The organism is Blautia ammoniilytica (genome assembly GCF_025566965.1).
Lineage (GTDB): Bacteria > Bacillota > Clostridia > Lachnospirales > Lachnospiraceae > Blautia_A > Blautia_A ammoniilytica.
On sequence record NZ_JAOQJL010000009.1, the window covers coordinates 1 to 53,941 of the forward strand.

Below are 53,941 nucleotides of genomic sequence, written 5' to 3' on the forward strand. Positions count from 1 at the left end.
CGCCAAGAGCAATTGAGATTTTATAGTGAGGTGTCGGCATGAACAAAGTATATGTAGATGTAGTAGCAGAGTTTCGGAAAAACGGACAGCTGGTTCCCATATTTTTTACATGGGAGGATGGAAGAAAGTATAGCATTGACAGAATTTTGAAAATCGAGCGATGCGCCAGCAGAAAGGCAGGCGGTGTAGGAATGATGTACACCTGTATGATACAAGGGCAGGAAAGCCACTTGTTTTACGAAGTGGATAAATGGTTTATGGAGAGAAAAACAGCATAAGGAGAGCTTGGTATAGACGATATTATTTGGATTATTAACCGGCAGGGATAGTCACTTTCCCTTTTTATTCCTGCAGGTTTTACATAAGAAGATGGATTCCGGTCAGCAAAGGCAGCTCCCACAATGCCTTTTGGATATCCGCTTCTGCAAGTTGTAGTAAGTAATTGCTTCCCATCAAAATCATGGGGAAAGCGAACTGGTCTGAAAGACCGCCAGTTAGTGTGATGATGATAAGGAGATTTTGAAACTGATGACAGACAGAGATTATGCAATTAAATCAATGAAAGAGATTACCTTCCAGATGGCAAGCCATGCACAGGATTATTTGGAAGTAACGATTGAAAGACATTATACTGATATTAAAGAATTGATGACAAGCTATCAGAAATTGATTTTGGAAAATCAGATTGTGTTAGAAGAACTGGATATGGAGTGCCAGGAGAAAATCAATGAAGATATGGCATATGCGTTGAGTTATCTGAGCATTTATAACAATCAGCTGAATGTGCCAAAGATGCACCGGGAAATGAATAACCTGATGATCATTTATGGCTTGTCAGATATGATCTATCGTGGAATGACACTGGTTAAGTTCTATGCACCGAATGGTGTGATGCTCAGTGAGATCCTTCATTCCTGTTTTTGCAGTCATTATAATAAGACAGATGTGGAAGTACAACAGGAGTTAGGAATAGGCAGGACTTCATTTTATAAAATGAAGAAGCAGGCACTTGGGTATTTAGGATTTTATTTTTATGAGATCGTGGTACCGCAGGCAAAGGATAAAAGATTTAAACCGTCACTGGGCGTAGAGGAAGAGTAGGTGAATAATATGAGATACGAAGATTCGATGAAAGGTGTAGCTGATCAGATAATCAAAGAACAGCAACGAGCCAGTAAAATTAAAAACAATCCAGAAGAGTTCCATTGGCATGACGAATATGCAACGTTGAATTTCTTTCGGTTTATCTGCAAAAATATCGGTAACTTGGGAAATGGAGAAATTGAAAAAATGGTCACACGCTTAAAGAGCATAGATCAGAAAGCAGTGGAAAACCATGTGAATGGTGCTGTTTGGGCATTTGATTATGATAAGATGTTCTGTGTATTGATGGAAAATGAAATTTGCCGAAAGGTGTGTGAAAAGAATAAATATAATAGTTGGACGAAGCTGATTGGACAGTATTGTATTTCAATGGCTTAAAGATAAAGAAAGTTGCTGGAGAGAAAAAATATTCTCCAGCAACTTTGTCTTTGATGAATAAAGGTCAAATTTTCATTTAACTATTCTCACTATTATTTGATTCAGTGATTTTTTTCTTCTTTGGAGAAACCAGTTTGTGACCGGAATAAATGGACATGCCAATACAAAGCAATGAAGAATAGGCAAAGTATTTATGTGCAGTCATAGATTTTTTGATTCCAGAATAAATGCATCCCAACATACAGAAAAGTGCGCCTAAGGACCAGTATTTATGTGATTTCATGATTTGATACCTCCTTTGATTTAACTGATTCAATCATAACGCTTTTTTACGAAAATGCAAAGAAAATCTTGAAATATAGTTCTATAGAATTAGAACTTGGTTTTGCGATTCTGTATATTGAAGACATCCACAAGTATACTAAATCCAGAACGATTATTCGTTCCGGAGGAGGTGTTACGATGGATTTGAAAGCAGTAGGACAGCGAATCAAATCGGCACGAGAAGCAAAAAATCTCACACAAGAGGAACTGGCTGCATTAGTAAATTTAAGCCCGACGCATGTGAGTGTAATAGAGAGAGGCTTGAAAGTTACAAAATTGGATACCTTTGTTGCAATTGCAAATGCGTTAGATGTTTCTGCAGATACTCTTTTAATTGATGTTGTGGCACATTCAGTTACAGGTGTTACAAATGAACTGACAGAAAAAATTGAAAAACTTCCAATCAAAGAACAGAAAAAAATCATCAAAGTAATTCACACATTATTGGAAGAGTGATATGACAAACTGGGAAGAGCAAGTAGCTCTTCTTTTTTTGACCATTTATTCAGATTTAAGTTGTAAAGTGTCTTTTCATGATAATAGAAATATGCTAAATTGGTTCTATAGAACAAGTTGTAAATCCAGTTATATATCGGAGGAAAATGAATGAGAGAAAAAACTATTTATGAGAAGATTGCAGAAAAGTACAACACAACACCAGAAGAAGTACGCAGAGAAATGCAGATAGCCATAGATGCAGGATTTGATAATCCTGATCCGGCTGTGCAGGAAGAATGGAAGAAAATGACACTTAAAGGAGAAAGACCTACACCGGAAGAAGTAATCAATTACGCAGTAAAAAAACTAAAAGGAAAATAAAAATATGAAGAAAAAGATAATTGCATTGATTTCAGGAGCAGTGATCTTGATAATTGCTGCAGGAAGTATTTATGGGAAATCTGAATCTGGTCATGAGGAAGGCGAACCGGATGTAGTTGGAACATTTTCCGTAAATCGGGATGAAAATTTAACCGTGGTTGCTAACCGGAAAAATATTGAGGATAGAGAAGCGTTTGTAAGAGAGCTTTTGCAGATGTACAAGGATGATTCTTTTTATTCGACAAAATTCTCCACAGACAGGGGATATGCGACGAGTCTTGATATGAACATCTATTTATGGAAAGAGGATATTGAAGATGGGGAATCGGTAATGACAGCCGAATACAGACCTGTAGAATATGGAAAGGACTATGATGTTGTCAATAATCCTGATAAATTTCAACTATATATAGATGGAAAAGAAGTAGAAGAATAACACGGTGAACTTTTTATACTGAAATATGTACGATTCCAATAATGATATGAACTTATGGGAACATATTGCGGATACTTTGTGAACTTTATCCTGATACAATGATTATGCTGATGAAAGAAGGCATAGATAACTGAATACAAGAAAGAGACGAAAGCCTCAGTAGTTAAGAAAAAACTACTGGGGCTTTTTTTCGTGCCTGAATTTCTCAGCCAATAACTGCGGGCGTATCCCGGCAGGATAAAGGCGGAGCAGGCATGATTCTAAACAGAGGTCCGCCTTCTGGATTTGAAACGAGCAACAAGATTTCAAATTCAGGAGGAACGGATATGTATATTGAACACCCATATTTTTATGAAGGAAAGTATTACGCAAATATTGATGGAGAAATGATCGAGATTACAAAAGAAGTTGCGTATGCGATGAATAATTTTTATAGAAGCAGCAAGGCAAAAAAAGTTGAGATTAAGAACGAACTGGGTGAGGTTGTGGATAAGATGCTGAGAGAAGTACCTTACAGTGGTCAGTCCATTGATGGAGAAGGCTTCATGATTGAGGATTTTCCAGATCTGAACTGCGATGTGGAGCACTGTGTACTGACAAAAATGGAACAGCAGGATATTCACAAAGTGATCAATCAGCTGAACTCAGAGGAACGCATGATTATTTATGGCATTTTCTTTGAAAACAAGACACAGACACAGATGGCGGAGATTATGGGGATTTCCAGACAGATGCTGTCATACAAGCTGAAATCCACTCTTAATAAGATGCGTGAAATGTATATGAATAAATTTTTTTAAAAAATTTTTCAAAATCTTTTGCATTTGCCAAAGTCATTTGACTTTAGTAATTAGAGGAAGTTAAAGGACTTCCTAAAATGAACCATGATAACTGAATATCCAATAATAACTGACGTGACATTTCATGCAGAGAGCACGAGGAAGATGCCGCTATAGGATTATAAGACAAAACCAAGATTTTTAGTTCAGTCTGTAATGCTGCGAAAAAGCACTGACCGAAGCCAGCTGGCAGGCTGGTGATGCGATGATATGTATGAGATGCGATACACTTGCAGATCCTGAGAAGTCTGTAACTGGTAAACCTATGAACTGCTGGAGCCTGGAAACGAGAGTTTTTGGGTTGTGGTCCGGAGTATGCATTCGGGCAGGTTATTATTCCCTTCCTGCATATGCAGGAGTAACGATTCGGGGTATCGAGGATAAATAGAATCGAGCGAGCACTGTTTAATAATCAAATTGGCTATAGAGGTTATGCGGCAGAGCTTTCCCTATGGGAAAGAAACTCTGCCGTATTCCTGTGGAGCCAATATAGCGCTATGGATGCTTTACAAATAAAAATAATAGATTGGAGAGAGGACAAATGACAATCCGCAGAGGAGATATTTTATGGGCAGATCTCGGTATGTTTCCTACAACATCTGTTCAGGGTGGTGTAAGACCGGTGATCGTAGTGAGCAATAATAAAGCCAATACATACAGTTCAGTCATTACAGTAGTTCCGCTGACATCAAGAATATATAAGAAGCGATATTTACCAACACATGTATTTATCAGTAAATACGATATGACAGGGATTCGAAAAGGAAGCCTGGCATTGGCTGAACAGGTTATGAGCATTTCTACAAAATGCATTATTGAGAAATGCGGAAGAGTAAATAAGTGGAGCCTGGATCGGGTGCTGAAAGCGGTACGGATTCAAATGGGAATGAACGAAAGCGAGAAATGATATTCCTGCTTTCGACAATTCAACAGAAAACGACGTCATAAAATGTAGACAACACAAAAGAATGACAATACAGGACGAGAGGTTCTGGTGATTTTTTAGAGACGATTGAATATGATTTATAAAGGGAGGGATTGCGATGGCATTAAAAATTGTAAGAAGATATGATGCAAATGGTAATGTGATCGAAGATAAAGATTTAGAAAGATTCAAATTGGATTCCCCGGTAGTTCGTCAGATCTTATATCAGATGAATAAAGAGATGGGAGCAGTTGATAATATTAAAGTCGATGCAGCTGAAAGAAGAAATTTTATATAACTTACTTTAATAAATAAAATAAGTTGAAATTTCTCTGAAAAGATGGTATAGTGTACGTGAGAGGAGGAAAGAGCGAGGTGAGAAACATAAGAATTGGAAAGAATACCTCAAATAATAAAAAAACAGGATTGTATATCAGAGTTTCTACAAATTTTCAGTTTGAAGAAGGATATTCAGTAGGTGCTCAGACGGAGAAGCTTGAAAAGTATTGTAATTATCAGGAGATTGATAATTATGATTTGTATATTGACGGTGGCTATTCAGGAAGCAATTTGAATCGACCGGAGATGAAACGTCTTATTAAAGAAATTCAAGAGGGCAAAGTGGAATCAGTTGTAGTTGTTAAACTTGATCGTTTGTCCAGAAGCCAGAAAGATACGATTTATCTTCTTGAAGATGTGTTTGAAGCAAATGATGTTGGATTTATTTCTTTAAATGAGAACTTTGATACAACAACACCATATGGAAAAGCAATGGTAGGTATCTTATCTGTATTTGCTCAGTATGAACGTGAAAACATTCGTGAACGTACACAGATGGGAATTACAGAGAGAATCAAAACCGGAAAATGGAGAGGGACGAAACCACCATTTGGTTATGACTATAATAACGGTGATGACGTTCTTGTGCCAAATAAAGATGCAGAAACAGTCAGAAAGATTTTTGAATTATATAAGGAAGGCTATTCCACGTATGCACTGGCAAAGATGTTCGATTTAAAAGGAGACAAGCAAGTGTCCGATATGTTGTCCAGAGTGACATACATTGGAAAGCTCAAATATAATAAAGAAATCGTTGATGGTCTTCATGAGCCGATAGTTGATAAAAAACTGTTTGATGAAGTTCAGGAATTACGAAAAACAAGAACGAGAGCAACTTCTCATAAATCACAGTATTTACTTACTGGGTTAATATATTGTGGATTATGTGGGGCAAAGATGCGTTATCAAAAATGGAGCGGTGGAAGAGTGATGATTTACTGTTACTCATTAGACCATAGTAAACCGCACTTGGTTAAGAATCCAAATTGCCAGAACGGAAAATTGGATGCAGCTGAAGTTGAAGATGTTGTTGTTAGTGATATGCTGAAATTATCAAAGGAGTATGAGGTAATCGAGGAAAAATCAGAACAGCAAAATCAAAAAGGATTTGAAGCTATGAACCAGAGAAAATCAGTTCTTGAAGGTAAGCTGAAATCCCTGTATAATTTATATGCATCCGATACCAATAATAGTGTCCTGCTGGAGACAATTGGTGAGATCAATAAAGAACTGGAAAATCTGAATACACAGATAGAACAGTACACATTAAAGAACACCAGAGCTAAAGATATGACAGCAAGAGCTAAAGCATTCAAAAGTGTTGCTGACAGCTGGGAGTTCATGTCTTTCAATGAAAGACAGAAGACTGTACGTGAATATATCAAAAAGATTAAAATATCGAATGATTATGTTGAAATTGAGTATAATGATCTTTTGACACTACAGTAAATTACATTTCTATAGTTAATACATCGCAAGGGGATATATCTTCTTGCGTGTAAAATTTCATATATCTTATTCAAGATAATTACCCTATTGGATAAAGGAAATTTCAAAATTTCCACTATAATACATTATCCCTATGATCGCAGGTGAAATCAAACGATATCTGAGGGATGATGGCCTTTTGAAGGTGAGCCGTTCTTTGAAAGAAAATTATTATCGTGTATATAAAAAGAGAGAAGAATTGGAATATTCCATGGGCAGGGAGCCTATGATCACGGAACTGTCGAAGGCTTTGGAAATGCCTGTGGAAGATCTGGTGATGACTATGGAGGCTGCGGCAGAGGTGGAGTCCCTTCAAAAGTCTGTTTATCAGGGAGAAAACAGTGAAATTTCACTGTCAGATAAGCTGGCGCATAAGGAAAACCCGCAGGAAAAGCTGTTGAATCGGATTTTACTGGAAGAACTTCTGGCACATCTGGATAAGAGAGAACGGCAGCTGATTTGTATGCGGTATTTTCAGGATATGACGCAGATGGAGGTGGCGGCAGAACTGGGGATTTCCCAGGTGCAGGTCTCCAGACTGGAAAAGCGGATCCTGAACCGGCTTAAGGAATTAATTTGAAAAAGACGGGCTTATCTCTGAACAAGAGGTAAGTCCGTCTAATATAACATAAGCGTAAACCTGCTTATCTGGCTGCTGTTTTGGAACCTGAGAAGATGGAACCGCGGAATTTGGAAAGAGCACTATGAAGGATCAGTCCAAAGATACCGCAGGAAACGATCTCGCCAGCACCTACAGTCAGCATCATCAATGGGATAGGAAGATTAATGCCGTATCCATAGTGAAGTACGAAAGGCACGATCACTGTATTGGAGATGATAGGTGGAAGCGGGGCAAGGAACCGACTGGAATTACGCAGCTTGTAAGTAAAAACTGCGCCCAGCAGTGTGGCAATGCTTCCGAAGATGATGTCTACCGGGATACAGCCGCCCAGGATATTGGCAATGATACATCCTACAAATAATCCGGGGATTGCCGCCGGTGTAAAATAAGGAAGGATGGTCAGTGCTTCTGAGATACGTACCTGGACTTCTCCATAGCTGAAGGGTGCAAATACAAGGGTAAGTACTACATAGATGGCACCGATCAGTGCTGCCTGTACCAGAAACAGGGTACTTTTGTTTTTCATATTCTTTTGTCTCCTTTAGTTTTGTTTTACGAGTGGAAGGTCACGAACACTCGATTCATTTTCGCGCTGCAATGAGTCAAGCGGCCATGCTTGCATGGACATTTGACGAATGCCGCGGAGGCATATACCGAAGGTATATGGCCTACGCCGGGAATCGGCGGAAAAGCCGCTTAAGACCTTATTTTTATGGGCTTTTCAACGGGCATGAGTATAGCATATTTGGAAGAGGAATGCAAGGAAAAACTATTTGCTTTTTGTAAACCTAATTGCACCGCCTGCCAGAAGCAGAAGTGAAAAAACAATTGAAAAAATAGATGCTCCAATCCCAGGTGCACCTCCCTGTTTAATGGCTGTTTCTCGATCCAGTGCACCTTTTTGCAGATTATCGGTAACCTCCGGCGCACTTCTGAGTGTTTGACCGTCTTGTATACCAAGTGCTGTCACAGTGTCTCCTGTCTTGAAATCGGAAGCACTATAAAAATAACGTACATCATTTTCAGCATTATTCCGCTGTGTCTGAGCCAGAGGCTCTATGAAATCTTTTTGTGTAAAGCTGCTGTCTGGCACATAAGCATAACCGGCGGCTTTCAGCTCTGCTTCATCATAATGATCCCAGGTTGTATTCAATCTTATTGCATCAATAAAATCCTGTGAAAGTGTATAATCGCCAATCTTACCTTCACCGGAATAAGTCTTTTCCGAAGTTGTTGTGCCCCATTTCAGAACGCCATATCGTTTTTCCTCGTCAGTTAAATTTTTTAAGGTTTGTTTTGAATTGGAGGTGCTTTTGTCTCGCCGCATAGTCTGTTTTGAACGTGAAATACGAATGCTGTCAAACGCAAGTCCCAGTTCATCGTCATAGGAGGGCTCTGTCAATTCAAGCGTACCACATACGATTACCGTTTTTCCTTCGTTCTCGGCATGAAGAGCTTCGTCTCCTACATAAACAACTTCTTTCAGAGCGGATTTTGCCTTTGGAATATCCACAAAAATTGTTTTGATAGCTGTTACGAAAAAAAATAATCCGGCAATGATGAGAATGATCCCTGATATTTTTTTTAACATTTGATCAACCTTCCTTCCTTTGGTATCCAGACCAGTTATGAGTCTGTACGGTTATTCCACTTTCATTATGCCATATTTTTTTCCATCTGCCACTAGCACTTATGACAGCAATGCTGTTGTGAACGGAGTGCATAGCAACCTTTGGGAAAATAAGGGTGTATTTTGTAGGATCGTTCTTGTGTTTAAATGCGGGATTCTGTATAATAAATACATCTGTACGGCATCTGAAATACAGAAAAGGGGTATAAGCTGAAATTTACACAATGGATTTCACTTACCATAGAAATAGAAAAGGAAAGAGAGGATATTGCAACATGACAGAAAGAGTAACAAAGCGGGGGATCAGGGATTTCATTTTGATCTGTATCCTGGCGATGCTGGTAGGAACCTTTGTTCCAGTAGGGGTGTCAGCAGCCACAACCTATTCAAGAACTTTGAATTCTTGTATCGTAAAGGCAAAGAAGGGTAGGATCGTCCTGGCATATAATCCGTCACAGACAGGGGTTCCGGTATATGCACGTACATCACCAAAATCTCAGCAATATGGGGTACTGGGATTTGGAGATGCTGTAGTGGTAAATACAAAAAAACTGAAAATGAACAAGAAATATGCATGGCTTCCTGTATATATGGATAATCTTAAGGATGCTAAAGGCAAGAAGGCCACAGCATATGTGCGAATGGGACAGCTTAAGCTTCTTTCCTTGAATGCAAAGAAGTATTCAAGCAACCGTATTATTGATAAAGCTATCAAAACAGGTATGAAATATCTCGGTACACCTTTTATACTTGGAGGACTGTCCATGACAGATGGTATTGACTGCTCTGGCTTTGTGGGAAAATGCTTCCAGATGGCAGGAAGGAATCTTGCAAGCTGGTATCATACCATTACACTGGAGGGAGTATCCAGACAGATCTTCTGGCATAATACGAATACACCTCTTACTAAGGAAGAATTAAATAAAATGAAAGTAGGCGATCTTCTTTTTTATCTGGATAAGGATACAAGCGGTGCCATTGGCCATGTGGGAATCTACATTGGAAAGGGTATGATGCTGAATGCTTCCGGTCATTATGGATATGTATATCCTACAGGCGGTGTATGTATTAAGAGAGTACAGTATGGACAACGCTATATGGTTCTTTGCAAAAGGATCATTGGCTTCTGAGCCGGTTAAGAGGGGAAAGAGTAATGAATAAGAAAAGAAAGATCAGCACCCTGTATCAGGCGGCTTTTATTATTGGCCTGACGATTCTAATGCTTTTAGGAACAGCGAAGGTCAGGGCTGCTTCTTTTACGGAGATTACAGATTCCGCCTGTCTTCATGCCTATCCGCTGTCAAAGAAAGCTTTTCCCATTTACAGTGACCATGAAATGACAAGCGTGGCAGGAAAGGGTACTTATAAAGAATACAAGATTGTCAAGTTTTTTGGAAATACCATGCAGCTGGTTTATAAGGCAGAAGATGGAACCAGAAAAAAGGGATATGCATCTGCCAGCTGTTTTCTGCAGCAGCCATCCGGTAAAAGAGAAGGCATGTACGTAGGATCTTCCAGCGGTATAGATATTTATAAGGTTCCAAAGAACAGCAGCTCCCAGCGGTTTATTCATGCAGCTCAGGCTGACAGTGGCCTTAAGGTTGGGGAAAAGGGGCAATGGACCCAGGTAATGATCCAGAAAAAAAGACAGTATTATCTGGGATGGATCCCTACATCCAGATTTAAAAGCAGCATGTTCCATTTTGCAGTGCGGACAGGGCAGATTCTGGCAGACGGCAGATATACGTTATGTCCTGCTTTGGTAGGCACAGATACACTGAAGAAAACCACCTATGATGTGAAGTATATTGGAACTGGTCTTTATACCCTTAAGAATGTGAAAAAAGGATACCTTCAGGTGGATAACAGCAGACAAGTGTGCATCCAGAAAAAAGGCGATTTCTATTATCTGCTGACTGACAGCCGTAAGCTGGCATTGAATGCGAAGGGAGAAACTACAGAGGCTGCACTGGATCAGACTCAGGCATGGGATTTTCAGAAAAAATCCACTCGCACAGTTACGGTCGTATATTCCCAATATGATCCGGAATATGGAAAAACCGTTTATAAAGATGGGAATATAGGCCCAAGAACCATATCTACTTCCGGATGCGGTGTGATGGCTCTTGTGAATGCTATTTATGCATTAAATGGTTCTTATATTCCTCCTGAGAGGCTGGCACGTTTTTCTGCTGCCAGAGGACACTATTTTTACAATGCGGGCACAGCTGATACCCTGTATCCAGATGTGGCTGAGAAATGGGGAAAGAAATATCGCTTTAAGTATGATGGCCTGACAGGATCCTTTGCAGAATTACAGAAACATTTAAGAAAAGGCGGTACAGCTGTTGCACTTGTACCGGGTCATTATCTGGCAATTGCAAAGTACAGAAGCTCTGATGGGAAGTATCTGATTTTAGATTCCGCAGTAGGAGGCAGAAGGCCTACTTCTATCAATGGAGACTGGATGAGTATGGGGCAGCTTCAATCCGGAGCATTGTTCTGCCAGCATTTTCATTTATTCTCTACTGTTAAGGCGTCAAAGAACCGTTCCTGATCCTCTATAATTGTTGTATTTACATCATTTTCATAAAGCCGCATTTGCACCTGCATGGGAGTAGGATCATCGGTCAGCTTGATATGACCGAAGTGATTGAAGAAAAATAATACACCAAGACCTATGCCTACGGAATAAGAGATAGCAAGTGCAGGAAAGGAACTGCCATTCTGGCCTGTCACCTGTGCAGTGATCTGCTGGAAAAGGGCAGGTACATCCACATCATTGTTAAAGGTCATAATGGAGAAGGCGGCACCGAAAAAGGAAGCCAGGCAGACAAAGATCACTTTACACCAGCACCATGCAGTAGAGGTGTTGGGCTTCGTTTGGTAAGTAATGATAAAAGAAGGCTCTCCAATGTGAGTGATCTCCAGATCTGGTTCCTTCTTCTGGATTTCGCGGATCAGATCCATGGCTGACAGAACATATCGCCCAGGGCGTTTGGGATCCAGGCTGGCCACAGGCAGTACGCGAAGTCTGTTTAAAATTTTAGAATTGCTGCAAGACAGCTTAACGATATCTTGCAGATAAACATGGGGGTGATGCACCTCCATGTTTTCGTCTGTCTGGATATAAAGGGTGTCGCTCATATTTCTTCCTCCATTGTTTTGGTTGCTCGACTTGAATTACTCTTTCATTTTAGGTTTAAAGATCAGACTGGCAATATAGGAAAAAATCAGGGCTGCTGAAATGCCGGCAGCACAGGCTGTAAAGCCTCCCGTGAAAAGTCCAAGCACGCCGTTTTCATTAATAGCTTCTTTCATTCCTATCCATAATGTGTTTCCAAATCCAAGAAGGGGGACTCCCGCTCCGGCCCCGGCATAATCCAGCAGGGGCTGATAAAGCCCAAGTGCACCCAGAAGTGTACCGGTACATACAAGAAGCACCATTACTCTTCCTGGCATCAGTTTTGTTTTATCCAGTAGGATCTGGACCAGGGCACAGATTAGGCCACCCACCCAGAATGCATTCAGGTAATCCATAATAACCTCCATTTATGTTTTTTCTTCAGGTTTTTTGCATTACAAAGAAACATGCTCCAATACAACTCCATGGGCAATACCTGGAATGGAATCGCCTTCATTAAAAGTGGTTTTGGAAAGAAGAGCTCCAGTAGGAACAAAAAGAACTTTTTTCCATGCGCCGGAAAGAAGCTTTGGCAGGATATAGGCAGCAAGAACAGTTGCAGCACAGCCACAGCCGCTGCCACCGGAATGTGTATCCTGGGACGGATTATCAAAGATCAGAAGGCCGCAGTCCTGATGACGGCTTTGGATATCAATGTTTTCTTTTAAGAGAAGATCCAGCAAAATATGTTGTCCTACATCTCCCAGATCCCCGGTGATGATCTGGTCATAATCGGATGGCTTTCTATGAAAGTCCAGTAAATTCTGGCAGATGGTGTGACAGGCGGCAGGTGCCATACAGGCCCCCATATTCATGGAATCTTTAAAGCCATAATCCACCAGGGTTCCTGTGGTGATTCCGGTTATTTGTATACAGCTTTTTCCGGTACGAAGAGGAGAAGGCATGACAGTGCTTTTTTCAGCTGGTGGAGCAGAAGAAAGAATGCAGGCACCGCTTCCTGTAACTGTCCAGGTGGCAGATAAAGGTCTTTGATTGCCATAGCCTAAAGGAAAACGAAATTCCTTTTCTGCACTGGCAAAATGGCTGGAGGTGGCACAGAGAACATGATCTCCATAACCGGCTGCTACAGCCATGGAGCCAAGGGAAAGTGATTCACCCATGGTAGAACAAGCACCGAAAAGTCCGTAAAAGGGAATGCCCATATCGGCAATTCCGAAGGAAGAGGCAGTAGTCTGGGCAAGAAGATCGCCTGCAAAAACCATCCGCAGATCTTGCGGACTAAGACCAGCCTTTTGGATAGCAAGAAAGGCGGCCTGTTTCTGCATGGTACTTTCTGCGGCTTCCCAGGTATCCATTCCAAACATTGGGTTTTCCCATACCTGATCAAAGCAGGAACCAAGTGGACCTTCTCCTTCTTTTTTTCCTGCAACAGATGCACAGCTCTGGATAAATACAGGCCTGTGGAAGGATATGCTTGCTTTGCCTGTCTGTTGATTTTCTGTTATATTCATGATGCTACTCCTATCATTTTTAAAATGTAATAGATAATGCCAAGACACCAGGAACTTAAAATGCCATAAAGGATCACAGGTCCTGCAATGGTGAAGATTTTGCAGCCAATACCAAAAACCTGGCCTTCTGCTTTATATTCAATAGCAGGTGCTGCCACGGAATTTGCAAATCCGGTGATAGGAACCAGGCTTCCTGCGCCTCCAAATTTCCCAATCTTAGGGTAAATATTTAACCCGGTAAGCAATACACTGATGAAAACCAGGGTAACAGAACACCAGATCCGGGCCTCATCCAGATCACTGCCCATCCAGAGGAACAGATTTGTAATCCCCTGCCCGGCCATACAGATCAGCCCTCCGGTAAGAAAGGCTTTTGCCATGTTTATACCAAGATTATGGGATGGAGTGATTTCTTTTACGTACTTCTCATATTCTTTTTGCTCAGTCTGCTTGTTCATATTATCCATAACAACCTCCTGCTGCAGATGATTTATAATGTAAGGACCTACAGATCTTAAGATTAGGGGAACCATTCTTTATAATAGTAGAATAAAGATCCTAAGGTTTTTCCCAGGGCAATGGACAGGATCACTTTGGGCAGACCTTCTGAAAATCTGGCTCGTCTTGCAAAGATAGGGAAAATGTCTGCTACTTCTGCTAATGCCATGATCCAGCCGCCGAGGAAAAGTCCTGAGAAAAGACCATAGAGAATGAGAAAGAGTAATCCGCCAGGAATCTGCCATTTCCAAAGGAAAAAAAGATTTCCCAGAACAGTTCCAAGAAGAATGGAATCTTCATATAATAAGATATGTTTTCCGGTATGGGTGATCCCTGCATATCTGGGAATAATGGAAAGGCCGATGAGAAGGCCGACTTCTCCGCCTGCAATTATAATGCCTGCGGAAAAACCAATCATAATAAGCAATAACTGATTCCACATATAAGCTCCTTCCTTGAGCATGTTTTAAGGTCATTTACCTGCTTTCGCATAAGCATAAGTGGATCGGACCTTTTAACACTGTAATCATAGTATTTGGAAAAAAGAAAAAAATATGTGTTATCCTGTACTTTTTTTTCATCAGATGGTAAAATAGACAGCGTACTTGAATAGAAAGATAGAGGATTTTTTTGTGAAACAGAGATTAATAGAAGAATTAACAGAACTGCTGGGAAATGACAGGGTGCTTACAAACGAGCCTATGAGCCGTCATACAACATTCCGGATCGGAGGGCCGGCAGATCTTTTTCTCCTTCCTAATACAGTAGAAGAAATAAAGAAGATCCGTGAGATATGTATCCAGGAGCAAGAATCATATTTTATCCTGGGCAATGGAAGTAATCTGCTGGTAAGCGACAGTGGTTTTCGTGGCGTGATCATTCAGACATACAGAAATCTGGCGCAGATCCAGGTGGAGGAAGATTGCATCCGTGCACAGGCAGGAGCACTCCTTTCAGGGATCGCCCAGGCAGCCAAAGCAGCTTCTCTTACAGGCTTTGAATTTGCTGCAGGCATTCCTGGTACATTAGGCGGGGCTGTGGTGATGAATGCAGGGGCCTATGGAGGCGAAATGAAAGATGTGCTAAAAGAAGCTACTGTACTGGATAGTGAAGGGCAGATCCGTCGTATCCCTGCCGGGAAGCTGGCAATGGGATATAGAACCAGTGTGATCAAAGAAGCCGGATATATGGTGCTCGAAGCAGTGATTTCCCTGAAAAAAGGGGATCCGGATCAGATCCGGGAAACAATGAAGGATCTGACACAGCGAAGGATCAGCAAACAGCCGCTGGAATATCCAAGTGCAGGCAGCACTTTTAAGCGCCCGGAAGGATATTTTGCAGGCAAGCTGATCATGGACAGCGGCCTTCGGGGGTACACCCATGGAGGAGCGCAGGTTTCAGAAAAGCACTGTGGCTTTGTGATCAATACGGGGGGTGCTACAGCCAGGGATGTATGTGAGCTGATGGAACATGTGCAGAAAACAGTTTACGAGAAATACAATGTAAAGCTTGAACCGGAAGTAAAATTTCTGGGAGATTTTTAACAGGAGATAAAAAATGCGATTTGTGATTGTGACAGGAGTATCAGGCGCAGGGAAAACAGCAGCCTTAAAAATGCTGGAGGATGCAAGATATTTCTGCGTGGATAATCTGCCCATTCCGCTTCTTGAGAAGTTTGTATCACTGATGCCGGAGATCCACGGAGAGGATGTACAGAATGTAGCGCTTGGTATTGATGCAAGAAGCGGATCCATGGGAGAATTGGAACTGATCCTGGATAAGATGCAGGAAGCAGGTTATCAGTTTGAAATACTTTTTATGGATGCAGAGGATTCTGTTCTTGTGAAACGATATAAAGAAACAAGAAGGAGTCATCCATTGGCAATGTCCGGACGGATCGATGAAGGGATCCGTCTGGAAAGGAAGAAAATGGAGTTCCTGCGCAGAAAGGCTGATTATATTATCGATACCAGCCATCTGCTTACCAGGGAATTGCGTCAGGAAATAGACAAGATATTTGTGGACAATGAAGAATTTAAGAATATGATGATCTCTGTCCTATCCTTTGGATTCAAATACGGGATCCCGGCAGATGCTGATTTGGTATTTGATGTCCGCTTCCTTCCAAACCCTTATTATGTGGATGAACTTCGGCCTATGACAGGGCTTGATGACAGTGTATTTAATTATGTAATGGACAATGAGACTGCCAAAAGGTTTATGGGAAAGCTGGAGGATATGGTGAATTTTCTGATTCCCAATTATGTTCAGGAGGGAAAAACAAGCCTGGTAATCGCCATAGGATGTACAGGCGGCAAGCATCGTTCTGTTACCATTGCAAGGGAACTATACAGCAGGCTGATCAAGAATAATGAGTACGGTTTTCGCCTGGAACACAGGGATGTAGAGAAGGACCGGCTTCTTAAAAAATAAAAAGGAGTGGGAAGATGTCTTTTTCAGGGATGGTGAAAGAAGAACTTTCCAAGCGTACAGGAGCATCCAGGCACTGCCAGATCGCAGAGCTGGCTGCGATGTATCTGTTATGCGGCAAACTGAAGTGTACCCAGGGTCAGGAACTGGTTTTATGGGTGCAGACGGAAAATCAGTGGGTTGCAAGAAAGTGCTTTACAATTTTGCAAAAAACATTTAATATAGAAACAGATATTACCGTTCATGAGAGCGCACATCTTAAGAGATGTAGAGTTTATCATGTGACCACACGGGAGACAGAACAGGCTCTGGAAATTCTTGAGGCTGTGAAGCTTGTTGTGAAGGGAAGCAGCGATGGTACGCTTAAGCTTGGCAATACAATGATCCTTCAGAGGAACTGCTGTAAGCGCGCATTTATACGGGGAGCTTTTCTTACATCAGGTTCCATCAGCGATCCACAGAAAGGATACCATTTCGAGATTGTCTGTCCTGATGAAGAAAAAGCACAACAGTTGCAGGAGATCATCCGCAGTTTTCATATTGATGCGAAGATCGTTTTACGTAAGAAATCATACGTGGTCTATGTGAAAGAAGGTGCGCAGATCGTTGATATACTGGCCGTTATGGAGGCGAATGTGGCACTGATGGATCTGGAGAATATCCGTATCCTGAAAGAAATGCGTAATTCAGTCAACCGTAAGGTGAATTGTGAGACTGCGAATATTAACAAAACGGTAAATGCAGCAGTGAAGCAGGTGGAGGATATACGACTGATCGAAAGAAAGGCCGGGTTTGAAAGCCTGAGTGAAGGCCTGGGGGAGATCGCCAGACTGCGGCTGCAATATCCGGAGGCTACATTAAAAGAATTAGGAATGATGTTGAACCCTCAGGTGGGAAAGTCAGGTGTAAACCACAGATTGAGAAAGCTTTCAATGATTGCGGAGGAACTGAGGGGGGACGAGGAGGAATTATTATGATCAAAAAACCAATCATCATTAATCTGTCTACTGGTCTGGAGGCGCGTCCTGTTGCTCAGCTTGTACAGGTGGCAAGTCAGTTCAACAGTGAGATTCATGTAGAGATTGGCAAGAAAAAAGTAAATGCCAAAAGTATTATGGGTATGATGACACTGGGGTTGGACACAGGTGAGGAGATCACTCTTTATGTAAATGGAGAGGATGAAGAAGCTGCGATGGACAGCATTGAGAAATATCTGAGCAATCAGTAAGATACAGTGCTTTGCATGTTAAAGCCATATGAAAGAGAGGAATGTTTAAAATGTCAAAGGTACTGAAGTTTATTGTACATTTTGTGGTGATCTGCACCATATTAAGTATACTTGCACTGGCATTACCTCCGTTTTTCGGAGTAACTACAGAGATTCGCGATCATGCAGACCAGGAATCCAATCTTCCTATGGGTTCAGTTACATATGCGATCCCTGTGAAGTCATCTGAGATGACAGTGGGAGACAGAATCCTTGCACAGAAAGATGATAATGCATGGCGTTATGATATTGCCAGCGTTGATCTTGCCAGTGGCACAGGCACAGCAGTGAATCCGGATGCTCTGGAAGAGTCCCCTGTGAATCTTTCTATTGGCGAATATATGCCGAAAGTTGTAGTGACAATTCCGCTGATTGGTTATCTTATGGTAGCCACACAGAGTATTGAAGGACTGATCATTCTGGCACTTGCAGTATTTTTCCTGATTATCTTGTACGTGATCGCAGAGCTCTGGAAAAAGGATCCAAAGGAAGAAGATCTTCCGGAGGATACAGAACCGGGATATGTGAAATCCAAAAAGGAACTGAAGCTGGAAGAAAAGAAAAAAGAACGCCTCTTGAGAGAAGAAGAGCGTGAGATCAAAGCGGAAAGCAAAAAGAACAAGAAGAAACCGAAGCGTACAGTACGTACCGGTGGTTTTGTTGATGAGATCGAAGAGGACGATCCAGACGAGGAAGAGGATGAACGTCCGGAGAAAGCGGTTCAGACAGCTACCAGCGAAGCTCATGAAGTCCTGAAAAAGGAGATTGCAGCCGCTACTGCAGAAGATGATTATCAGCAGCCAGTACGCAAAAAAAAACAGCAGCTGGACGAGACAAGGAAAGTGGTAACACACAAAAAAAAAGTCCAAATCCCCGATACCTTGGAGGAGTCGGTGAAAGAAGAGATTCCTGAAAAACCGGTCAAGCTAAAAAGAATGGTAATTCCGAGAATGACAGCTGCACAGCTTGCTGACAAAGCAAAGGCTGAAGGAGATTCGCCGGAGATCGTAAGAGATGATATTACAAAGGTGACACTTCTTGATTATTCTGATATCTTTGCAGAAGAAGAGGATGAAGACGAAGAAGAATGATCCTTTACCTGGTATAAGAGGACAGTAAAACGCCTGGGAAGTACAAAAGTATTTCCACAGGCGTTTATTACATAATGGGAAATTACCCCATAATGTTCCAACTGCTTGTTTTTGAAAAAATACAATTTTTTTTGAAAAAGCCTTGCAATTAGAAATAAGATTGTGTATACTGTTACTTGCTGTGACATGATAGCTATGAAGCGAGAGGTTGCTACCACATGGTAGGTTTTCCGTGGAGCGAATGTCAAGTTAGGAAACTGACGACAAGTCACTGTACAAGTTCAGAAGACCATCTAGGGATGGGCGTGTGGAAAGATGTCTTAGGACACACACGGAGATGTGTACAGTCGCCGCTTGTCGTACTGATTGTGAGTACGAATAGGAGGAGACTTTTTTTATGGCAAATCAGGTAATGAGAATCACATTAAAAGCTTATGATCATCAGTTAGTAGATGCATCTGCAGCTAAAATCATCGACACTGTAAAGAAGAATGGAGCAACAGTAAGCGGACCGGTACCGCTTCCTACTAAGAAGGAAGTTGTTACAATCCTGCGTGCTGTTCACAAATATAAAGACTCCAGAGAACAGTTTGAGCAGAGAACACATAAGAGACTGATCGATATCGTAGCACCTACCCAGAAGACAGTAGACGCACTGTCCAGACTGGAGATGCCGGCAGGCGTTCACATCGACATCAAGATGAAAACAAAATAATTGAACGCATTGCTTTCCTAATGTAAATGCATGAGCATTTAGCTATTTATTATATGATTACCTATCCGGGTAATCCGCTATAGGAGGAAGAAAGAATGAAGAAAGCTATTTTAGCTACAAAAGTTGGAATGACGCAGATCTTCAACGATGAAGGAATGCTGATTCCTGTAACCGTATTACAGGCAGGTCCATGTGTCGTTACTCAGGTTAAGACAGAGGAGAACGACGGATATGCAGCAGTTCAGGTTGGCTTTGGCGAGATCAGAGAGAAACTGGTTAACAAGCCGGAGAAAGGCCACTTTACAAAAGCTGGCGTTGACGTAAAGAGATTCCTGAAAGAGTTCCATTTTGACAACGCAGCTGAATATGAAGTAGGACAGGAAATTAAAGCTGATATCTTTACAGCAGGTGAGCATATTGATGCAACAGCTGTTTCTAAAGGTAAAGGTTTCCAGGGCGCGATCAAGAGACACGGACAGTCCAGAGGACCTATGGCTCATGGTTCCAAGTATCATCGCCATGCAGGTTCAAATGGTGCTTGTTCTGATCCGAGCAAGGTTTTCAAAGGAAAACACATGGCTGGACATATGGGACATGAGCAGGTGACAGTTCAGAACCTTGAGATCGTACGTGTAGATGCTGAGAATAACTTACTGTTAGTTAAGGGTGCTGTTCCAGGACCTAAGAAATCTTTGGTAACAATCAAAGAGACAGTAAAGTCCTTATAATGAGAAAGGAGGAGCACACAGATGGCAAACGTAACTGTTTATAATATGGAAGGCAAAGAAGTTGGAACAATGGAGCTGAATGATGCAGTGTTTGGTGTTGAGATCAACGAGCATCTTGTTCATCTTGCAGTTGTTCGCCAGCTTGCAAATAAACGCCAGGGTACTCAGAAAGCTAAAACACGTTCTGAAGTAAGCGGCGGTGGAAGAAAACCATGGAGACAGAAAGGAACTGGTCATGCAAGACAGGGTTCCATCCGTGCAGCACAGTGGACAGGCGGCGGAATTATTTTTGCTCCTACTCCAAGAGATTATGAAGTAAAGATCAATAAGAAGGAAAGAAGAGCTGCATTAAAATCCGCTCTTACTTCCAAAGTTCAGGATAACAAGCTGATCGTTGTAGACGAGCTGAAGCTTGACCAGATCAAGACAAAAGAGATGCAGAAGGTTCTTACAAACCTGAAAGCAGAGAAAGCTCTTGTTGTTACTGCACAGGATGACAAAAATGTGATCCTTTCTGCAAGAAACATCACTGATGTACAGACTGCTACACCGGGAACAATCAATGTATACGATGTTATGAAACACGGCGCATTAGTTGTTACCAAAGACGCTGTAGCAACAATCGAGGAGGTGTACGCATAATGGCAGACATTAAGTATTACGATGTAATCCTGAAACCTGTGATTACTGAAAAGTCCATGAATGCTATGGGAGAAAAGAAGTACACATTCTTAGTACACCCGGAAGCAAATAAAACACAGATTAAAGAAGCTGTGGAGAAAATGTTTGAAGGAACAAAGGTTAAAGCTGTAAATACAATGAACCTTGACGGTAAGAAAAGACGTCGTGGTATGGTTGTTGGAAAAACAGCTAAGACTAAAAAGGCTATCGTTGCCCTTACAGAGGACAGCAAGGATATCGAGATTTTTGAAGGCCTTTAATTAACAGGTTGCGATGTTCATCGCGGATATACGCATTCAAAAGCGTGAGAACAAATTTGAAAGGAGAACTGAAATGGGAATCAAGAGTTATAACCCATATACACCGTCCAGAAGACATATGACCGGTTCTGACTTCTCTGAGATTACTGCTGCAAAGCCAGAGAAATCATTGGTTGTTTCCTTAAAGAAAAGCGCCGGCCGTAACAATCAGGGTAAAATTACTGTAAGACACCGCGGAGGCGGAAGCAGAAGAAAATATAGAATCATTGATTTCAAGAGAAGAAAAGATGGTGTTCCGGCAATTGTTAAGACTATCGAGTATGATCCGAACAGAACAGCAAATATCGCACTGATCTGCTATGCAGATGGTGAGAAAGCTTACATCCTTGCTCCGGAAGGACTGAAGGTTGGTCAGAAGATCATGAATGGTCCGGAAGCTGAGGTTCGTGTTGGTAACTGCCTTCCATTAGAGCTGATCCCGGTTGGTACTATGATTCATAACATTGAGCTTCATCCTGGAAAGGGCGGACAGATGGTTCGTTCTGCTGGTAACGGTGCTCAGTTAATGGCAAAAGAAGGAAAATATGCTACTCTTCGTCTTCCATCTGGCGAGATGAGAATGGTTCCGATCGTATGCCGTGCTACTGTAGGTGTTATCGGAAACGGAGACCACAATCTGATTAATATTGGTAAAGCAGGACGTAAACGTAACATGGGTATCAGACCTACCGTTCGTGGTTCTGTCATGAACCCTAACGACCATCCACATGGTGGTGGTGAAGGAAAGACCGGTATCGGACGTCCAGGTCCGTGTACTCCTTGGGGTAAACCGGCTCTCGGCCTGAAGACCAGAAAGAAAAACAAACAGTCCAACAAGCTCATCGTAAGAAGACGCGATGGCAAAGCTTTAACAAAATAATAAGGAGGATTAAGAATGTCTCGTTCACTGAAAAAAGGACCTTTTGCAGATGAGAGCTTACTGAAAAAGATCGATGCTTTAAATGCTGCAAATGATAAATCCGTTATTAAAACATGGTCTCGTCGTTCCACAATCTTCCCGTCCTTCGTTGGACATACAATTGCTGTCCATGACGGAAGAAAGCATGTTCCGGTATACGTTACAGAGGACATGGTAGGACACAAGCTTGGCGAGTTCGTGGCTACAAGAACTTACAGAGGACACGGTAAAGACGAAAAGAAATCCGGCGTTCGCTAGTTAGCACATACAATGTGTTATTCACCTGGACACTTAATGAACCGTAAGGCGATTTAAGTGACCAAGGTGTTCTGATATAAGATGTATATTGAATAAGACGAAAGGAGGCACTTAAAAATGGCAAAGGGACATAGAAGCCAGATTAAGAGAGCCAGAAATGAGAGTAATAGAGAGACAAGGCCGTCTGCAAAATTATCTTATGCAAGAATTTCTGTTCAGAAAGCCTGCTACGTATTAGATGCAATCCGTGGCAAAGATGTGCAGACAGCACTTGGAATCCTGACATATAATCCGAGATACGCTTCCAGCGTTGTAAAGAAGCTGCTTGAGTCAGCTGTTGCAAATGCTGAGAATAACAACGGAATGAACGCAGACAACCTCTATGTTGCAGCGTGCTTTGCAAACAAAGGACCTACAATGAAGAGAATTCAGCCGAGAGCACAGGGTAGGGCTTACAGAATCGAGAAGAGAACAAGCCATATCACCATCGTGCTGGATGAAAGATAAGGAGGAAAAACATGGGACAGAAAGTTAACCCACATGGCCTTAGAGTCGGTGTTATCAAAGATTGGGATTCAAGATGGTATGCTGAAGGCGAATTCGCAGACTATCTGGTAGAAGATTACAATATCAGATCTTTCCTGAAAAAGAAATTATACAGCGCAGGTGTTTCCAAGATTGAGATCGAGAGAGCATCTGACAGAGTAAAGATCATCATCTATACAGCAAAACCTGGTATCGTTATCGGTAAAGGCGGAGCTGAGATCGAGAAAGTTAAAGCAGAGCTTGCTAAATACACAACAAAGAAATTAATCGTTGACATCAAAGAGGTTAAGAGACCTGACAGAGATGCTCAGTTAGTAGCAGAGAACATTGCATTACAGCTTGAGAACCGTATCTCCTTCAGACGTGCAATGAAATCTACAATGCAGAGAACTATGAAGACCGGAGCAAAAGGTATCAAAACATCCGTATCCGGACGTCTTGGCGGTGCTGATATGGCTCGTACAGAGTTCTACAGCGAAGGTACTATTCCGCTTCAGACACTTCGTGCAGATATTGATTATGGTTTTGCGGAAGCTGACACCACCTACGGAAAAGTGGGCGTAAAGGCTTGGGTTTACAACGGTGAGGTACTTCCGACTAAAGGAACTAAGGAAGGGAGCGATAAATAATGTTAATGCCAAAAAGAGTAAAACGTCGTAAACAATTCCGTGGCTCCATGAGAGGCAAAGCACTTAGAGGCAACCAGATCAATTACGGTGATTTCGGCCTTGTTGCTACAGAGCCTTGCTGGATCAGATCAAATCAGATCGAGGCAGCCCGTGTTGCTATGACTCGTTATATCAAACGTGGTGGTAAAGTTTGGATCAAGATTTTCCCAGACAAACCGGTAACAGCAAAACCGGCAGAAACTCGTATGGGTTCCGGAAAAGGTGCTCTGGAGTACTGGGTTGCAGTTGTTAAGCCAGGTCGTGTAATGTTCGAGATCGCAGGTGTATCCGAGGATATCGCTCGTGAGGCGTTGCGTCTTGCAATGCACAAGTTACCATGCAAATGTAAAATAGTTTCTCGTGCAGAGTTAGAAGGCGGTGATAACAGTGAAAATTGATAAATTCGTAGAAGATTTAAGAACAAAATCAGCTTCTGAATTAAATGAAGAATTAGTAGCTGCTAAGAAAGAACTTTTCAATCTGAGATTTCAGAATGCAACAAATCAATTAGACAATACCGGACGAATCAAAGAGGTTCGCAGAAATATTGCCAGAATCCAGACAGTAATCACTGAGCAGGCTAACGCTTCCAAATAGTGAATATAGGAGGAAACAATCGTGGAAAGAAATCTGAGAAAAACCCGTGTGGGTAAGGTTGTCAGCAATAAGATGGACAAGACCATTGTAGTTGCTATTGAAGACCATGTAAAACATCCTCTTTACAAAAAAATCGTGAAGAGAACATATAAATTAAAGGCTCATGATGAAAATAATGAGTGCAATATTGGTGATACCGTTAAAGTAATGGAGACCAGACCGTTGTCCAAGGACAAAAGATGGAGACTGGTTGAGATTGTAGAGAAAGTGAAATAAGGAGGAAGACCAGTATGATTCAGCAGGAAACAAGACTGAAAGTTGCCGACAACACTGGTGCAAAAGAAATCCTTTGTATTCGTGTTATGGGTGGCTCTACAAGAAGATATGCAAACATTGGCGATACTATCGTTGCTACTGTCAAAGATGCAACACCAGGCGGCGTTGTTAAGAAAGGTGATGTAGTAAAGGCAGTTGTAGTTAGAACAAAGAAGGGCGCTCGTCGTAAAGATGGATCCTATATCCGTTTCGATGAAAATGCTGCCGTAATCATTAAAGACGACTTAACTCCGAGAGGAACACGTATCTTTGGACCAGTTGCCAGAGAACTTCGTGAGAAGAAATTCATGAAGATCGTTTCCTTAGCTCCGGAAGTATTATAGGAGGGTGCCTAATGTCAGCTATGAAAATTAAAAAAGGCGATACTGTTACAGTAATCGCTGGAAAAGATAAAGGTAAAGAAGGAAAAGTTCTTGCAGTAAATGCAAAGAACAGCACAGTTCTTGTTGAGAACGTAAATGTTGTTACAAAGCATACCAAACCGTCTGCTGCAAACCAGCAGGGTGGAATCGTTACAAAGGAAGCTCCTCTTCACATCTCCAATGTTATGTTACTTGTTGATGGAAAAGCTACCAGAGTAGGTTTCCAGATGAACGGAGACAAAAAAGTTCGTGTTGCTAAAGCAACCGGTAAAGTAATTGATGATTAATTGAGAGAGGAGGCAGACATAAGTGAGTAGATTAAAAGAGCTTTACAAAAATGAGATCATGGATGCCATGACCAAAAAATTCGGATACAAAAATGTTATGGAAGTGCCAAAACTCGAGAAAATCGTCATTAACATGGGTGTTGGTGAAGCAAAAGAAAACGCAAAACTTCTTGACGCTGCAATCGCTGATATGGAACTGATCACAGGTCAGAAAGCAATTGCAACAAAAGCTAAGAAATCCGTTGCTAACTTCAAGATCAGAGAAGGAATGCCTATCGGATGTAAGGTTACATTAAGAGGAGAAAAGATGTATGAGTTCGCTGATCGTCTTATCAATCTTGCTCTTCCGCGTGTACGTGACTTCCGTGGTGTTAATCCTAATGCTTTCGACGGCAGAGGAAACTATGCACTGGGTATTAAAGAGCAGCTGATCTTCCCTGAGGTAGAGTATGATAAGGTTGATAAAGTAAGAGGTATGGACGTTATCTTCGTTACCACAGCTAAGACAGATGAAGAAGCCCGCGAATTACTGACATTATTCAATATGCCGTTTGCAAAGTAATTGATAGGAGGAAAGATTCATGGCTAAAACAGCAATGAAAATCAAACAGCAGCGTGGATCCAAATTCTCTACTAGAGAGTACAACCGTTGCAAAATTTGTGGACGTCCACATGCATATTTAAGAAAATACGGAATCTGCAGAATCTGCTTCCGTGAGTTAGCTTACAAGGGTCAGATCCCGGGAGTTAAGAAAGCTAGCTGGTAGGCTGATAGCAACTTAATGAATGCAAGCCATTAGGCGCTGCATGAATTTAGTGCGAAGTCCATCCCGAATCTTAATGAATGCAGGCCATCAGGCACTGCATGAATTTAGCTGAGGGATGCTGATATTTTGGTAACACGTAAATTATTAAAATATATCTAAGACATGTAAAGTCTGAATGAGGAGGAAACTTACATGACAATGAGCGATCCAATCGCAGATATGCTTACAAGAATTCGTAATGCTAATACTGCAAAACATGACACAGTAGACGTTCCGGCATCTAAAATGAAAATTGCAATCGCAAATATTCTTTTAGATGAGGGATATATCACAAAGTATGATTTAGTTGAGGATGGAGCAAGCAAGACAATCCATATCACACTGAAATACGGTGAAGACAAAAACGAGAAGATCATTACTGGTTTAAAGAGAATCTCCAAACCAGGTCTTCGTGTGTATGCTGGTAAAGATGAGCTTCCAAAGGTTCTTGGTGGACTTGGTGTAGCAATCATCTCTACAAACAAGGGCGTTATCACAGATAAAGAAGCTCGTAAACAGCAGGTAGGCGGCGAGGTACTGGCATTCGTTTGGTAAGCAGGTAAGCTTACACTGATGCACACCAAAGACGCAGCACTGAAAACAGAGGGGATACAGTTTCCCCTCCGATAATCTAAGTAAGGAGGACACACAGTATGTCACGAATCGGTAGACTTCCAGTTGCTATCCCGGCAGGAGTTGAGGTATCTATTGCTGAGGGTAATGTAGTAACTGTAAAGGGACCAAAAGGAACACTTGAAAGAGCGCTTCCTACAGAAATGGAAATCAAAGTTGAAGATGGTCATGTAGTAGTAGCAAGACCAAATGATCTTAAGAAGATGAAATCCCTTCATGGATTGACCAGAAGCCTTATCCACAACATGGTAGTCGGAGTAAGCGAAGGCTATTCCAAAACACTTGAAGTAAACGGTGTTGGTTATAAAGCAGCAAAACAGGGTAAAAAGCTTGTATTAAGCCTTGGATATTCTCACCCAGTTGAAATGGAAGATCCGGATGGTATTGAGACAAAAGTTGAAGACAACAAGATCGTCGTATCCGGTATCAGCAAAGAGAAGGTTGGACAGTTTGCGGCTGAAATCAGAGATAAGAGAAGACCTGAGCCATATAAGGGCAAAGGTATTAAGTATTCTGATGAAGTTATCAGACGTAAAGTTGGTAAGACTGGTAAGAAATAATTAAGGAGAGTGAGAAAATGATTAATAAAGCATCTAGGGCGGAAATTCGTCAGAATAAGCATAGAAGATTACGTCATCATTTAAACGGCACTGCTACGACTCCTCGTCTTGCAGTATTTCGTTCAAACAAGCATATGTATGCACAGATTATCGATGACACTGTTGGCAAGACTTTAGTATCTGCTTCTACTCTTCAGAAAGATGTAAAAGCACAGCTTGAGAACACAGACGATGTAGCAGCTGCAGCAGCTCTTGGTACCGTGATCGGTAAAAAGGCTTTGGAAGCTGGCATCGAAAGCGTAGTTTTTGACAGAGGCGGTTACATTTACCATGGTAAAGTAAAAGCATTGGCAGAGGCAGCAAGAGAAGCTGGACTGAAATTCTAAAAGGAGGAGCGAAAACACATGAAACGTAATCTTATTGATGCTAGTCAGTTAGAATTAGAAGATAAAGTAGTGTCAATCAAGCGTGTTACAAAGGTTGTTAAAGGTGGTCGTAACTTCCGTTTCACAGCTTTAGTTGTTGTCGGTGACGGCAATGGACACGTTGGCGCAGGTTTAGGAAAAGCAGCCGAGATTCCTGAAGCAATCCGCAAAGGAAAAGAGGATGCAATGAAGAAATTAGTTACAGTTGCCAGAGATGAGAATGGTTCTATTACCCATGATTTTGTAGGAAACTACGGAAGCGCACAGATGCTTCTGAAGAGAGCTCCGGAAGGTACTGGAGTTATCGCTGGTGGTCCTGCACGTGCGGTAATCGAGTTAGCAGGTATTAAAAATATCCGTACAAAATGTATGGGATCCAGAAATAAACAGAATGTTGTTCTTGCTACCATCGAAGGCTTAAGACAGTTAAAGACTCCGGAAGAAGTTGCTAAACTTCGCGGTAAATCTGTTGATGAGATTCTGGCTTAAGGAGGAATACGAAAATGGCAAACACATTAAAAGTTACATTAGTAAAATCTCCTATTGGCGCAGTTCCGAAGCACAAACTGACTGTTAAGGCTATGGGTCTTACAAAGATGCATAAAACAGTTGAGATGCCGGATAATGCTGCAACCAGAGGAATGATTCAGCAGGTACAGCACCTGGTTAAAGTAGAAGAAGCATAATAGTTAAAAGAGTTGAATACTAAAAGGAGGTGCCAATATGGAATTATCAAACTTAAGACCAGCTGATGGTTCTAAGCATAGCGATAACTTCAGAAGAGGCCGTGGACATGGTTCAGGAAACGGCAAAACAGCCGGAAAAGGCCATAAAGGACAGTTAGCACGTTCCGGACATAAGAAACCGGGATTTGAAGGTGGACAGATGCCTTTATACAGACGTCTGCCAAAGAGAGGATTCACAAACAGAAATTCTAAAGAGATTATTGCAATCAATGTTGACATTCTGAACCGTTTTGAGGATGGTGCAGAAGTAACTGTTGAGAGTTTACTTGAAAGCAGAGCAATTTCCAAAGCAGGAGATGGAGTTAAGATCCTTGGAAATGGCGAGTTGACAAAGAAACTTAATGTCAAAGTAAATGCTGTCAGCGAGACTGCAAAAGCAAAAATCGAAGCTGCTGGTGGTACCGTCGAGGTGATCTAATGTTAGAAAATCTGAAAAATATTTTCAGAGTTAAAGAAATGCGGCGTAAACTTCTCTATGTACTGTGGATGATTCTTGTGATCCGTATTGGATCACAGCTCCCAGTACCTGGAGTTGACAGTGATTTCTTTAAGGACTGGTTTAAACAGAATACCGGCGATGCATTCAATTTCTTTGATGCATTTACCGGTGGTTCCTTTACTCAGATGTCGATCTTTGCATTGAACATTACACCGTACATTACTTCTTCCATTATCATGCAGCTGCTTACCATTGCCATTCCGGCATTGGAAGAGATGCAGAGAGATGGTGAAGAAGGAAGGAAAAAGATCACAGCGATCACCCGTTATGTAACGGTTGGTCTTGCTCTGTTTGAGTCAATTGCCATGGCAATCGGATTCGGACGTCAGGGTCTTATTCCGAACATGACCTTCTTCAAAGGATTTACAGTTGTTGTGTGTCTGACAGCTGGTTCAGCAATGCTTATGTGGATTGGCGAGCGTATTACTGAGAAGGGCGTTGGAAATGGTATTTCTATCGTGCTTACTGTTAATATCGTATCCCGTGTCCCAAGTGATCTGACAGTTCTGTATGAGAACTTTATCAAAGGTAAGACTATCGCAAAAGGAATGCTTGCCGGATTGATCATTGCAGCGATCATTATCGCAATGGTTGTTTTCGTTCTGATCCTGAACGGTGCAGAGAGAAGAATTCCTGTACAGTATTCCAGGAAGATGGTTGGAAGAAAGCTTATGGGCGGACAGACGACCAATATTCCTTTGAAGGTTAATACAGCAGGTGTAATCCCTGTTATTTTTGCTTCTTCTATTATGTCCTTCCCAGGTGTGATCGCCCAGATGGCAGGAAAGGCAAATAGTACAGGTATTGGCGGTGAGATCCTTCGTGGTCTTTCTTCCAACAACTGGTGTAATCCAAGCCAGCTTCAGTATACCTGGGGACTGGTAGTGTACATCTTACTTTGTGTATTCTTTGCATATTTCTATACTTCCATTACCTTTAATCCACTGGAAGTAGCAGACAATATCAAGAAACAGGGTGGTTTTATCCCAGGTATCAGACCTGGTAAGCCTACGTCTGATTATCTGACCAAAATCCTGAATTATATAATCTTTATTGGTGTAGTTGGCCTTATTATTGTGGCAGTTATTCCGTTCTTCTTTAACGGTGTATTTGGAGCAAATGTTTCTTTTGGTGGTACATCTATCATCATTATCGTAGGAGTTATCCTTGAAACTGTGAAACAGATCGAGTCCCAGATGCTTGTCCGCAATTACAAGGGCTTCCTGAACGAATAAAGCCATGATAAGGTTGCGGTGCTATTTTGCATCGCAGCCTTGCTTAAAATAAGGAAACCTATAATAATCCCATAGTAATTCCATGCAGGAGGTATTTTATGAGAATCGTTATGTTAGGAGCGCCGGGAGCCGGCAAGGGTACACAGGCCAAGAAGATTGCTGCAAAATATGGTATTCCCCATATTTCTACAGGCGATATTTTCCGTGCAAACATCAAAAACGGGACGGAACTTGGCAAAAAAGCAAAAACATATATGGATCAGGGGCTTTTAGTACCGGACGAGCTTACATGCGACCTTGTTGTAGACAGGATCCAGCAGTCAGATGCAGAAAATGGTTATGTTCTTGATGGATTTCCAAGAACAATTCCACAGGCAGAGTGTCTGACAAAAGCACTTGATAAACTGGGAAGCAAGATCGATTATGCAATTGATGTAGATGTTCCGGATGAAAACATTGTAAGACGTATGGGTGGAAGACGTGCCTGCCTGAAATGCGGTGCAACTTATCATGTTGTTTATGCATCACCAAAGACAGAAGGTGTATGCGATGCATGTGGAGAAGATCTGGTTCTTCGTGATGACGACAAGCCAGAGACTGTGCAGAAGCGTCTGAATGTGTACCATGAACAGACACAGCCACTGATTGATTATTATACAAACCAGGGTGTTTTAAAGACAGTAGATGGAACCAGGGACCTTGAAGAGGTATTTGGGGATATCGTGACTATTCTTGGTGAATAAAACGGGGAAAACAAATGTCAGTTACTATAAAAACAGAGCATGAAATCCAACTTATGAGGGAATCCGGACATCTTCTTGAAAAGGTGCATGATGGACTGATCCCTTATATTAAACCTGGAATTACAACAAAGGAACTGGATCATATCGGCGAAGAAATGATTCGTTCACTGGGATGTATTCCAAACTTTTTAAATTATGGAGGTTTTCCAGGATCTTTCTGTATCAGCCTGAATGACGAGGTTGTTCATGGGATTCCTTCGGAGGAGAAGGTTATAAGGGATGGTGATCTGGTGAAGATCGATGCCGGATTGATTTACAAAGGATACCATTCAGATGCAGCGCGTACCTATGCAGTGGGCGAAGTATCCCAGGAGGCAAGGCAGCTGATGGATGTGACCAGGCAGTCCTTCTTCGAGGGAATTAAGTATGCGAAAGCAGGAAATCATCTTAATGACATATCAAAGGCAATTGGGGCATATGCGGCAAAATACCATTATGGTATTGTCCGTGACCTGGTTGGCCATGGGATTGGCACACATCTTCACGAAGATCCGCAAATCCCTAATTTCCCGCAGAAACGCAGAGGCGTTAAGCTAATACCAGGGATGACACTTGCTATTGAGCCAATGATCAATCTGGGGCGTCCGGATGTAGTATGGCTGGATGATGAGTGGACTGTTGTAACAATGGATGGTTCTCTTTCAGCTCATTATGAGAATACGATCCTGATCACAGATGGTGAACCGGAGATTCTGACGCTTACTAAATAATTGAAATATTCGTACCTGTGAGGGTATTCTACAGGTACAAATACTCGTTTTCAGATGACAGACACAGGAGGTTAATCAATGTCAAAAGCAGATGTTATTGAAGTGGAAGGAACTGTTCTGGAAAAACTTCCAAATGCAATGTTTAAGGTTGAACTGGAGAATAAACATGTGGTTCTTGCACATATCAGCGGAAAGCTGCGCATGAACTTCATCCGTATTCTTCCGGGAGATAAAGTAACGATTGAACTTTCACCATATGATTTGTCCAAGGGCAGGATCATCTGGAGAGATAAATAAGATCCGTTTTAAGCTTGCAAACAAAGGCTGCTGTATTTATTCCTATCATAGGAGTGCTACAGCAGCTTTTTTACGCCCGGGTTTAGCGCAGCGGTACATAGCCAGGGCAGCTCCTGGAAGACCAAAGATCATGAATATAAATTCACCTGAAAAATACCGTGTAGCATCTGCACTGAAATGGGTGATATTAGTAGCATCCGCCAGCTGGGCAAAGAAAATATTCTGTCCACCGGAAACCAGCTGTCCTGCCACATAGGAGGAACCATAGCGATGGGAAGCATGAAGCTTCGCCCAATCCTTTGCAGTACACCGAATATTTTATCTTTCATCAGGATTTCCTCCGGAAATAGTTTTTTAGATACATGAATGGACATCATTTATTTCTGATTATTATTAAGAAAAAAACAAAAATATACTTGCTTTTTGGAAATAATGATGTTAGAATACACTTTGTACGCATGTATAGTCTTTGTATACGTGCGCCCATACTGCAGATTTTAATGCTATATTTTACGGAAGGAGGATTTCCAAGTGAAAGTAAGATCATCTGTAAAACCGATCTGCGAAAAATGCAAGGTCATTAAAAGAAAAGGATCTATCAGAATTATCTGTGAGAATCCAAAACACAAACAGCGTCAGGGTTGATGCCTGGATTGTGTGGTATGCGGCTGCAGTTGAGACACCCGGACAGGTTGTCAGGACTGATGAAATAATGAACTATTCATGTATTGCCTAATACCGAGAGGCGACGTTGGCCCGTTGGCCGCAACAAATCGGAAAGGCCGCAACACGCCAAAGCGGCTGGGTGTATTACCGAGGCACCCCAATTAGGAATGAAGGAGAAGGCAGCGTACAGATGCACCCCATTTCACCTTGTAGAAATACAAGTGGTGTACAGGACGAAAGGCTTTCAGTAAAAGAAAATGGAGGAAACAGTACATGGCTCGTATAGCTGGTGTAGACTTACCAAGAGAGAAAAGAATTGAGATCGGCCTTACCTATATTTATGGTATCGGCAGAGCAAGTGCAGACAAGATCCTTGCACAGGCAGGTGTTAATCCTGACACACGTGTCAGAGACCTGACAGACGAGGATGTTAAGAAAATCAGTGCTGTCATTGATGAAACAATGATGGTAGAAGGAGATCTTCGTAGAGAAATCGCCCTCAACATTAAGAGACTGCAGGAAATCGGATGCTACAGAGGTATCCGTCATCGTAAAGGACTTCCGGTTCGTGGACAGAAGACTAAGACAAATGCCAGAACACGTAAAGGTCCGAAGAGAACAGTAGCAAATAAGAAGAAATAATACCTTATAAATAATTAATCGAAAAAGGAAAGCGTAGGTTAGTTTTAAAATGGCAAAAACAACGAAAAGAACGGTAACAAAACGTCGTGTCAAGAAAAACGTTGAACATGGACAGGCACATATTCAGTCATCCTTCAATAACACAATCGTTACACTGACTGACAGCGAAGGAAATGCTCTTTCCTGGGCAAGTGCTGGTGGTCTTGGATTTAGAGGTTCAAGGAAATCTACCCCTTATGCAGCACAGATGGCTGCTGAGACAGCTACAAAAGCTGCTTTGATTCATGGATTAAAAACTGTAGACGTTATGGTAAAAGGACCTGGTTCAGGCCGTGAGGCAGCTATCCGTGCCCTTCAGGCATGCGGTCTTGAAGTAACAAGCATCCGTGACGTAACACCGGTTCCTCACAATGGATGTCGTCCACCAAAACGCAGAAGAGTTTAATTTAGGAGGTAAGCCACAATGGCAGTAGATAGAACACCGGTCCTGAAGAGATGCAGATCTCTTGGCCTTGACCCGATTTATTTAGGAATTGATAAGAAATCCACAAGACAGTTAAAACGTGCTAACCGTAAATTATCTGAGTACGGTATGCAGTTAAGAGAAAAACAGAAAGCAAAATTCATTTACGGCGTACTTGAGAAACCTTTCCGTAACTACTACAAGAAAGCCGACAGAATGAAAGGTCAGACAGGTGAGAACCTGATGATCATGCTTGAGACAAGACTTGACAATGTAATCTTCCGTATGGGCTTTGCCAGAACAAGAAGAGAAGCTCGTCAGATCGTAGATCACAAGCATGTACTGGTAAATGGCAAATGTGTAAACATTCCGTCTTACCTGATCAAAGCTGGTGATACAGTTGAAATCAAAGAAAGCTGCAAAGGCTCAGAGAGATACAAAGGTATTCTGGAGATCACAGGCGGAAGACTTGTTCCGAACTGGCTGGATGTTGACCAGGAGAACTTAAAAGGCGTTGTTAAAGAGCTTCCTACAAGAGAAGAGATCGACGTTCCTGTAGAAGAGATGCTTATCGTCGAGTTGTATTCCAGATAAGCCCTTTGAATCATAAATACCCTCAAATGTTGATTAAACCCAGAAGGAGGGAACATTAAAGTGTTTGATTTCAATAAACCTAAAATCGAAATCACCGAAAAATCCGAGAAATTTGGAAGATTCGTGGTAGAGCCTCTTGAAAGAGGATATGGTACTACACTTGGCAATTCACTTCGGAGAATCATGCTGTCCTCCCTGCCGGGAGCCGCAGTAAGCCAGGTTAAGATCGAAGGCGTGCTTCATGAGTTCAGCTCCATTCCTGGAGTTAAAGAAGACGTTACTGAGATCATCATGAATCTGAAAAGCCTTGCCATCAAGAATAACAGTACTGACAACGAGCCAAAGACCGCATACATTGAGTGTGAGGGCAAGGGGGTAGTAACTGCTGCTGATATTCAGGCTGATCAGGACATTGAGATCATGAATCCAGATCAGGTTATCGCTACACTGAACGGTGGAAAAGACTGCAGACTGGCAATGGAGCTTACCATTACCAAAGGCCGCGGTTATGTAAGTGCTGACAAAGGCAAGACAGATGACATGCCTATCGGTGTGATCGCTGTAGATGCTATCTACACTCCTGTAGACAGAGTCAACATGACTGTTCAGAATACCCGAGTTGGTCAGGTTACAGATTTCGATAAACTTACATTAGATGTATACACAAATGGAACACTGGATCCGGATGAGGCTGTCAGCCTTGCTGCTAAGGTGTTAAGTGAGCATTTAAGCCTTTTCATTGACCTTTCCGAGAATGCAAGAACCGCAGAAGTCATGATCGAGAAAGAAGATAATGAGAAAGAAAAAGTTCTTGAGATGAGCATTGATGAGCTTGAACTTTCCGTCCGCTCCTACAATTGCTTGAAGAGAGCCGGTATTAATACTGTTGAAGAGCTTTGCAACAAAACTTCCGATGATATGATGAAGGTTCGTAATCTGGGTCGTAAGTCACTGGAAGAGGTACTTGCAAAACTGAAAGAACTTGGTCTGCAGCTTCAGCCTACTGAGGAATAAGCAGCCAGGACACATGCAATGATAATTACAGTGGGATGCCAAAGCAGCGGTACAGTAAGACCGAACAAGCATGTACCGCTGTCCCACAGATGGAGGAAAATAACATGGCAAAATATAGAAAATTAAGCAGAACATCTGATCAGAGAAAAGCACTCCTCAGAAGCCAGGTAACAAGTCTTTTATACCATGGAAAGATCGTTACCACTGAAGCAAAAGCTAAAGAGGTTCGTAAGATCGCTGAGAGCATGATCGCTATGGCTGTTCGTGAGAGAGATAACTTCGAGACAGTTACTGTAACTGCTAAAGTTGCAAGAAAAGATGCTGAAGGCAAAAGAGTCAAAGAAGTTGTAGACGGCAAGAAGAAAACCGTATACGATGAAGTTCAGAAAGAGATCAAGAAAGATTCTCCTTCCAGACTGCATGCTCGTCGCCAGATGCTGAAAGTATTCTATCCTGTAAAAGAGGTTCCGGTAAAAGCTGCTGGAAGAAAGAAAAACACAAAGGATATTGATCTTGTTAAGAAAATGTTTGAAGAGATCGCTCCTAAGTATGCTAACCGTAACGGCGGTTACACAAGAATCGTAAAGATCGGCCAGCGTAAAGGTGATGGCGCTATGGAAGTTCTGCTGGAGCTTGTTTAATTTACCATATTGAATTGTGAACTGCTGCAAGACTGCAGGTATTTAGCCTGTTGTTCCTGCAGCAGTTTTTTTGTGTAACAGAATATTACTCTGTAATGAGTTATTGTTCATGTTGTTCAAAAAAACTGTAATGTTGTATTACACAAAAAGAAATTGCGGTCTGTACTTTTTAAATGGAAAAGGGTATACTATAACGGAATATAGAAAGAGAAAGGGTAAACAAGAGAAACCAATGAATATAAGAACACTTGCAGCCATCTGGGCGGCAAAATTTGCCGGATTTGCATGTAAAAAACTTGGCAGACAGGGTGTGACATGGGCTGGAAAAATAGCTCTTCGGATCTCACCCCATATCCTGAAAGAGCTTTCTTCCCAGGTGAGGAAAGAGATTTTTGTAACATGCGGAACCAACGGCAAAACAACCACTAACAATATGCTTTGTGCAGCACTGGAAGCAGAAGGACAAAAGGTTGTATGTAATCATACAGGTTCCAACATGCTCAACGGTGTTGTGGCAGCATTTGTACTGTCAGCAGGGTTAAATGGGCGTTTGGATGCAGACTATGCATGTATAGAGGTGGATGAAGCTTCTACCAGACATGTTTTCCCGCATCTTCAGCCTGATTATATGGTGATGACGAATCTTTTCAGGGATCAGCTGGACCGGTATGGAGAGATTGATATTACCATGAATATTCTGGAGGAGATGATCCGTAAGGTTCCTAAGATGAAGGTGATCGTAAACGGTGATGATGCGCTGTCAGCATATCTGGCCATGGACTGTGGAAATCCATATATTACCTATGGTATCAGCAAACAGGTTCTTAAAAATGATACCAATGAGATCCGCGAAGGAAGATTCTGCAAAAGATGTGGGGAACGTCTTCAGTACAGTTTTTATCATTACAGCCAGTTAGGTGATTACAAATGTCCCGGATGTGGTTTTACCAGACCTGCCCTGGACTATGATGCTACAGATGTAAAGGTGGCAGACCAGCTGTCTTTCCAAGTGGAAGGACGTAGGCTGGTGGCTAATTATCGTGGATTTTATAATGTATATAATATACTTGCTGCATATGCAGGAGTGCGGACTGCCGGTTACAGTGCCGATCATTTTCAGGATATGCTGAATAAGTTTAATCCGGAAAACGGCAGAATGGAGCAGTTCAGGATCAGGGGCTGCAGTGTTACATTGAACCTTGCCAAGAATCCGGCCGGCTTTAATCAGAATATTTCGGCAGTGATGCAGGATACAGCTCCTAAGGATATTATTATTACCATCAATGACAATGCACAGGATGGCAGGGATATTTCCTGGCTGTGGGATGTGGATTTTGACCGGCTGATGGATCCTTCGGTTAAGTCAATCACAGTCAGCGGTATCCGGTGTCAGGATATGCGCCTGCGTCTGAAGTATGTGGATATCCCCTCTATGCTGGAGGCTGATGTGGAAAAGGCAATTCGTGCAAGGGTGGAGGATGGAGTATCCAATCTTTATGTGCTTGTGAATTACACAGCCTTATTCGGCACAAGAAATATTCTGAAAAGGATGGAGGGAGAGAAGGAATGAAAATCACTATTGGACATTTATACCCGGATCTTCTGAATCTGTATGGTGACAGAGGGAATATTCAGTGCCTGATGAAACGATGTCAGTGGCGTGGGATTGAGGCAGAGACCATCCCTTTTGAACTTGGGGATCAGATTGATTTCTCCAGGCTGGATATTGTGCTCCTGGGCGGCGGATCTGACAGGGAACAGATGCTTGTATGTGAAAAATTAAAGGAGATTCAGGCGGATTTTAAAGCGTATGTGGAAAAGGGCGGTGTGGTGATCGCTATCTGCGGTGGATATCAGCTTCTTGGAAAATATTACAAAACAGACCAGGGAACCATTACAGGACTTGACCTGGTAGACCTTTATACAGAGCAGGAAGATGGCCGTCTGATCAGCAATATCGTGCTTAAAAGCGATTTATTTGATATGCCTGTAGTCGGATTTGAGAATCATGGCGGAAGGACTTTTATAGGTGAAAATAAGCCTCTTGGCAAGGTGCTGTACGGCTCTGGAAATGATGGGAAAACAGGCTATGAAGGAGTAGTATACAAGAACGTGATCGGTACTTATCTTCATGGACCGCTTCTTCCCAAGAATCCCCAGCTTGCAGACTGGCTGATTGCCCGTGCCCTTGAACAGAAGTATCATAAGCCAGTAGAACTGTCCCTTCTTGATGACAGTCAGGAGGCAGAGGCAAATGCATATGTGTACCACAGGTTTGTTAAAAGCGGCCAGGCAGAGGAGTAAAAGACATGGCAAAGTCATATAATCAAAAGGGAAAGATCTTATATCTTGAAAGGATCCTGCAAGGTACAGGGGAAAATCATACAGTGTCTATGCAGGAGATTTTGGACGAATTAACAGAACAGGGTATATCTGCAGAGAGAAAAAGCATTTATGATGATATGGAAGTGCTCCGTTTGTTTGGAATGGATATCCGGTACAAACGAGGAAAATCAGGTGGTTATTATTTGGCAGGAAAAGCAAACGGGCAGGCATCAGCAAACGAACAGGGAACCGTGGACGGGCAGTGTGCAGTAAAAGAGCAAAGAGAAGCTGAACCTGTTCGGGTTATTGAAAGAAAGCAATTTCAGAAAGAGGAAAAGCAGATCAAGCTTTTATGTGAGGAAGCGGCGCGTCCTCAAGTTCAGCGCTGGTTTGGTCCTCAGGTTCAGTATAAAGAAAAAGAGTTCGGTTATTTTACTGCAGTGGTACAGACTGCAGAGGATCCGGAATTTTACGGATGGCTGACCCGTATGGGGAAAAGCGTACATATCGCAAAGCCTAAAAAGGCAGGGCAGGCATACAGGGACTATTTGAAAAGTCTGGCAAGAGAGTATAAAGGCATATAAGAAAGAGGAATGTGTTATGATTAATAAAACTGCAGGAAAAGCATTGTTATTAAGTGTGGCAGCATTTTCGGTTATGATGACAGGATGCGGTTCTAATAAGGCCACAGAGGCTGCCAATGAAAGTGTGGAAACTGAAAAGGAAGGAAAAGGTGACAGCGAGGCGGCGGTTACTGAAGTACCTAAGAAAGAGGAAGCGGATGCAAAAGAGCCAGAGGAAGAAGAGCCGGCAACGATAGTAGGGGTTCTTTTTTCTACAGACCGGCAGGATGAAAGGCATACATTAGAAGAAGAAGAGCTTCTTCAACAGCTTGAAAATGCAGGGTATGAGCCAAAAGCTTATTATGCAGAGAATGATACGGATACCCAGATCAACCAGATCCGCCAGGCAAAAGAAGAAGCAGCCGCTTTGGTGATTTCCCCTGTAGACGAATATTCTCTTACAGAGGTGTTGGAAGAGATAAAGCAGGATTCAGATCCGATACCAGTATTTGCCTATGATAAGCTGATCCGTGATACTGATGCAGTCAATTATTATGTTACCTTTAATACAAGAAAAGCAGGGAATGAAGCTGGGGATACCATTATAAAAAATGCAGAGCTGGAAAAGGCAAGAGAAAATAAGGAATCAAAAACCATCGAATTTCTTATGGGCTCTCCAGATGATGGAGGAGCACTGTTTTTCTATAATGGTCTGATGGAAAGCCTGCAGGAGTATCTGGATGATGGTACACTGGTATGCAGTTCCCAGAAATCTTCGTTTGATGATTCTGCTATAATGAGATGGAGCGAGGACAGTGCCAGATCCAGATTTGAAGAGATTATAAAAGAGAATTACCAGGAAGAGGGAACCCCGGATATCATCTGTACAGCCTATGATGGATTTGCCAGTCAGGTAATACAGGTACTGAAGGAAGAAGGAATCTCCCAGGAAGCCTGGCCAATGATCACCGGTGTAGGTGCGGAAGCTGATTCTGTAAAGGAAATTGCCTTGGATCAGCAGGATTTTACTTTGTTCCTGGATGGAAGGGAGCTGGCAAAGGCCTGCGCAGATATGGTGGATACTTATCTTAAGGGAGATAAGCCGGAGGTGAATGACTATGAGCAGTATGATAATGGAAAGAAGATCATAGGTACTTATACTTGTGAGGCACAGGTGATTGACAAGGATAATTACCAGATCCTTGTAGATAATGGTTTTTATATGAAATCTCAGATCGTTCCAGATCCAACTGCAACGCCGGCACCAACCGAAAGCCCGGCGCCAACCGAAAGCCCGGCACCAACCGAAAGCCCGGCGCCAACCGAAAGCCCGGCACCAACCGAAAGTCCGGCACCAACCGAAAGCCCGGCACCAACCGAAAGCCCGGCGCCAACCGAAAGCCCGGCGCCAACCGAAAATCCCACGCCAACCAAAACACTGACCTCAACCAAAACACCTGCAGCAACAAAGGAAGAAAGTTCAGGAAAGGATTGAACTTCTTTGAAGAATAGCGTATCATGATATTAATTTACAATACGCCCAGAAAAAAGGAGAAAAAACATGAAGCTTTTAAAAGACCGTATTCTTAAGGATGGAGTTGTGAAGCCTGGAAGTATTCTTAAGGTAGACAGTTTCCTGAACCATCAAATGGATATTGATCTGATCAATGAGATCGGAAAGGAGTTTAAGGCGCGGTTTGCTGACTGCCCGATTACAAAGATCCTTACTATTGAGGCTTCAGGCATTGGGATCGCCTGTATTGCAGCACAGTATTTCCATGTACCGGTAGTATTTGCCAAGAAAGCACAGAGCGTTAATCTGGATGGGGAGATGTATACTACAAAGGTAGAATCCTTTACCCACAAGAAAGTTTATGATGTGATCCTTGCAAAACGGTTCCTCACAGAGCAGGATCATGTTCTTCTGATCGATGATTTCCTTGCAAATGGATGTGCCCTTTTGGGACTGATCGATATTGTAAAGAAATCCGGAGCTACCCTTGAGGGAGCCGGTATTGTGATTGAGAAAGGCTTCCAGTCTGGTGGACAGCAGATCCGTGATATGGGTGTTCGTCTGGAATCCCTTGCCATCATTGAGTCCATGAGCGATACATCTCTTACATTCAGGGAATAAAGCCACTGACCGTACAAGAGATACCAGACCATATAAGAGATATCAAATCATACAAAAGTATCAGAACGTACAAAAGTGTCAGATCATACAAAAGTATCAGATAGTATAAGAAGCCCTTAGAAAGGCGGCACATTACAGATGTGCGCCTGATCCAAGGGCTTCTTTTTCGTTTGAGCAGGCATAAATGCCTGGCATTAGTATCTTTGGAGTTATACTTTGATCTGTTTTTCAAGGATATCCAGAATCTCCTGCATACCAACAATCTGGTCACGGTATGCAGTGTCACATAGCCGGATAAGCTCCTGCCGGACAAACTCCTTGCGGGTTATGCATGGATGAAATGTTCTTGCATATACATTTGACACAAGGACATGATCTCCTACACAGACAGCCCCTTTTTCAAGGAGTCTCTTCATGGTCTGTGCAACAGATGCCACGCTGACTTTCTGATCCCTCATACTTTCTGCGATTTCGCTGTTTGTCAGTTCATGCTGACTTTCCCACAGAACCTTCATAACTTCCTGTTCCATGGGCGTTAATCCTTTGTCTGGCTTTCTCATACTTTTCTCCTCCCTGTCACAGCTGAAGTCTTGCTTTTCTATTATGATAGTGCATAAGACTTTGCAGTTGATGACAAATGCCCATCAATGATTCGTGATTAATTTTATCATAATTTATAATTGATGTAAACTATATTGGGCTTTATAAAATATGATTAATCTTGACTGAAATCATGTCAATGAGCCAAACCAGCAGGATCAGGCCCAAAAGGATCGCACCGGCCTTTTCCCAGGCATACTGATTCATGGAAAAGATCAATGGTGCACCAATGCCGCCAGCACCTACAAGACCAAGCACAGAGGCTTCACGGATATTTACATCAAACCGATACAGGAAGATGGAGATGAAGATTGGTTTTAGCTGTGGCAAAATACCATGGCATATAGCAGGTACCGGATGAACTCCCATAGCCAGCAGAGCGCGATAAGCTTTCAAATCTATGGCGTCCAGGGCTTCTGTAAAGCGTTTTGTAAGAAGGCCGATACTGCACATGGAAAGAGTAAGAACTCCTGTAAAGGGTCCAGGGCCAGATACACGGATAAAAATCAGTCCATAGATGAGAAAAGGAATGGATCGGATGGCAATAATCAACAGATTGAAAATAAAGGCAACAGATCCAGGTACAAAACGTCTGGTATTCACAAAGGACAGAGGAATCGAGAAAACCGTACCAATTACAGTGCCTGCAAAAGCGATGCAAAGAGTTTCCAGGATAAGGGTAAAAAGTCCGTCTTTCTTAGTGGAAAAGAAGAAGCTCCAGTCTGGTGACAGAAAACCGGAAAACATATTTTTCATGGTCTGAAGGCTTGTTCTGCCAAAATCCGGAGGAGACAGAGTGATGGTGCAAACAACAAACAGGGCTGTCAGAAAAAATAGCAGCAGCTTTATGTACTTTTTTTTCAATGTGCATTCTTTTCGGATCAGGGCGGCCAGATAGCGGCTAAGGTTTTCAATAGTGAAAACAGCCAGGAAGAGTACCAGTAAAATGGCTCCTACTTTTTCATACTCCAGCCAGGATATTTTTTCGTTCAGAAGAAGACCAATTCCTCCTGCACCTACATAACCAAGAATAGAACTGTGACGCACATTGGTTTCCAACATATATAGTGCGTTGGTGAAAAAAGAGGGGGCTATTTCCGGGAAAAGCCCGTGGATGTATGCTGGGAAACGAGACACTCCCATGGTTCGAAGTGCCTGATAAGCCAATGGAGAGGCAGCTTCCATATCCTGATAGGTAAGCCGGGTCATAATGGCAAAGGTATACAAGGTGATGGCAAAGGTGCCGGCAAAGGTCCCAAGACCGAAGAGAAAGGTGGCACAAAGAGCAAGGATCAGTGCTGGGAAAGACCGCAGGATTTGTATGAGAAAACGGAGAACATAACGGATCCATTTTGGAAAATCCATGGAACCTGCACATGCAGGTGCCAGGATACAAGCCAGTACTGAGCCGATCACAGTACCTGTAACAGACATCTGTATGGTGTAAAACAGTGGGGTAAGAATATGTGGAATATAAGCAAAATCCATAGGAAACATGCCGGATAGAAGATCAGTAAGATGACTCCGGCGCTTCCAGAACAGGACAGGATCACACTGTGTATAGACTACTGTAAAAAGAAACAGACATAAAAAAAGAAGGAAGCAGGCTAGTCCTTTCCATCTGTTTTTACTGCTTCTGGTCATAGTCCCACATCCTTTCGGTTTTTATTCAGAGAACAGACACTGGAATTTCCGTAAATGGTACGGATTACAGAATCATTTATTTCATCAGGGGAACCATCGAACACAATTCTGCCATTGTTAAGTCCGATGAGACGGTGGGAAAATTCCATGGAAAGCTCCAGATTGTGGCTGTTCATAAGAACTGTTACTCCATCTTTTTGTTGAATATCTTTTAAAAGAGACAGTATTTGACGGCCTGTAACAGGATCAAGAGAAGCGATAGGTTCATCTGCCAGAAGCAGAGAAGGCTGCCGCATTAAGGCCCGGGCAATGGCTGTCCGCTGCTTCTGTCCGCCGGACAGGTTCTTTACCGGCTCTTGTTCTTTTTCGGCCAGACCGACCCGGGTAAGCAGCTGAAGGGCCTTTTCTGTACGTGCAGTACCATAAAGCCCCAGAACAGCAGGGAAAAAGCTCATGTCAGGAAGTGTAGCGGTAAGCACATTCTCTAGACAGGAACTGTTTTCCACAAGGCAGAAATCCTGATAAATAGTAGACATGTTCTTCTTAAACTGCCGTTTTTGTTGTCTGCGAATGTTCTCCATAGGATGATCATCTATAAGGATCTGGCCTTTTGTGCAGTCTTCCGTTCCATTTAACAGGCGGAACAGGGTTGTTTTTCCTGCACCGGAAGGACCGATCACAGAGACGAATTCTCCCTGGGAAATGGAAAAGCTAATGTCTTCCAGTGCAGTAACATGATTTTTAAATGCTTTATGAATATGCTGGATCTGGAGCTTTATGGGAATCACCTTCCTTATTCTTCGGATTTCAGAAGTTTCTGTGCCTCACGTTCACCGTCATAATTGGAGTCGTCGCCCCATTCATAGCCAACCTGGCTGAAGACGCTGATGATATCCTTTCCTTCTTCCGTCTGAGCGATTTCGATGAAAGAATCTCCAAGAGCCTGTCGGAAATCCTGGTCAGCCATTGTCTCAGAAGTTTTACTGTAAGCGATCATATCATTGTAGATCTTGTCTGTTACTCCGATCACGCCTGTCTGGTTTATCATATCGTCAGTACCGCCAAAGGTTTCTTTCCATTCCGGTGCATATTTGGTGCGGATGTGCGCATAGGATACCATTATATCTGCCTGTCCGGATGCAAGTCTGGCAAGAGACGTGGTATAAGAATCAGATTCTACAGCATGATCCAGATCGCTGATTCCTTTGCCATAACGTTGAAGGAGCCACAGGCTGGGGTAAATATATCCGGAAGCAGAGGTTGGCCCCATAACAGCCCAGGTAGCATCGTTTAAATCATCCCAGGTAAGCTCTTCACCATTATTCACCTTTTCAAGAAGTGCCTGCCCTTTTTCACTTGGACCTGCAAGAAAGATGGAACGGTAATAGGTGGACATGTCATCCGTATTTTCTTCAACCGTGCCATCATTCCAGTCTTTCGGGTCATCAGAGTCCTTGTTGATTCCGTAGCGGAGTGCAGTGAGAAGCACATCGCAGTCATCAGAGAAAAGTACGTAATTGCCTCCGGAAATAAAGCCGATATCTGCACTTCCTGCGCTTAATGCCTGTCCTACTGCTGTGTAGCTGGTGCCCACAGTCATGTCTACATTTTCTACATCATAGCCTTTTTCCAGAAGGGTTTCTTTTAAAAGGTTTTCCAGCGGCTCGGTAGCAGTTGTAATAGTATCAGAGTCTGCGTATGGGGAGAATGCGATTTTTAATGAGTCAATGGTTTTGGCATCAGAAGCAAATGCCAAGCTGGTGTTTCCTAAGGTAAGTCCCAGGCAGAGAGCCAGAGAGAGTGCTGATGTGTTTCTTTTCTTCATTACAAAGTCCTCCATAAATTTGATTATCTGCCAAATAAAAAAGTACATACCGCAGCATGTACTGAAGAAATGACTTTCAGGCAGATGCTGACAATCCACCTATATAAGGCGGACAGGTTTCGGTCGATCCTTACGGGATCCTCTCAGCCTGGAAATACAGGCTCCCTCGCAATCTGGTTTTCGTCATCATATTTTAAGAATGCACCGGCAATCTTGTTAAGATGCCGGAGATTATATTGATCGCAGCGGCAGGGCGCTCCCCCTTCCGCTGCATTCCGTTAACCGAGAATGATTGTATCATATCTCTATAAAAAACACAATAGGGCGTGTGACTATGGACGGGCAGGGATAACTGGCTGCTTATCTCTCTGACGCCAGATACGTCCTATCGCATCGTAATCAATCACACCAGTATCCATATAATGGAACAGCAAATCCTTCATATCCTGACCCCAGGTATCACGAATCCCATCAATGTATCCCCAGTAAGACTGGGCAAGCTCCAGGAGACGGCATCCTGCAAGAAAATCAATGGCTTCAAAATCAGAAGCAGAAGACGGAGTATTTTTACCGCCGGCCTCCTGATAACCATCAAAAAAAGCTTTCTCAGCTTCTTCAAAGCAGGTATGGTCATAAAAGTTGTAAAGGAAGAACCGGAAACCATAGAACTCAAGGGCAGCAGGTGCTGCCTGTGCAGATTCCAGGTCAAAATATCCGGTAGGAACGCCCTGTGCATCTGTGAAGAAATTCTCAGCATGCATGTCTGTAAAAACTAATACAGGAGGCATTTTGTCTTTATCAAAATAAGGACGTAAGGCTTCCAGCTTTTCATGGAAAAATCTGGTTACAACTGTCTGTTCTGAAGGGGTAAAGACCTCTTTTTGCTGACAGCGGAGAAGCCGCATGTCCACAACCTGAAGAAAACGGTCTGAAAAATTAGTCATATCAGAAGGCTCGATCACAGAGTCTTCCATAATATTCCCAAAGGAGGGAAAGGTAATATTCTGAATGCGTGCAAAATCACGGCCAAGATATTTCATACTGTCAAGAAATACCTTTTTGGAGTAACCGCTTTGTACCATACACTCTTTCTGGGAGATACCACTCATTCTTTCAAGGAGGATAAACTTCCCGTAAGGAGAGTCATGTACTCCGTACACTTCCGGTGTAGGAACATTTGCTTGCTGACGGATCATACGGAAAAGATATGCTTCCCTTCCAAGGGAAAGTGTACCGCCAAACAAAGTGTCTTTATTTTCCTGTGAAAGCCCTTCTTCTGTTTCTCTGACTCTGGCGAATTTACAGATAGCTGGTTTGCCACCTGCCAGAGTTACATCAAATACATAGTGGTTGCTTCCCTCGTTGATCTGGCTGATAGCATCCACAGTATATCCGCATTCTGTAAGGGCCTTTCTGGCTTTTTCCACATCAATACTCTGTGCCATATTAAATATTTGTCCTTTTTATTTATTGTTTTGTCTCCAGTTGATGAAGATATCGATAAATCGTGGCTTTGGAACTGCCAAGTTTATCAGCCACTTCGTTGACGGAGCCTTTTGCCAGGAAAACACCTCTGCTGTCCATTTCACGGATAGTAGAAATCTTTTCGTTGGCAGTCAGTCTGTTAGGAGGAGCTCCGAAACGGATGGTAGCTTCCTCCAGAACCCTGTCTATGATCTCTGTCACAGACAGGGTAAGTGCTTCATAAGATTGTTTTGGTGAACTGCTATGCTTGGATTTACGGAGAACATTATGATCCTGTTCTCCGCTGATCAGCATATCCATCATCTTGCGCAGGCGTACAAACTCACCAACGCACTGGTTGACCGTAAGCAACCCCTCAAGAGTACCATTGGCATCACGGATGAATAGCGTTGCTGAACGGACCTTTTCCCCTGTTTTGGACAGAGTCCGGTAATTGATATTGTAGGGAATATTCCTGCACTCTGGATTTTGGATCAGAGCCTGTTGCATTTCTCCGATAGGAGCACCTTCGAAGCGCTCTTCGTCCATGGAATTCTCAATCAGAAGAATATTCTCAGTGTCACAAAGAATCACTTCCGTATTGGAACCCATATAAAGGGCAAGGAATTCAACAATAGGTCTGTAAAAATCAACATTCAGCATAGTAGGTTCTCCTTTAAGGAAGATTATTGGTAACTATTCAGTTAATTGTCATGGAGCTGAACAGTTACTATTAGTGGTATTTATAAAAGTTCAAATCCGGCTGTGAAGTGGCGCAGGGACTGGATAGAACCTTGATGAACGATCTTCATGCCTCGATACTGATCTCTGTTTTCATAGATGTCACCAAGTGCATTGGCAATCACATCCATATGATTGTTGGTATAAACACGGCGGTTGATGGCAATACGCATAGCCTCGATAGCCGGATAAACAGGCTCGCCTGTGATCTTGTCAATGGAACCGAAAGCACATGCACCAATCTCAACAGCACGTACACCTGCTTCTTCGTAAAGTGCACATACAAGACGCTGGCTTGGGAATTCGCTCTGAGGGATCTGTGGGAAGAAGCGGCGACCATCAACATATACACCGTGACCGCCGGTAGGCTCGATGATCGGAACTCCTCTTTCTTTTAACTTTTCGCCAAGATAAGCCACCTGTTTGATGCGGTAGTCAAGGTAATCAAAGTCGCATGCTTCCTGAAGGCCTACAGCAAGTGCTTCCATATCACGGCCGGACATACCGCCGTATGTAATGAAACCTTCGTGTACAATTGCAAGCTGGTTTGCCTGCTCATAAACACTCTTATTTCTTGTAACAAAAAGACCGCCGATATTTACAAGACCATCCTTTTTACTGGACATGGTGGCTGTCTCACAGTAACTGAACATTTCATTGGTGATCTCTTTGATGCTCTTGTTCTCATAGCCTGGCTCTCTTGTCTTGATAAAGTAAGCATTCTCAGCCAAACGTGCACTGTCGAGAACAACCGGGATATTGTATTTCTTGCAGAGAGCGCTGACCTCACGGATATTCTGCATGGATACAGGTTGTCCGCCGTTATTATTGCAGGTAATAGTAATGATACATACGCAGATATTCTCTGCACCCTTCTCATCGATCAGGCTCTGCATCTTGTTAAGGTCGATATTTCCTTTGAAAGGATGAGGAGCAGAAGCAGTGTCCATACCTTCAGCAATAGCATAATCTACAGGCAGGCATCCCATCATTTCAGCGTTGCCTCTGAATGTGTCAAAGTGCATATTGCCAATGGCATAAGCACCTGGACGACAGTAGATCTGAGTCATGATGTAGTCGGCTGCACGTCCCTGATGGGTAGGCTGTACGTAAGGCATGCCAAAGATATCCTGTACGGAAGCTTCCAGACGGTAAAAGCTGCGGCATCCTGCATAGGCTTCGTCACCCATCATCATAGCTGACCACTGCGCCTGGCTCATTGCACTTGTACCGCTGTCAGTGATACAGTCGATATAAACCTGTTCAGATTTCAGGCGGAATGCATTGTATCCGGCTTCCTGAAGCCATTGCTGGCGCTGGGCTTTTGTAGATCTGGTAATTGGCTCTACCATTTTAATACGAAATGGTTCTGCGGTCATGTACTTCATAAAATAGGACCCTCCTTGTAAAATTATAATGGAAAACATTGGTATTTGCAATAGAAATAAGAATCTTGCAAATATTTGATAAAAAAATATTATCATAATGAGAAAATAATGTCAACACAATAAAAGAATATATTTTTGAACAATTTTTATTGACAAGAGAATAGAAGTCGGTTATACTCTATGCATAATCTACAAAATATATTTTAAATTGTCTAAAAAGAGTATACAAATTGTTCAACTCTACCCGAGCGGCTGAGAATATATTATTACATATCATTTATCAATGGAGGGGATGCAAATGGCAAAATATGTGGCAAAGCGTTTTGTGTCAATGCTCATTACGCTGTTTCTGGTAGCAACAGTAACATTCTTTCTGATGCATGCAGTACCTGGACAGCCCTTTGAGATTACCAGGGAGACACCAGACAGTGTAAAGGAAGCTCTTTATGAACAGTATGGATTGAATAAACCGTTGTTTGAACAGTATCTGATCTATATGAAGAATCTTCTTCACGGAGATTTCGGTGTATCCATGAAATATAAGAGCCAGACTGTTGTGGGTAATGTTACATCCGGTATGCCGGTTTCTGCCATTATCGGATTTGGCGGTGTACTGATCGGATGTCTGATCGGTTCCGTGCTTGGTGCTGTGGCTGCATTAAAGAATAAAGGTTTTGTTGATTATTTTGTTATCATACTTGCAATCCTGGGAGTTTCCATTCCCAACTTTGTTTTTGGATCCCTGATCCAGAGATATTTTGCAGTAGAATGGAAGATGTTCCCTATACAGGGGTGGAAAGGATGGCAATACGCAGTCCTTCCCATTGGGGCAGCAGCTTTTACCAACATTGCTTATTATGCCAGAATGCTGAGAACCAGTATGCTGGATACTATGGGACAGGATTACATCTACACAGCTAAGAGCAAGGGCTTAAATCAGAATGAGATCGTAAGAAAGCATATGCTTCGTAACTCATTCTTGCCGCTTGTAACATCTCTTGGACCAATGTGTGCAGGTGTGCTTACAGGTAACTTTGTAATTGAGAAGATTTTCAACGTACCAGGTATTGGACAGTCAATGATCACTGCGATCCAGAACTCAGATTACACGATGATCATGGGTCTGACGATCATCTTTTCTTTTATATCTGTTGTCTGTTATTTCATAGTAGATATTGTGTATGGTCTTGTTGACCCACGTATCAGAATCGCAGGATAGGAGGGGAGTACATGGAAACAAAAGAAATGGAGCTGCAGAATCTGGAAGACAGCCTTTTTGAAAAAGATGACTCCGCTCATGTGAATGCGGATAAGATGTCCAGACCTTCCCTTACATACTGGAGTGATGCATGGAGAAGATTCAAAGGAAATAAAGTTGCCATGGTATCTGCTGTGGTTCTGATACTGATCATTGGAATGGCGATTGTTCAGCCTATGGTCAGCAAATATACCTATGACCAGCAGGATTGGTTTGCTATCAATCAGGGGCCGTCAGCAGAGCATTGGTTCGGCACAGATGAGCTGGGCAGAGATATTTTTGTACGTTGCTGGGAAGGCGCAAGAGTCAGCCTTATGATCGCCTTTATCGTTGCGGTTCTTAATGGAACCATTGGTATCCTTTACGGAGGTATTGCAGGATATTTTGGCGGTGTGGCAGATAATCTTATGATGCGTTTCTGTGAATTGATCGCATCGATTCCGCAGATGTTGTGGGTAGTTCTTCTGATCCTGATTATGAAGCCAGGTGTATTTCCTATTATTCTGGCTATTGCAGCTACCGGATGGATCGGCATGGCCAGACTTTTCAGAGGTCAGGTATTCTCATTAAAAGAATCAGAGTTTGTTATGGCCAGCAGGACTATGGGTGCAGGAAGCCTTCATATTATTTTGAAGCATCTTCTTCCTAATGCTATGAGTCCAATCATTATCAGTATGGCCAATGTTATTCCAAGTGCTATCTTTTCAGAGGCATTCCTCAGCTATATCGGACTGGGAGTTCCGCTTCCAACAGCCAGCTGGGGTGTACTTGCAAGCGACGGAGCCAATAAACTGCTTAGCTATCCATACCAGCTTTTATTCCCGTCACTTTTGATCTGTATTACAATGCTTTGCTTTAACCTGATGGGTGATGGCTTACGAGATGCCCTTGACCCGAGAATGAGACAGTAAGGAGGAAACAAACATGGGGAACCGAAATGAAAAAACCTTGTTGGATGTAACAGACCTTACTTTCTCTTTCAAAACTTATGCAGGAGAAGTACAGGCTGTAAGAGGCGTTAGCTTTTCACTGGAGAAAGGCAAAAGTCTTGGTATAGTGGGAGAGTCCGGTTGCGGTAAATCTGTAACTGCTAAATCCATTATCGGTCTGAATCCGTCAAAGCCAAAGGGACTTCTGAAAAAGGGAGAGATTTGGTTTGATGGTAAAGATCTGGCAAAATTAAAAGAAAAAGAAATGCAGAAAATCAGAGCTCAGGAGATCCGCATGATTTTTCAGGATCCTATGACAAGCTTGAATCCTACCATGACTGTTGGAAAACAGATCGTGGAAGGTATTCTGAAATACGGAAATAAAACAAAAGAAGAAGCAAAGAAGATCGCACTGGATACTCTGGCAATGGCCGGGATCCCAAGTCCGGAGCAGAGATTCAAGCAGTATCCCCATGAGTTTTCAGGTGGTATGAGACAGCGTGCTATGATCGCATTGGCAATGGCAGTGAATCCTAAGCTTCTGATTGCGGATGAGCCTACCACTGCATTGGATGTTACCATACAAGCGCAGATTCTGGATCTGATCAAGGATATCCAGAAACAGTACGATACTTCCGTGATCATGATCACTCATGACCTGGGAGTTGTTGCTAATATTGCAGACGATATTGCGGTTATGTATGCAGGAAAGATCATGGAATACGGACATGCAGAAGATATTTTCGAGCATCCTGCACATCCGTATACCTGGGGTGTCCTTCAGTCTATTCCTCCGGAAGATACCAGCAACAGGGAACCGCTGCATCCGATCCTTGGTACACCGCCGGATCTGTTTAATCCTCCGGCTGGATGTCCTTTTGCAGCCAGATGTCCGTATGCTATGAAGGTATGTTCAACCATGTATCCTCCGGCATATTCACAGCAGGGTGAAAATCATTATGCTTCCTGCTGGCTGTACCATAAGAAAGCAGTTAGGACAGTCAATCCCATTACAGAACGGGAGGTAGCGAAGCATGAGTGATGTAATCTTAAAAGCAGAAGATCTGAAAAAATATTTCAAAATAAAAGGACGTAAAGTGGTAAAGGCCGTAGATGGCGTCAGCATTGAAGTTGAGAGGGGAAAAACATTAGGACTTGTAGGGGAGTCCGGATGTGGTAAATCCACTCTTGGACGGACATTGATCCGTATTTATGAGCCTACAGAAGGAAAAATCACTTTGAATGGAAAGGATATCAGTGGAAAAAGCACTAAAAGGTTCCGGCAGGATCTGGCAAGAAGCATTCAGATGATCTTCCAGGACCCATATGCCTGCTTAAGTCCACGTATGACAGTTTCTCAGCTGATTTCTGAGGGCTGGGGTCTGAATCATGCCATTCATATGAGTGCAGAGGAGAAAAGAGACCGAGTGATCGAGCTTCTGGAAACGGTAGGACTAAATGAAGAACATGCAAACCGTTTTCCTCATGAATTCTCAGGAGGGCAGAGACAGCGTATCGGAATTGCCAGGGCCTTGTCTATGTCACCGGAACTGATCATTTGTGATGAGCCTATCAGTGCTTTGGATGTTTCCATTCAGGCCCAGGTTATGAATCTTCTTCTGAAACTGCAGCAGGATAAAGGATTATCCTATATTTTTATTGCCCATGACCTGTCTATGGTACGTTATATTTCTGATACCGTAGCAGTTATGTATCTAGGAAGCATTATGGAATATGCAACCAATAAGGAACTGTATGAGAATCCGCAGCATCCTTATACAAAGGCACTGTTTTCCGCGATCCCGGTGGCCAATCCCAAGATTGAAAAAGGGAGAAGCAGGATCAAGCTGGAAGGGGAGATTCCAAGCCCTATCAATTCACCTAAGGGATGTAAATTCTGTACAAGATGTGCATATGCAAAGCCGGTATGCTTTGAGCAGCCGCCGGTACTTAAAGAGTGTGGTCCAGGTCATAAAGTGGCCTGTCACTTAATAAACGGGTAAGTTTTATTAAAAGGAGGTAAAGAAATGAACAAACGTGTATCAAAAGGTATGAGTCTTATGTTGGCTGCAATGCTTGGTGTAGGAACGATCGGAGCATCTACAGCAGTGTATGCAGAAGATGCTGAACTGGCAGATGAGCAGGTGTTTTATTTTTCCCTTAACAATGAGCCTGCAACACTTGATCCGTGGGTAAATAACTCTGGTGCAGCTGGTAATTTAGTGGCAGCTGTTCATGAGCCAATGCTGAGAAAGACAAATGATGAGCAGGGATGGGAACCAGCCCTGATGACGGATTATCAGCACAATGATGACTATACCGTACATACCCTTACACTTCGTGATGGTGTAAAATGGGCTGACGGTACAGATGTAACAATGGACGATGTTGTTGCCAGCTTCCTGCGTGAGCTTGATCCAGAACTGAAATCTGCTATTGCTTACAAATACTTCATCATCAAAGATGCTGAGAAGTATTACAATGGGGAAGCAACAGAAGATGATCTTGGAGTAAAAGCGGTAGATGACAGCACACTGGAGATCACAACAGGTGAACCATGTGATTACTTTATCGACCTTTTAACATCTGCAAGCTTTGCGCCTGTTCAGAAGGCAGCAGCAGAAGAGTATAAAGATACCTATGGAACAGATGTGGACAAGATCGTTGCAGACGGACCGTTTGTTGTAACAGACTGGACACATGAGAATTCCATGACACTGGAAAAGAACGAGAATTACTGGGATGCAGACAATGTAAAGCTTGATAAGATCGAGATCACAATTACATCTGATGCCAATACTCTTCAGGGTATGTATCAGAATGATGAGCTGAGTGTTCTGAAAGTCAGCGATGAGCTTCTTGATCAGTATGCAGACGAGAATATCGTTGACAACAAGCTTCTGAGAAATACATTCATTGAGTTCAATCCGAACACAAATGAATATCTTGCAAATAAGAATATCCGTGAAGCATTATCCATCGCCTTCAACCGTAAAGTATTTGCACAGCAGGTAATGCACAATGCAGATCTGGCAGCTTATGGTCTTGTTCCTTATGGAGTAAAGGGACTTGATGGCGGAGATTTCCGTGAGCA

Annotated in this window: 75 protein-coding genes and 1 pseudogene (1 of these 76 cut by a window edge); 60 read left to right on the top strand and 16 right to left on the bottom strand. The window is 42.5% G+C overall.

Annotated features, from left to right (window positions below; translation table 11 throughout):
* Positions 1-38: 38 nt before the first annotated feature.
* The 3 genes from OCV61_RS05800 (at position 39) to OCV61_RS05810 (ending at position 1,482) form a co-directional block, all read left to right on the top strand.
* The gene (locus tag OCV61_RS05800) at positions 39-278 is read left to right on the top strand and encodes a hypothetical protein (protein ID WP_024720751.1); all 240 of its coding nucleotides are present in this window, start codon (positions 39-41) and stop codon (positions 276-278) included.
* Between the two features lie 250 nt (positions 279-528).
* Positions 529-1,101 (top strand): ArpU family phage packaging/lysis transcriptional regulator, encoded by a 573-nt coding sequence (locus tag OCV61_RS05805; RefSeq protein ID WP_008688147.1) that lies wholly within the window; start codon positions 529-531, stop codon positions 1,099-1,101.
* A gap of 9 nt (positions 1,102-1,110) precedes the next feature.
* Entirely contained in the window at positions 1,111-1,482 is a 372-nt protein-coding gene (locus OCV61_RS05810; RefSeq protein ID WP_008688148.1) for a hypothetical protein, read from the top strand.
* Positions 1,483-1,558: 76 nt separating this feature from the next.
* On the opposite strand, the gene OCV61_RS05815 is transcribed toward OCV61_RS05810, so the two are convergent.
* On the bottom strand, positions 1,559-1,765 hold the full coding sequence (locus OCV61_RS05815; RefSeq protein ID WP_024720750.1) for a DUF6219 family protein: 207 nt from the start codon (positions 1,763-1,765) through the stop codon (positions 1,559-1,561).
* A 179-nt stretch (positions 1,766-1,944) separates the two neighbouring features.
* Here OCV61_RS05815 and OCV61_RS05820 point away from each other — a divergent pair, with 179 nt between their 5' ends.
* The 9 genes from OCV61_RS05820 (at position 1,945) to OCV61_RS05860 (ending at position 7,232) form a co-directional block, all read left to right on the top strand.
* Positions 1,945-2,262, top strand: coding sequence for a helix-turn-helix domain-containing protein (locus OCV61_RS05820; protein ID WP_008688152.1), 318 nt, complete (start codon positions 1,945-1,947; stop codon positions 2,260-2,262).
* Positions 2,263-2,412: 150 nt separating this feature from the next.
* Entirely contained in the window at positions 2,413-2,625 is a 213-nt protein-coding gene (locus tag OCV61_RS05825) for a sporulation initiation factor Spo0A C-terminal domain-containing protein (protein ID WP_024720749.1), read from the top strand.
* A 4-nt stretch (positions 2,626-2,629) separates the two neighbouring features.
* On the top strand, positions 2,630-3,061 hold the full coding sequence (locus OCV61_RS05830; RefSeq protein WP_055057331.1) for a hypothetical protein: 432 nt from the start codon (positions 2,630-2,632) through the stop codon (positions 3,059-3,061).
* Positions 3,062-3,387: 326 nt separating this feature from the next.
* Positions 3,388-3,861 carry a sigma factor-like helix-turn-helix DNA-binding protein gene (locus OCV61_RS05835; RefSeq protein ID WP_172677496.1) on the top strand — a complete coding sequence of 158 codons (474 nt, stop codon included), beginning with the start codon at positions 3,388-3,390 and terminating at the stop codon, positions 3,859-3,861.
* Positions 3,862-4,105: 244 nt separating this feature from the next.
* The gene (locus OCV61_RS05840) at positions 4,106-4,288 is read left to right on the top strand and encodes a hypothetical protein (RefSeq protein WP_055057332.1); all 183 of its coding nucleotides are present in this window, start codon (positions 4,106-4,108) and stop codon (positions 4,286-4,288) included.
* A gap of 153 nt (positions 4,289-4,441) precedes the next feature.
* Positions 4,442-4,807 (top strand): type II toxin-antitoxin system PemK/MazF family toxin, encoded by a 366-nt coding sequence (locus tag OCV61_RS05845; protein ID WP_055057333.1) that lies wholly within the window; start codon positions 4,442-4,444, stop codon positions 4,805-4,807.
* A 136-nt stretch (positions 4,808-4,943) separates the two neighbouring features.
* Complete coding sequence (locus tag OCV61_RS05850; protein ID WP_008688169.1) at positions 4,944-5,123, top strand: hypothetical protein; 180 nt, start codon at positions 4,944-4,946, stop codon at positions 5,121-5,123.
* 77 nt (positions 5,124-5,200) lie between these two features.
* Entirely contained in the window at positions 5,201-6,613 is a 1,413-nt protein-coding gene (locus tag OCV61_RS05855; protein ID WP_055057334.1) for a recombinase family protein, read from the top strand.
* 133 nt (positions 6,614-6,746) lie between these two features.
* Positions 6,747-7,232: a sigma-70 family RNA polymerase sigma factor gene (locus tag OCV61_RS05860; protein WP_158421012.1), complete on the top strand. Its 486-nt coding sequence runs from the start codon at positions 6,747-6,749 to the stop codon at positions 7,230-7,232.
* A gap of 64 nt (positions 7,233-7,296) precedes the next feature.
* Here the strand turns inward: OCV61_RS05860 and OCV61_RS05865 are convergent, their stop codons facing one another.
* Both OCV61_RS05865 and OCV61_RS05870 read right to left on the bottom strand, forming a co-directional pair.
* On the bottom strand, positions 7,297-7,800 hold the full coding sequence (locus tag OCV61_RS05865; protein ID WP_158421013.1) for a QueT transporter family protein: 504 nt from the start codon (positions 7,798-7,800) through the stop codon (positions 7,297-7,299).
* A 243-nt stretch (positions 7,801-8,043) separates the two neighbouring features.
* Positions 8,044-8,865, bottom strand: coding sequence for a hypothetical protein (locus OCV61_RS05870; protein WP_262582709.1), 822 nt, complete (start codon positions 8,863-8,865; stop codon positions 8,044-8,046).
* Between the two features lie 314 nt (positions 8,866-9,179).
* On the opposite strand from OCV61_RS05870, the gene OCV61_RS05875 reads away from it, so the two are divergent.
* A complete protein-coding gene (locus OCV61_RS05875; protein ID WP_262582710.1) occupies positions 9,180-10,034 on the top strand; it encodes a C40 family peptidase in 855 nt (284 codons plus the stop codon).
* A 23-nt stretch (positions 10,035-10,057) separates the two neighbouring features.
* On the top strand, positions 10,058-11,461 hold the full coding sequence (locus OCV61_RS05880; protein WP_158421015.1) for a hypothetical protein: 1,404 nt from the start codon (positions 10,058-10,060) through the stop codon (positions 11,459-11,461).
* Here the strand turns inward: OCV61_RS05880 and OCV61_RS05885 are convergent.
* From OCV61_RS05885 to OCV61_RS05905, 5 genes are all read right to left on the bottom strand, one after another.
* A complete protein-coding gene (locus OCV61_RS05885) occupies positions 11,419-12,051 on the bottom strand; it encodes a stage V sporulation protein AA (protein WP_158421016.1) in 633 nt (210 codons plus the stop codon). The two genes, OCV61_RS05880 and OCV61_RS05885, sit on opposite strands and share 43 nt — an antisense overlap.
* A gap of 36 nt (positions 12,052-12,087) precedes the next feature.
* Positions 12,088-12,444 carry a SpoVA/SpoVAEb family sporulation membrane protein gene (locus OCV61_RS05890; protein WP_158421120.1) on the bottom strand — a complete coding sequence of 119 codons (357 nt, stop codon included), beginning with the start codon at positions 12,442-12,444 and terminating at the stop codon, positions 12,088-12,090.
* A gap of 39 nt (positions 12,445-12,483) precedes the next feature.
* The gene (locus OCV61_RS05895) at positions 12,484-13,560 is read right to left on the bottom strand and encodes a stage V sporulation protein AD (protein WP_158421017.1); all 1,077 of its coding nucleotides are present in this window, start codon (positions 13,558-13,560) and stop codon (positions 12,484-12,486) included.
* Positions 13,557-14,018, bottom strand: a complete 462-nt coding sequence (locus OCV61_RS05900; RefSeq protein WP_158421121.1) for a SpoVA/SpoVAEb family sporulation membrane protein — start codon at positions 14,016-14,018, stop codon at positions 13,557-13,559. Before OCV61_RS05900 ends, OCV61_RS05895 begins: the two co-directional genes overlap by 4 nt.
* Positions 14,019-14,080: 62 nt before the next feature.
* Positions 14,081-14,500 carry a stage V sporulation protein AB gene (locus OCV61_RS05905; RefSeq protein WP_158421018.1) on the bottom strand — a complete coding sequence of 140 codons (420 nt, stop codon included), beginning with the start codon at positions 14,498-14,500 and terminating at the stop codon, positions 14,081-14,083.
* A 190-nt stretch (positions 14,501-14,690) separates the two neighbouring features.
* On the opposite strand from OCV61_RS05905, the gene murB reads away from it, so the two are divergent.
* The 30 genes from murB to infA all read left to right on the top strand — a co-directional run bounded on the left by murB (position 14,691) and on the right by infA (position 31,956).
* Positions 14,691-15,602, top strand: coding sequence for a UDP-N-acetylmuramate dehydrogenase (gene murB, locus OCV61_RS05910; RefSeq protein ID WP_158421019.1), 912 nt, complete (start codon positions 14,691-14,693; stop codon positions 15,600-15,602).
* A 13-nt stretch (positions 15,603-15,615) separates the two neighbouring features.
* Positions 15,616-16,491, top strand: coding sequence for an RNase adapter RapZ (gene rapZ, locus OCV61_RS05915; RefSeq protein ID WP_158421020.1), 876 nt, complete (start codon positions 15,616-15,618; stop codon positions 16,489-16,491).
* A gap of 14 nt (positions 16,492-16,505) precedes the next feature.
* Positions 16,506-17,465, top strand: a complete 960-nt coding sequence (gene whiA / locus OCV61_RS05920) for a DNA-binding protein WhiA (protein ID WP_158421021.1) — start codon at positions 16,506-16,508, stop codon at positions 17,463-17,465.
* Positions 17,462-17,716 carry an HPr family phosphocarrier protein gene (locus OCV61_RS05925; RefSeq protein ID WP_158421022.1) on the top strand — a complete coding sequence of 85 codons (255 nt, stop codon included), beginning with the start codon at positions 17,462-17,464 and terminating at the stop codon, positions 17,714-17,716. The genes whiA and OCV61_RS05925 overlap by 4 nt, the downstream gene beginning before the upstream one ends.
* 50 nt (positions 17,717-17,766) lie before the next feature.
* Positions 17,767-18,846: a hypothetical protein gene (locus tag OCV61_RS05930; RefSeq protein WP_158421023.1), complete on the top strand. Its 1,080-nt coding sequence runs from the start codon at positions 17,767-17,769 to the stop codon at positions 18,844-18,846.
* A gap of 397 nt (positions 18,847-19,243) precedes the next feature.
* Positions 19,244-19,561, top strand: coding sequence for a 30S ribosomal protein S10 (gene rpsJ, locus OCV61_RS05935; protein ID WP_158421024.1), 318 nt, complete (start codon positions 19,244-19,246; stop codon positions 19,559-19,561).
* A 95-nt stretch (positions 19,562-19,656) separates the two neighbouring features.
* Positions 19,657-20,289, top strand: a complete 633-nt coding sequence (gene rplC, locus OCV61_RS05940) for a 50S ribosomal protein L3 (RefSeq protein WP_158421025.1) — start codon at positions 19,657-19,659, stop codon at positions 20,287-20,289.
* A 21-nt stretch (positions 20,290-20,310) separates the two neighbouring features.
* Positions 20,311-20,931: a 50S ribosomal protein L4 gene (gene rplD, locus OCV61_RS05945; protein WP_158421026.1), complete on the top strand. Its 621-nt coding sequence runs from the start codon at positions 20,311-20,313 to the stop codon at positions 20,929-20,931.
* Positions 20,931-21,230 carry a 50S ribosomal protein L23 gene (rplW, locus tag OCV61_RS05950; protein ID WP_158421027.1) on the top strand — a complete coding sequence of 100 codons (300 nt, stop codon included), beginning with the start codon at positions 20,931-20,933 and terminating at the stop codon, positions 21,228-21,230. The genes rplD and rplW overlap by 1 nt, the downstream gene beginning before the upstream one ends.
* Positions 21,231-21,303: 73 nt before the next feature.
* The gene (rplB, locus tag OCV61_RS05955) at positions 21,304-22,149 is read left to right on the top strand and encodes a 50S ribosomal protein L2 (RefSeq protein ID WP_158421028.1); all 846 of its coding nucleotides are present in this window, start codon (positions 21,304-21,306) and stop codon (positions 22,147-22,149) included.
* 15 nt (positions 22,150-22,164) lie between these two features.
* On the top strand, positions 22,165-22,446 hold the full coding sequence (gene rpsS / locus OCV61_RS05960) for a 30S ribosomal protein S19 (protein ID WP_158421029.1): 282 nt from the start codon (positions 22,165-22,167) through the stop codon (positions 22,444-22,446).
* A 117-nt stretch (positions 22,447-22,563) separates the two neighbouring features.
* Positions 22,564-22,953 (top strand): 50S ribosomal protein L22, encoded by a 390-nt coding sequence (gene rplV, locus OCV61_RS05965; protein ID WP_158421030.1) that lies wholly within the window; start codon positions 22,564-22,566, stop codon positions 22,951-22,953.
* Between the two features lie 11 nt (positions 22,954-22,964).
* Positions 22,965-23,621 (top strand): 30S ribosomal protein S3, encoded by a 657-nt coding sequence (gene rpsC / locus OCV61_RS05970; protein ID WP_158421031.1) that lies wholly within the window; start codon positions 22,965-22,967, stop codon positions 23,619-23,621.
* On the top strand, positions 23,621-24,058 hold the full coding sequence (gene rplP, locus OCV61_RS05975) for a 50S ribosomal protein L16 (RefSeq protein ID WP_158421032.1): 438 nt from the start codon (positions 23,621-23,623) through the stop codon (positions 24,056-24,058). The genes rpsC and rplP overlap by 1 nt, the downstream gene beginning before the upstream one ends.
* Positions 24,048-24,257 carry a 50S ribosomal protein L29 gene (gene rpmC, locus OCV61_RS05980; RefSeq protein ID WP_158421033.1) on the top strand — a complete coding sequence of 70 codons (210 nt, stop codon included), beginning with the start codon at positions 24,048-24,050 and terminating at the stop codon, positions 24,255-24,257. The genes rplP and rpmC overlap by 11 nt, the downstream gene beginning before the upstream one ends.
* Before the next feature lie 21 nt (positions 24,258-24,278).
* Positions 24,279-24,533, top strand: a complete 255-nt coding sequence (rpsQ, locus tag OCV61_RS05985) for a 30S ribosomal protein S17 (RefSeq protein WP_008707264.1) — start codon at positions 24,279-24,281, stop codon at positions 24,531-24,533.
* Between the two features lie 14 nt (positions 24,534-24,547).
* A complete protein-coding gene (gene rplN / locus OCV61_RS05990) occupies positions 24,548-24,916 on the top strand; it encodes a 50S ribosomal protein L14 (protein ID WP_019162495.1) in 369 nt (122 codons plus the stop codon).
* Positions 24,917-24,927: 11 nt separating this feature from the next.
* Entirely contained in the window at positions 24,928-25,242 is a 315-nt protein-coding gene (rplX, locus tag OCV61_RS05995; RefSeq protein WP_158421034.1) for a 50S ribosomal protein L24, read from the top strand.
* A 22-nt stretch (positions 25,243-25,264) separates the two neighbouring features.
* The gene (rplE, locus tag OCV61_RS06000; RefSeq protein ID WP_158421035.1) at positions 25,265-25,804 is read left to right on the top strand and encodes a 50S ribosomal protein L5; all 540 of its coding nucleotides are present in this window, start codon (positions 25,265-25,267) and stop codon (positions 25,802-25,804) included.
* 19 nt (positions 25,805-25,823) lie between these two features.
* Positions 25,824-26,009: a type Z 30S ribosomal protein S14 gene (locus OCV61_RS06005; RefSeq protein WP_158421036.1), complete on the top strand. Its 186-nt coding sequence runs from the start codon at positions 25,824-25,826 to the stop codon at positions 26,007-26,009.
* 192 nt (positions 26,010-26,201) lie between these two features.
* Positions 26,202-26,603: a 30S ribosomal protein S8 gene (gene rpsH, locus OCV61_RS06010; RefSeq protein WP_158421037.1), complete on the top strand. Its 402-nt coding sequence runs from the start codon at positions 26,202-26,204 to the stop codon at positions 26,601-26,603.
* Between the two features lie 98 nt (positions 26,604-26,701).
* Positions 26,702-27,241 (top strand): 50S ribosomal protein L6, encoded by a 540-nt coding sequence (gene rplF, locus OCV61_RS06015; protein WP_158421038.1) that lies wholly within the window; start codon positions 26,702-26,704, stop codon positions 27,239-27,241.
* Positions 27,242-27,258: 17 nt separating this feature from the next.
* Positions 27,259-27,627, top strand: a complete 369-nt coding sequence (gene rplR, locus OCV61_RS06020; RefSeq protein ID WP_158421039.1) for a 50S ribosomal protein L18 — start codon at positions 27,259-27,261, stop codon at positions 27,625-27,627.
* 18 nt (positions 27,628-27,645) lie between these two features.
* Positions 27,646-28,155, top strand: coding sequence for a 30S ribosomal protein S5 (gene rpsE, locus OCV61_RS06025; RefSeq protein WP_158421040.1), 510 nt, complete (start codon positions 27,646-27,648; stop codon positions 28,153-28,155).
* Between the two features lie 14 nt (positions 28,156-28,169).
* Positions 28,170-28,352 carry a 50S ribosomal protein L30 gene (gene rpmD / locus OCV61_RS06030; RefSeq protein ID WP_117852555.1) on the top strand — a complete coding sequence of 61 codons (183 nt, stop codon included), beginning with the start codon at positions 28,170-28,172 and terminating at the stop codon, positions 28,350-28,352.
* A gap of 37 nt (positions 28,353-28,389) precedes the next feature.
* Complete coding sequence (gene rplO / locus OCV61_RS06035; protein WP_158421041.1) at positions 28,390-28,830, top strand: 50S ribosomal protein L15; 441 nt, start codon at positions 28,390-28,392, stop codon at positions 28,828-28,830.
* Positions 28,830-30,146 (top strand): preprotein translocase subunit SecY, encoded by a 1,317-nt coding sequence (gene secY, locus OCV61_RS06040; protein ID WP_158421042.1) that lies wholly within the window; start codon positions 28,830-28,832, stop codon positions 30,144-30,146. The genes rplO and secY overlap by 1 nt, the downstream gene beginning before the upstream one ends.
* A gap of 98 nt (positions 30,147-30,244) precedes the next feature.
* Positions 30,245-30,889, top strand: a complete 645-nt coding sequence (locus OCV61_RS06045) for an adenylate kinase (protein WP_158421043.1) — start codon at positions 30,245-30,247, stop codon at positions 30,887-30,889.
* A 14-nt stretch (positions 30,890-30,903) separates the two neighbouring features.
* On the top strand, positions 30,904-31,659 hold the full coding sequence (map, locus tag OCV61_RS06050; RefSeq protein ID WP_158421044.1) for a type I methionyl aminopeptidase: 756 nt from the start codon (positions 30,904-30,906) through the stop codon (positions 31,657-31,659).
* A 78-nt stretch (positions 31,660-31,737) separates the two neighbouring features.
* Entirely contained in the window at positions 31,738-31,956 is a 219-nt protein-coding gene (gene infA / locus OCV61_RS06055; protein WP_005428560.1) for a translation initiation factor IF-1, read from the top strand.
* 48 nt (positions 31,957-32,004) lie between these two features.
* Here the strand turns inward: infA and OCV61_RS06060 are convergent.
* Positions 32,005-32,220, bottom strand: a pseudogene (locus OCV61_RS06060) (hypothetical protein); the annotation flags it as partial.
* A 267-nt stretch (positions 32,221-32,487) separates the two neighbouring features.
* Here OCV61_RS06060 and rpmJ point away from each other — a divergent pair.
* The 11 genes from rpmJ to OCV61_RS06115 all read left to right on the top strand — a co-directional run bounded on the left by rpmJ (position 32,488) and on the right by OCV61_RS06115 (position 40,998).
* On the top strand, positions 32,488-32,601 hold the full coding sequence (rpmJ, locus tag OCV61_RS06065) for a 50S ribosomal protein L36 (protein WP_003022746.1): 114 nt from the start codon (positions 32,488-32,490) through the stop codon (positions 32,599-32,601).
* A gap of 294 nt (positions 32,602-32,895) precedes the next feature.
* Positions 32,896-33,264, top strand: coding sequence for a 30S ribosomal protein S13 (gene rpsM / locus OCV61_RS06070; protein WP_158421045.1), 369 nt, complete (start codon positions 32,896-32,898; stop codon positions 33,262-33,264).
* Positions 33,265-33,313: 49 nt separating this feature from the next.
* Positions 33,314-33,709 (top strand): 30S ribosomal protein S11, encoded by a 396-nt coding sequence (rpsK, locus tag OCV61_RS06075; protein ID WP_158421046.1) that lies wholly within the window; start codon positions 33,314-33,316, stop codon positions 33,707-33,709.
* An 18-nt stretch (positions 33,710-33,727) separates the two neighbouring features.
* Positions 33,728-34,321: a 30S ribosomal protein S4 gene (gene rpsD / locus OCV61_RS06080; protein ID WP_158421047.1), complete on the top strand. Its 594-nt coding sequence runs from the start codon at positions 33,728-33,730 to the stop codon at positions 34,319-34,321.
* Positions 34,322-34,381: 60 nt separating this feature from the next.
* On the top strand, positions 34,382-35,335 hold the full coding sequence (locus tag OCV61_RS06085; protein ID WP_158421048.1) for a DNA-directed RNA polymerase subunit alpha: 954 nt from the start codon (positions 34,382-34,384) through the stop codon (positions 35,333-35,335).
* Between the two features lie 104 nt (positions 35,336-35,439).
* A complete protein-coding gene (locus tag OCV61_RS06090) occupies positions 35,440-35,976 on the top strand; it encodes a bL17 family ribosomal protein (protein ID WP_158421049.1) in 537 nt (178 codons plus the stop codon).
* Positions 35,977-36,208: 232 nt separating this feature from the next.
* Positions 36,209-37,546, top strand: coding sequence for a Mur ligase family protein (locus tag OCV61_RS06095; RefSeq protein ID WP_158421050.1), 1,338 nt, complete (start codon positions 36,209-36,211; stop codon positions 37,544-37,546).
* Positions 37,543-38,280, top strand: coding sequence for a type 1 glutamine amidotransferase (locus OCV61_RS06100; RefSeq protein ID WP_158421051.1), 738 nt, complete (start codon positions 37,543-37,545; stop codon positions 38,278-38,280). The genes OCV61_RS06095 and OCV61_RS06100 overlap by 4 nt, the downstream gene beginning before the upstream one ends.
* Before the next feature lie 5 nt (positions 38,281-38,285).
* Positions 38,286-38,885 (top strand): WCX domain-containing protein, encoded by a 600-nt coding sequence (locus tag OCV61_RS06105; RefSeq protein WP_158421052.1) that lies wholly within the window; start codon positions 38,286-38,288, stop codon positions 38,883-38,885.
* A gap of 16 nt (positions 38,886-38,901) precedes the next feature.
* Positions 38,902-40,359 carry a substrate-binding domain-containing protein gene (locus OCV61_RS06110; protein WP_262582711.1) on the top strand — a complete coding sequence of 486 codons (1,458 nt, stop codon included), beginning with the start codon at positions 38,902-38,904 and terminating at the stop codon, positions 40,357-40,359.
* A gap of 66 nt (positions 40,360-40,425) precedes the next feature.
* On the top strand, positions 40,426-40,998 hold the full coding sequence (locus OCV61_RS06115) for a xanthine phosphoribosyltransferase (RefSeq protein ID WP_158421053.1): 573 nt from the start codon (positions 40,426-40,428) through the stop codon (positions 40,996-40,998).
* A gap of 209 nt (positions 40,999-41,207) precedes the next feature.
* On the opposite strand, the gene OCV61_RS06120 is transcribed toward OCV61_RS06115, so the two are convergent.
* From OCV61_RS06120 to OCV61_RS06150, 7 genes are all read right to left on the bottom strand, one after another.
* Positions 41,208-41,558, bottom strand: coding sequence for a BlaI/MecI/CopY family transcriptional regulator (locus tag OCV61_RS06120; protein WP_158421054.1), 351 nt, complete (start codon positions 41,556-41,558; stop codon positions 41,208-41,210).
* Positions 41,559-41,700: 142 nt separating this feature from the next.
* On the bottom strand, positions 41,701-43,242 hold the full coding sequence (gene phnE / locus OCV61_RS06125; protein WP_158421056.1) for a phosphonate ABC transporter, permease protein PhnE: 1,542 nt from the start codon (positions 43,240-43,242) through the stop codon (positions 41,701-41,703).
* Positions 43,239-44,030, bottom strand: coding sequence for a phosphonate ABC transporter ATP-binding protein (gene phnC, locus OCV61_RS06130; RefSeq protein ID WP_262582712.1), 792 nt, complete (start codon positions 44,028-44,030; stop codon positions 43,239-43,241). The genes phnE and phnC overlap by 4 nt, the downstream gene beginning before the upstream one ends.
* A gap of 5 nt (positions 44,031-44,035) precedes the next feature.
* A complete protein-coding gene (locus tag OCV61_RS06135; protein ID WP_158421058.1) occupies positions 44,036-45,067 on the bottom strand; it encodes a phosphate/phosphite/phosphonate ABC transporter substrate-binding protein in 1,032 nt (343 codons plus the stop codon).
* Between the two features lie 332 nt (positions 45,068-45,399).
* Positions 45,400-46,512 (bottom strand): phosphotransferase, encoded by a 1,113-nt coding sequence (locus OCV61_RS06140; protein ID WP_158421060.1) that lies wholly within the window; start codon positions 46,510-46,512, stop codon positions 45,400-45,402.
* A 22-nt stretch (positions 46,513-46,534) separates the two neighbouring features.
* Entirely contained in the window at positions 46,535-47,194 is a 660-nt protein-coding gene (locus OCV61_RS06145) for a helix-turn-helix transcriptional regulator (RefSeq protein WP_158421062.1), read from the bottom strand.
* A gap of 80 nt (positions 47,195-47,274) precedes the next feature.
* On the bottom strand, positions 47,275-48,660 hold the full coding sequence (locus OCV61_RS06150) for a tryptophanase (RefSeq protein ID WP_158421063.1): 1,386 nt from the start codon (positions 48,658-48,660) through the stop codon (positions 47,275-47,277).
* A 298-nt stretch (positions 48,661-48,958) separates the two neighbouring features.
* On the opposite strand from OCV61_RS06150, the gene OCV61_RS06155 reads away from it, so the two are divergent.
* The 5 genes in view from OCV61_RS06155 to OCV61_RS06175 are tightly spaced (at most 24 nt apart) and all read left to right on the top strand, a layout consistent with a single transcriptional unit that may run on beyond the window.
* The gene (locus OCV61_RS06155; RefSeq protein ID WP_158421064.1) at positions 48,959-49,879 is read left to right on the top strand and encodes an ABC transporter permease; all 921 of its coding nucleotides are present in this window, start codon (positions 48,959-48,961) and stop codon (positions 49,877-49,879) included.
* An 11-nt stretch (positions 49,880-49,890) separates the two neighbouring features.
* Positions 49,891-50,829 (top strand): ABC transporter permease, encoded by a 939-nt coding sequence (locus tag OCV61_RS06160; protein WP_288219174.1) that lies wholly within the window; start codon positions 49,891-49,893, stop codon positions 50,827-50,829.
* A gap of 13 nt (positions 50,830-50,842) precedes the next feature.
* Positions 50,843-51,889: an ABC transporter ATP-binding protein gene (locus OCV61_RS06165; RefSeq protein WP_158421065.1), complete on the top strand. Its 1,047-nt coding sequence runs from the start codon at positions 50,843-50,845 to the stop codon at positions 51,887-51,889.
* Positions 51,882-52,850 carry an ABC transporter ATP-binding protein gene (locus tag OCV61_RS06170; RefSeq protein ID WP_158421066.1) on the top strand — a complete coding sequence of 323 codons (969 nt, stop codon included), beginning with the start codon at positions 51,882-51,884 and terminating at the stop codon, positions 52,848-52,850. Before OCV61_RS06165 ends, OCV61_RS06170 begins: the two co-directional genes overlap by 8 nt.
* A gap of 24 nt (positions 52,851-52,874) precedes the next feature.
* Positions 52,875-53,941, top strand: the 5' portion of a protein-coding gene (locus OCV61_RS06175; protein WP_158421067.1) for a peptide ABC transporter substrate-binding protein. 565 nt of this gene lie beyond the right edge of the window; the window shows 1,067 of its 1,632 coding nt (coding positions 1-1,067); it begins with the start codon at positions 52,875-52,877; the stop codon falls past the right edge of the window.

Bases quoted from the DNA above. Each gene is read 5' to 3' on its own strand.
- OCV61_RS05800 (WP_024720751.1), top strand. From the start codon at position 39: ATGAACAAAGTATATGTAGATGTAGTAGCAGAGTTTCGGAAAAACGGA.
- OCV61_RS05805 (WP_008688147.1), top strand. From the start codon at position 529: ATGACAGACAGAGATTATGCAATTAAATCAATGAAAGAGATTACCTTC.
- OCV61_RS05810 (WP_008688148.1), top strand. From the start codon at position 1,111: ATGAGATACGAAGATTCGATGAAAGGTGTAGCTGATCAGATAATCAAA.
- OCV61_RS05815 (WP_024720750.1), bottom strand. From the start codon at position 1,765: ATGAAATCACATAAATACTGGTCCTTAGGCGCACTTTTCTGTATGTTG.
- OCV61_RS05820 (WP_008688152.1), top strand. From the start codon at position 1,945: ATGGATTTGAAAGCAGTAGGACAGCGAATCAAATCGGCACGAGAAGCA.
- OCV61_RS05825 (WP_024720749.1), top strand. From the start codon at position 2,413: ATGAGAGAAAAAACTATTTATGAGAAGATTGCAGAAAAGTACAACACA.
- OCV61_RS05830 (WP_055057331.1), top strand. From the start codon at position 2,630: ATGAAGAAAAAGATAATTGCATTGATTTCAGGAGCAGTGATCTTGATA.
- OCV61_RS05835 (WP_172677496.1), top strand. From the start codon at position 3,388: ATGTATATTGAACACCCATATTTTTATGAAGGAAAGTATTACGCAAAT.
- OCV61_RS05840 (WP_055057332.1), top strand. From the start codon at position 4,106: ATGATATGTATGAGATGCGATACACTTGCAGATCCTGAGAAGTCTGTA.
- OCV61_RS05845 (WP_055057333.1), top strand. From the start codon at position 4,442: ATGACAATCCGCAGAGGAGATATTTTATGGGCAGATCTCGGTATGTTT.
- OCV61_RS05850 (WP_008688169.1), top strand. From the start codon at position 4,944: ATGGCATTAAAAATTGTAAGAAGATATGATGCAAATGGTAATGTGATC.
- OCV61_RS05860 (WP_158421012.1), top strand. From the start codon at position 6,747: ATGATCGCAGGTGAAATCAAACGATATCTGAGGGATGATGGCCTTTTG.
- OCV61_RS05865 (WP_158421013.1), bottom strand. From the start codon at position 7,800: ATGAAAAACAAAAGTACCCTGTTTCTGGTACAGGCAGCACTGATCGGT.
- OCV61_RS05870 (WP_262582709.1), bottom strand. From the start codon at position 8,865: ATGTTAAAAAAAATATCAGGGATCATTCTCATCATTGCCGGATTATTT.
- OCV61_RS05875 (WP_262582710.1), top strand. From the start codon at position 9,180: ATGACAGAAAGAGTAACAAAGCGGGGGATCAGGGATTTCATTTTGATC.
- OCV61_RS05880 (WP_158421015.1), top strand. From the start codon at position 10,058: ATGAATAAGAAAAGAAAGATCAGCACCCTGTATCAGGCGGCTTTTATT.
- OCV61_RS05885 (WP_158421016.1), bottom strand. From the start codon at position 12,051: ATGAGCGACACCCTTTATATCCAGACAGACGAAAACATGGAGGTGCAT.
- OCV61_RS05890 (WP_158421120.1), bottom strand. From the start codon at position 12,444: ATGGATTACCTGAATGCATTCTGGGTGGGTGGCCTAATCTGTGCCCTG.
- OCV61_RS05895 (WP_158421017.1), bottom strand. From the start codon at position 13,560: ATGAATATAACAGAAAATCAACAGACAGGCAAAGCAAGCATATCCTTC.
- OCV61_RS05900 (WP_158421121.1), bottom strand. From the start codon at position 14,018: ATGAACAAGCAGACTGAGCAAAAAGAATATGAGAAGTACGTAAAAGAA.
- OCV61_RS05905 (WP_158421018.1), bottom strand. From the start codon at position 14,500: ATGTGGAATCAGTTATTGCTTATTATGATTGGTTTTTCCGCAGGCATT.
- rapZ (WP_158421020.1), top strand. From the start codon at position 15,616: ATGCGATTTGTGATTGTGACAGGAGTATCAGGCGCAGGGAAAACAGCA.
- whiA (WP_158421021.1), top strand. From the start codon at position 16,506: ATGTCTTTTTCAGGGATGGTGAAAGAAGAACTTTCCAAGCGTACAGGA.
- OCV61_RS05925 (WP_158421022.1), top strand. From the start codon at position 17,462: ATGATCAAAAAACCAATCATCATTAATCTGTCTACTGGTCTGGAGGCG.
- OCV61_RS05930 (WP_158421023.1), top strand. From the start codon at position 17,767: ATGTCAAAGGTACTGAAGTTTATTGTACATTTTGTGGTGATCTGCACC.
- rpsJ (WP_158421024.1), top strand. From the start codon at position 19,244: ATGGCAAATCAGGTAATGAGAATCACATTAAAAGCTTATGATCATCAG.
- rplC (WP_158421025.1), top strand. From the start codon at position 19,657: ATGAAGAAAGCTATTTTAGCTACAAAAGTTGGAATGACGCAGATCTTC.
- rplD (WP_158421026.1), top strand. From the start codon at position 20,311: ATGGCAAACGTAACTGTTTATAATATGGAAGGCAAAGAAGTTGGAACA.
- rplW (WP_158421027.1), top strand. From the start codon at position 20,931: ATGGCAGACATTAAGTATTACGATGTAATCCTGAAACCTGTGATTACT.
- rplB (WP_158421028.1), top strand. From the start codon at position 21,304: ATGGGAATCAAGAGTTATAACCCATATACACCGTCCAGAAGACATATG.
- rpsS (WP_158421029.1), top strand. From the start codon at position 22,165: ATGTCTCGTTCACTGAAAAAAGGACCTTTTGCAGATGAGAGCTTACTG.
- rplV (WP_158421030.1), top strand. From the start codon at position 22,564: ATGGCAAAGGGACATAGAAGCCAGATTAAGAGAGCCAGAAATGAGAGT.
- rpsC (WP_158421031.1), top strand. From the start codon at position 22,965: ATGGGACAGAAAGTTAACCCACATGGCCTTAGAGTCGGTGTTATCAAA.
- rplP (WP_158421032.1), top strand. From the start codon at position 23,621: ATGTTAATGCCAAAAAGAGTAAAACGTCGTAAACAATTCCGTGGCTCC.
- rplN (WP_019162495.1), top strand. From the start codon at position 24,548: ATGATTCAGCAGGAAACAAGACTGAAAGTTGCCGACAACACTGGTGCA.
- rplX (WP_158421034.1), top strand. From the start codon at position 24,928: ATGTCAGCTATGAAAATTAAAAAAGGCGATACTGTTACAGTAATCGCT.
- OCV61_RS06005 (WP_158421036.1), top strand. From the start codon at position 25,824: ATGGCTAAAACAGCAATGAAAATCAAACAGCAGCGTGGATCCAAATTC.
- rpsH (WP_158421037.1), top strand. From the start codon at position 26,202: ATGACAATGAGCGATCCAATCGCAGATATGCTTACAAGAATTCGTAAT.
- rplF (WP_158421038.1), top strand. From the start codon at position 26,702: ATGTCACGAATCGGTAGACTTCCAGTTGCTATCCCGGCAGGAGTTGAG.
- rplR (WP_158421039.1), top strand. From the start codon at position 27,259: ATGATTAATAAAGCATCTAGGGCGGAAATTCGTCAGAATAAGCATAGA.
- rpsE (WP_158421040.1), top strand. From the start codon at position 27,646: ATGAAACGTAATCTTATTGATGCTAGTCAGTTAGAATTAGAAGATAAA.
- rpmD (WP_117852555.1), top strand. From the start codon at position 28,170: ATGGCAAACACATTAAAAGTTACATTAGTAAAATCTCCTATTGGCGCA.
- rplO (WP_158421041.1), top strand. From the start codon at position 28,390: ATGGAATTATCAAACTTAAGACCAGCTGATGGTTCTAAGCATAGCGAT.
- secY (WP_158421042.1), top strand. From the start codon at position 28,830: ATGTTAGAAAATCTGAAAAATATTTTCAGAGTTAAAGAAATGCGGCGT.
- OCV61_RS06045 (WP_158421043.1), top strand. From the start codon at position 30,245: ATGAGAATCGTTATGTTAGGAGCGCCGGGAGCCGGCAAGGGTACACAG.
- map (WP_158421044.1), top strand. From the start codon at position 30,904: ATGTCAGTTACTATAAAAACAGAGCATGAAATCCAACTTATGAGGGAA.
- infA (WP_005428560.1), top strand. From the start codon at position 31,738: ATGTCAAAAGCAGATGTTATTGAAGTGGAAGGAACTGTTCTGGAAAAA.
- rpsM (WP_158421045.1), top strand. From the start codon at position 32,896: ATGGCTCGTATAGCTGGTGTAGACTTACCAAGAGAGAAAAGAATTGAG.
- rpsK (WP_158421046.1), top strand. From the start codon at position 33,314: ATGGCAAAAACAACGAAAAGAACGGTAACAAAACGTCGTGTCAAGAAA.
- rpsD (WP_158421047.1), top strand. From the start codon at position 33,728: ATGGCAGTAGATAGAACACCGGTCCTGAAGAGATGCAGATCTCTTGGC.
- OCV61_RS06090 (WP_158421049.1), top strand. From the start codon at position 35,440: ATGGCAAAATATAGAAAATTAAGCAGAACATCTGATCAGAGAAAAGCA.
- OCV61_RS06095 (WP_158421050.1), top strand. From the start codon at position 36,209: ATGAATATAAGAACACTTGCAGCCATCTGGGCGGCAAAATTTGCCGGA.
- OCV61_RS06100 (WP_158421051.1), top strand. From the start codon at position 37,543: ATGAAAATCACTATTGGACATTTATACCCGGATCTTCTGAATCTGTAT.
- OCV61_RS06105 (WP_158421052.1), top strand. From the start codon at position 38,286: ATGGCAAAGTCATATAATCAAAAGGGAAAGATCTTATATCTTGAAAGG.
- OCV61_RS06110 (WP_262582711.1), top strand. From the start codon at position 38,902: ATGATTAATAAAACTGCAGGAAAAGCATTGTTATTAAGTGTGGCAGCA.
- OCV61_RS06115 (WP_158421053.1), top strand. From the start codon at position 40,426: ATGAAGCTTTTAAAAGACCGTATTCTTAAGGATGGAGTTGTGAAGCCT.
- OCV61_RS06120 (WP_158421054.1), bottom strand. From the start codon at position 41,558: ATGAGAAAGCCAGACAAAGGATTAACGCCCATGGAACAGGAAGTTATG.
- phnE (WP_158421056.1), bottom strand. From the start codon at position 43,242: ATGACCAGAAGCAGTAAAAACAGATGGAAAGGACTAGCCTGCTTCCTT.
- OCV61_RS06135 (WP_158421058.1), bottom strand. From the start codon at position 45,067: ATGAAGAAAAGAAACACATCAGCACTCTCTCTGGCTCTCTGCCTGGGA.
- OCV61_RS06140 (WP_158421060.1), bottom strand. From the start codon at position 46,512: ATGGCACAGAGTATTGATGTGGAAAAAGCCAGAAAGGCCCTTACAGAA.
- OCV61_RS06145 (WP_158421062.1), bottom strand. From the start codon at position 47,194: ATGCTGAATGTTGATTTTTACAGACCTATTGTTGAATTCCTTGCCCTT.
- OCV61_RS06150 (WP_158421063.1), bottom strand. From the start codon at position 48,660: ATGAAGTACATGACCGCAGAACCATTTCGTATTAAAATGGTAGAGCCA.
- OCV61_RS06155 (WP_158421064.1), top strand. From the start codon at position 48,959: ATGGCAAAATATGTGGCAAAGCGTTTTGTGTCAATGCTCATTACGCTG.
- OCV61_RS06160 (WP_288219174.1), top strand. From the start codon at position 49,891: ATGGAAACAAAAGAAATGGAGCTGCAGAATCTGGAAGACAGCCTTTTT.
- OCV61_RS06165 (WP_158421065.1), top strand. From the start codon at position 50,843: ATGGGGAACCGAAATGAAAAAACCTTGTTGGATGTAACAGACCTTACT.
- OCV61_RS06170 (WP_158421066.1), top strand. From the start codon at position 51,882: ATGAGTGATGTAATCTTAAAAGCAGAAGATCTGAAAAAATATTTCAAA.